This is a genomic window from Pseudomonas sp. UBA5568, from assembly GCF_002425525.1.
In the GTDB taxonomy this organism is placed as follows: Bacteria; Pseudomonadota; Gammaproteobacteria; order Pseudomonadales; family Pseudomonadaceae; genus Aquipseudomonas; species Aquipseudomonas fulva.
This window is the reverse complement of sequence record NZ_DIMK01000012.1, coordinates 1-44,819: the sequence shown is the minus strand read 5'-3', so window position 1 is coordinate 44,819 and position 44,819 is coordinate 1. Positions and strand designations below refer to the sequence as shown.

Below are 44,819 nucleotides of genomic sequence, written 5' to 3'. Positions count from 1 at the left end.
CTGCCACGGGGCAAGGCGCGCCAGCGTCACGTCTGAACAAGGGCTGCTCGCCAGGCGCGACTACAGGGCAAGGCCGCTGCTGCCGGACCACCGCTTCAGGCCTGCGCCGCCGGCGCGGCGCCTCCTATCAAATACTGCGCGTTGGCGTAGAATGGTCCACTTTGTTCAACGACACCCGACCCCTGGCCGACCCGCTGGGGCGATCGTCGATGTCTTTACCTATCTGAATTAGAGGGCTTGGTTTTGGCTCAATACGTCTACACCATGCATCGGCTGAGCAAGGTCGTGCCGCCGAAGCGGGAAATCCTGAAGAACATTTCCCTGTCGTTCTTCCCTGGCGCCAAGATCGGCGTGCTGGGCCTCAACGGCGCAGGTAAATCGACGCTGCTGCGGATCATGGCGGGCGTCGACAAGGAATTCGACGGCGAAGCCCGTCCGATGCCTGACATCAACGTGGGCTACCTGCCCCAGGAGCCTCAGCTGGACCCGAGCAAGTCGGTCCGTGAGGTGGTCGAGGAAGCCGTCAGCGTCATCAAGGACGCCCAGGCGCGTCTTGACGAGGTCTACGCGGCCTACGCCGAGCCGGACGCCGACTTCGACAAGCTGGCTGCCGAGCAGGCCAAGCTCGAATCCATCCTGCAGGCCGCCGACGGGCATAACCTGGAACGCCAGCTGGACGTCGCCGCCGACGCGCTGCGCCTGCCGGCCTGGGATGCACGCATCGAGCACCTCTCCGGTGGCGAGAAGCGCCGTGTCGCCCTGTGCCGCCTGCTGCTGTCGGCCCCCGACATGCTGCTGCTCGACGAACCGACCAACCACCTGGACGCTGACTCGGTCGCCTGGCTCGAGCGTTTCCTGCACGATTTCCCCGGCACCGTGGTGGCCATTACCCACGACCGTTACTTCCTCGACAACGTCGCAGGCTGGATCCTGGAGCTCGACCGCGGCGCCGGTATTCCCTATGAAGGCAACTATTCGGGCTGGCTGGAAGCCAAGTCCGATCGTCTGGCCCAGGAATCCAAACAGCAGAGCGCCCATGAAAAGGCCATGAAGGAAGAACTGGAGTGGGTGCGCAAAGGCGCCAAGGCCCGCCAGTCCAAATCCAAGGCACGTCTGCAGCGTTTCGAGGAACTGCAGTCGCAGGAATTCCAGAAGCGCAGCGAAACCAACGAGATCTACATCCCGGCCGGTCCGCGTCTGGGCGACAAGGTCATCGAATTCAAGAACGTCACCAAGGGTTATGGCGACCGCGTCCTGATCGACAACCTGTCCTTCGCCATGCCCAAGGGTGCGATCGTGGGCGTGATCGGGGGTAACGGCGCCGGTAAATCCACCCTGTTCCGCATGCTCATGGGCAAGGAGCAGCCGGATTCGGGCAGCATCGAGATCGGTGAAACCGTGCAACTGGCGTGTGTCGACCAGAGCCGCGAGGACCTGGACGGCGCCAAGACCGTGTTCCAGCAGATTTCCGACGGCTCGGACATGATCCGTATCGGCAACTACGAAATCCCGTCGCGCACTTACGTGGGCCGCTTCAATTTCAAAGGTGGCGACCAGCAGAAGTTCGTCAAGGACCTCTCGGGCGGTGAACGTGGCCGTCTGCACCTGGCCCTGACCTTGAAAGAGGGCGGCAACGTCCTGCTGCTCGACGAACCGTCCAACGACCTCGACGTCGAGACCTTGCGTTCCCTGGAAGAGGCACTGCTGGACTTCCCCGGCGCCGCCATCGTGATTTCCCACGACCGTTGGTTCCTGGACCGCGTCGCGACTCACATCCTGGCATACGAAGACGACTCGAACGTGGTGTTCTTCGAAGGCAACTACACCGAGTACGAAGCCGATCGCAAGAAGCGCCTGGGCGATGCCGCCGCACAGCCGCACCGTGTGCGTCACAAGAAGCTGGCGCAATAAGCCAGCGTCTGCTGCACAGAAATGGGGCCCTCAGGGGCCCCATTTTCGTGCGTGCTTCACAATTTGTTCGGATTCTGTCCATAGGTCATGAAGGGCTACGGCAGGCCTTCTGGTAGCTGACATCTAGTGGGCCACGCCTGAGTTGCCGTCTTAGCGGTTTGTATACATTTACATAAAACGCACCAAATTATTTCAATAAAACGACATTTCGCCCTGTTACAGGGCAATTGCTTCTTGGTACATTCGGGAAAAACCAATAAGTCCAATCCTCTTGGTGAGATGTCTACCATGATCGAATCCGTCGACAATTTCCTTGCACGCCTGCAACAGCGTGACCCTGGCCAACCCGAGTTTCACCAGGCCGTCGAAGAAGTGCTGCGCACCTTGTGGCCCTTTCTGGAAGCCAACCCTCACTACCTGCAAGCGGGCATTCTCGAGCGCATGGTCGAGCCTGAGCGTGCAGTGTTGTTCCGGGTGTCGTGGGTGGACGATCACGGCAAGGTTCAGGTCAACCGCGGTTACCGTATCCAGATGAACAGCGCCATTGGCCCCTACAAGGGCGGCCTGCGCTTCCACCCTTCGGTGAACCTCAGTGTTCTGAAATTCCTCGCATTCGAGCAAGTCTTCAAGAACTCCCTGACCTCGCTGCCCATGGGCGGTGGCAAGGGTGGGTCTGACTTCGATCCCAAGGGCAAGAGCGACGCCGAAGTGATGCGCTTCTGCCAGGCCTTCATGAGCGAGCTGTACCGTCACATCGGTGCCGACTGCGATGTTCCAGCCGGGGACATCGGGGTAGGGGCGCGCGAGATCGGCTATATGTTCGGGCAATACAAGCGTCTGGCCAACCAGTTTACCTCCGTGCTGACCGGCAAGGGCATGACCTATGGCGGCAGCCTGATTCGTCCGGAAGCCACGGGCTATGGCTGTGTGTATTTTGCCGAGGAGATGCTCAAGCGCCAGGACCAGCGCATCGACGGCCGTCGCGTGGCGATCTCGGGCTCGGGCAACGTCGCGCAATACGCCGCGCGCAAGGTGATGGACCTGGGGGGCAAGGTGATCTCGCTGTCTGATTCCGAAGGTACCTTGTACGCCGAAGCGGGCCTCACCGACGCGCAGTGGGAAGCGGTGATGACCCTCAAGAACGTCAAGCGCGGCCGCATCAGCGAGCTGGCCGGGCAATTCGGCCTGGAGTTCCGCAAGGGCAAGACGCCGTGGAGCCTGGCCTGCGACATCGCGCTGCCATGCGCGACGCAGAACGAACTGGACGTCGAGGATGCCAAGGCACTGTTGGCCAACGGCTGTATCTGCGTCGCAGAAGGCGCCAACATGCCCACGACCCTGGCGGCTGTGGACATCTTCCTTGAAGCTGGCATCCTCTATGCGCCGGGCAAGGCGTCCAACGCGGGTGGCGTTGCGGTGTCGGGCCTGGAAATGTCGCAGAACGCCATGCGCTTGCTGTGGACTGCTGGCGAAGTGGACAGCAAGCTGCATGGCATCATGCAGTCGATTCACCACGCCTGCGTTCACTATGGTGAAGAGGGCGATGGCCGGGTCAACTATGTCAAAGGGGCCAACATTGCGGGCTTCGTGAAGGTGGCCGATGCGATGCTGGCCCAAGGGGTCGTCTGATCGCGTGAGGCTTGGCAGCCCATCGTCGGCACACCAGTTACAGGCATATTGAGAGGTCTCGCCGGGTCGGCTGCGGTGGGCTGTCAGCCCGCCCCTTCGATCTCAATGATCTCGATAGCCTGTTCACCGACGGGGCGGCGCCATGTCACCTCATCTCCCGGGGCTGCGCCCAGCAAGGCCCTGCCCAGGGGTGAGCCCCAGTTGATCAATCCACGCGCCGCGTCAGCCTCATCTTCGCCTACCAGGCACACCAAGTGTTCCTGGTCCTGATCGTCGATGAACCTGACGCGGCTGCCTATCTGCACTTTTTCGGTGGACAGGGCTGTCGGCACCACTTGGGCACTGTGTACCCGCGCGGCGAAATACCGCAGATCACGCTCGATTTCGGCCAATCGCTGTTTGTCGGCACGCTCGCCCTGAGCCTGCAACTCACTGCGCAACGTATTGAGTTCGGTCAGCCGTTGCTGCAGTTGGCGCAGGCCGTTGGCGGTGACGTAATTGGGCTGGTCGCTGACACGCCGCTCGACGGGTTGGTCGGCCTGGGCGGCGGCCTGGTCTTCGTTGACAAATGCTCGGCTCATGAGTGCCTCCTTGTGCAGAAGACCATCATGGCAGGGGCGGGGTTTCAAGCAATGCCCACCTGCGACGTCTTCAACGCCAGGCGCGGGCAGCGCCGCGGTCTTTCTCCTGCTGCCACTCACGGTCCCGTTCGTCCCAGAAACGCTCGTGGTAGCGCTGCTGTTCGGCCCGCTCCTGCATGGCCTGGCATTGGCGAAAGCCATCGTCCCAGCCGGACTCGTACTGCCGTTCTTGAAGGTAGCGCGGCACGTTCTTGCGAAAATCACCTGCCGGCACGCCCGCGGCCTGACGGCCGCTGCTGCACCCGTCCTCGAAGCCATCGGCGTAGGCAGGGGGAAACCCCTGGCCAAGCATCTGCTCGTGAGTCGTTTCGCACCCCGACAGCAGCATCGCCACGCACAGACCCAACCAGAACCGCCACATAGACCTTGCCCTCATGCCGTCCAGGTGAAGTCTAGAGGGCCAGTTGTGGGCGTGCTGTCAAAACCGTGTCAAAGACTGGTTGAGGCGGGCCACAGGCCGGAACATCGCCGTAAACATGAACGCTTTCACACCAGACCAGACCCTCAGTAGTGATACCACTTCACTTCCAGCATCACCTCGTTCTGCGCCGTGGACAGGTGGCTGAACTGGCGCGAGGCACTCAGGCGCAGCCCCAGGTTCTGGCTGATTTCCCACTGCTGGTTCAGGCTGACGCTACGGCGCACTTCGCCATTGGTGAAGTAATCGCCCTTGGCCTCCAGCGTCATGTTGCCAAGCCCATTGCGCCACAGCAGCCCGCCATTGAAACCTGCGGCAGGTGCGATGAACTGCGCGAAGTCGTTGTGGTGTTCTACACGGACTGTACCCAGTGCAAAGCCCAGCAAGTCATCACCCAGCTGCCAGGTGCCACCGGCGCCACCATTGACGTGGCTCACCAGCACCTCGTCATCGTGTTTGCCCGGCACCCGCTCAAGGCCGCCGGCCACTTGCCACGACCAGGGCTTGAGCAGTTCGTTGCGCGGTGTCAGCGAACGAATGGTCGCCAGGTCCAGGCGTTGCACTTGCCAGTCATTGCCTTCGTACTGGCGCACTTTCAGTTGCAAGATCTCGATCTGCGCCCCCAATGGGAAGCCGTAGGCGTTGTCGTTGAGATCATGGTAAGCCATGCGCAGGCCATATTCGGCATAGGCGCGGTCTTCGCGCGTGCCCACGCCCAACTGCCAGGTACGCGAGTCATGGCCGTCCTCGGGCAACCCCGGGCGCTCGATGGCCAACGGCGGCGGCGGGTTGGTGTTGATCGCGCGTAGCAGTTCGAAGCTGCGCTTGGCCTGGCCGGGGTCACGTTCCTGGCCATTGGCGCGGTAACGCTCAAGGCGGTAGGCAGCGTCTTGTATCAAGGCCTGCCGCTCGCGGGGCAGGGCCTTGAACGCGGGGTTTTGCAATTGCGCAGTGTCGGCGCTTACGGCCAGCACCTGGCGTTTCTCGTCATGATCCAGCGGCGCTGCACGCGCCAGCAGTTCGCGCTCGCGCGAGGGACGGTAGAGTTCACTGGCGACCAAGCCCGATTGTTTCACTGCCTTCACGGTGTCGGTCGGTATGGCGGTCAGCGGGAACTGCGAGGTCAGGTCCAGGCCTGGCCGAGCCACCTGCAGCAACTCCAGCAGGCGATAGGAGCAGTTCTCGTCGAAGAAGAAGTAGTCGAACTGAATCTGTTTCAGTTCCCAGACGTGCTCGACCATGCGGCCTGTTTCTTCCGGCGTGAGGTCTAGCTGGTATTCCCACAGGTCGCGGTTTTCCAGGCTGCGGTATTCCGACAGTTTCTCCTGATAGGGCATCAGCGCGAACAGGCCGGGATAACCACCGGCCAACCCTTTCCAGGCATACAGAATGCTGTTGTCGCTGCCTTCGATGTACGCGCCGAAGTTGATCGCGTAGCTGAGCAGCGTGGTGGCGTCACTGCGGGTAGTGGACTGGTCGATGCGCAGCAGCGTGTGCCCGAACATCGACGAGGGGCTGTTCAGGTAGGCAGCCGGGAAGATCAACGCAGCGCTGTGCGGGTCGATCGACTGGTACCAAGTCTTGAATTCCTGGCACTGGGGTTGCGGCAAATCCTGTAGGCCAAGTTGCTCTTTCAGCCAGCGAGTGCGGGCCGGGAATACACACTGAGCGTGCTTGTCGCCCAGGCTTGCCGGGGCATACAGCGCCTGCACCGTCGCTTTCAGCTCACGGTCCGGATGGTGTGCGCCATCGTGGGCAAGGAAGAATGCGTCATCGTCTACGTAGCTGCGCCAGCCACCGAGCTTACCGGTTTCGTAATGGCCCAAAGCAATCCAGTAGGGGGTACTGGCCAGTTGCTGGAGACGGCCTTGATCCAGCATCGGCGCAGCTTGAACAGGGGCGCAGAACAACAGCGCCAGAGAGGCAAGGCGTTTGAGCATATCGGGCAACTACTTCCAGACGATGCCGAAGAAAGAGAGACCCGCCCCGGAGCCGGGGCGGGAAACGCGCGTTTAGGCTTCGGTAGCGTACTTGGCCAGGCGTGGGTCGTTCTTCAGAACGGCCAGGGTGTTGCTGTGCACGGTTTCAGCATTGACATCGGCGCTGCTGAAGATCTGGTTGAAGTGATCGTGGGTGACCGATGCGAAGTGCGCACGGTCTTCCGGCGCCACGCCCAGTACCACGGCGTAGGTGGTCAGTGCTTCACCCTGACCCATGGCCATGTCTTCGGAAAGCTCGTTCATCATGCCGTTCATGGCGAACCACGATTTGCCGCCGTAGGTCAGTGCAGACTTGGTGGAGCAGCCGTTGGTGCCGGAGGTCATGCCGAAGGTGGCGTTACCGGAAGTGCCGTTGGTGGTGGAAGCCAGGAAGTGTGCCGGAGTGCCGCGCTGGCCTTCGAACAGCATGTTGCCCCAGCCGCAATTCGGGCCGCCTGGCGCGTCGGCCATGGCGTTGAGCGAAGCGACGGTGAACAGAGTACCCAGAAGAATCCGTTTCATAGCATTTATTCTCTATTTGACTTAAACCAAGGGTCAGGTTTCTGGCAACTCGGGTGCCAGGTCGGGAAAGCATTTCACCCACCCGCGCAAGTTGGAGTTTAGGCATGTTCCAAAGGTTGCGTTACCGATTGCGAAAAATTTGCTTGTACAAGACACCGTCGCGCCTGCGACATAAATCCCGAGGAGCCTTGCAACCCGCGCGCAGGCAGCGCCAGAATGCTGCGTATCTGCCCCGCCGAAGTAAGGAAACCCAATGCCCGATCCTGTCGCTGCGCGCCTGCGTCTTGCGCCTGAAGCCCTCACCCGGCGTTTCTCTCCCGAGCAGTTTGCTTTCACCAATACGGACGATCTGGAGCCGTTTCGCGGCGTACTGGGCCAGGAGCGTGCTGTCGAGGCCCTGCAATTCGGCGTGGCCATGCCGCGCCCCGGCTACAACGTATACGTGATGGGCGAGCCCGGTACCGGCCGGTTCTCGTTCGTCAAGCGTTACCTCAAGGCGGAGGGCAAGCGTCAGCAGACCCCATCCGACTGGCTTTACGTCAACCATTTTGACGACACCCGCGAGCCGCGAGCCCTGGAATTGCCATCGGGCAGTGCCGGGGACTTCATCGCTGACATGAACGGGTTGATCGACAACTTGCTGGCGACATTCCCGGCCGTGTTCGAACACCCCTCGTACCAGCAGAAAAAAGGCGCCATCGACCGCGCCTTCAACCAGCGCTACGACCGCGCGCTGGATGTGATCGAGCGCGCTTCGCTGGAAAAGGACGTGGCCTTGTACCGCGATGCCAGCAACGTGGCCTTCACGCCGATGGCAGACGGCAAGGCCCTGGATGAGGCCGAGTTCGCCCAGTTGCCTGAGCACGTGCGCGAACAGTTTCACGAAGACATCGCCCTGCTCGAGGAGCGTTTGAACGAAGAGCTGGCCAGCCTTCCGCAATGGAAGCGTGAGTCGAACAACCAGTTGCGCCAGCTCAACGAAGAAACCATTACCTTGGCACTTGAGCCTTTGCTCGCACCGCTGTCGGAAAAGTACGCCGAGAACGCTGCCGTGTGTGCCTACCTGCAATCGGTGCAACTGAACCTGTTGCGCACGGTGGTCGAGCAACTGGTCGAGGACAGCAAGACAGACGCCGTGGCGCGCAAGATGCTCGAGGAGCAGTACGCACCCAGCCTGGTCGTGGGCCATCATCATGACGGCGGGGCGCCGGTGGTGTTCGAGCCGCACCCGACCTACGACAACCTGTTCGGTCGCATCGAGTACAGCACCGACCAGGGCGCGCTCTACACGTCGTACCGGCAGTTGCGTCCGGGAGCCCTGCACCGGGCCAACGGCGGCTTCCTGATCCTGGAAGCCGAGAAAATGCTGGGTGAGCCCTTTGTCTGGGATGCGCTCAAGCGCGCCCTGCAATCGCGCAAGCTCAAGATGGAGTCACCCTTGGGCGAGCTTGGCCGGGTGGCGACCGTCAGCCTTACCCCGCAGGTGATCCCGCTCAACGTCAAGCTGGTGATCATCGGCTCGCGTCAGTTGTATTACGCGCTGCAGGACCACGACCCGGACTTTCAGGAGATGTTCAGGGTGCTGGTGGATTTCGACGAAGACATGCCCATGGTCGACGAGAACCTGGAGCAGTTCGCCCAACTGCTGCGCACCCGTACCAACGAGGAGGGCATGGCGCCCTTGACCAGCGACGCCGTGGCCCGGCTAGCGACCTACAGCGCTCGCCTGGCTGAAAACCAGGCACGGCTCTCGGCCCGGATCGGCGACCTGTTCCAGCTGGTCAGCGAGGCCGACTTCATTCGTCAGCTGGCCAACGACGAAATGACCGATGCTGGCCATATCGAACGTGCACTCAAGGCCAAGGCCACACGCACCGGGCGGGTCTCGCAGCGGGTGCTGGACGACATGCTGGCCGGCATCATCCTCATCGACACCCAGGGCGCGGCCATCGGCAAGTGCAATGGCCTGACCGTGCTGGAGGTGGGCGACTCGGCATTCGGCATGCCCGCGCGTATCTCGGCCACCGTGTACCCGGGCGGTAGCGGTATCGTCGACATCGAGCGCGAGGTAAACCTGGGCCAGCCTATCCACTCCAAGGGGGTAATGATCCTGACCGGCTACCTGGGCAGCCGCTATGCCCAGGAATTCCCGCTGGCGATCTCGGCCAGCATCGCCCTGGAGCAATCCTACGGTTACGTGGACGGCGACAGCGCCTCGCTAGGTGAGGCCTGCACGTTGATCTCGGCCCTTTCGCGCACCCCGCTCAAGCAGTGCTTCGCGATCACCGGTTCCATCAACCAGTTCGGTGAAGTGCAGGCTGTCGGGGGTGTGAACGAGAAGATCGAAGGGTTCTTCAGGCTCTGCGAAGCCCGTGGCCTGACCGGTGAGCAGGGGGTGATCATCCCGCGCGCCAACGTGGCCACGCTCATGCTCGACGAACGTGTGTTGCAGGCGGTCGAGAGTGGCACCTTCCATGTGTATGCGGTCAGCCAGGCAGATGAGGCGTTGAGCCTGCTGGTAGGCGAGGAGGCGGGTGTGCCTGACGAGAAAGGGCAGTTCACCGAGGGTAGCGTGAATGCACGCGTCGTCGAACGGCTGCGCGAGATTGCCGAGATGATCAGTGAGGAAGACATCGAGAAGGCGGAAAAGGAGCGCCTTGAAGAGGTGATCGCGCAAGCCAAGCCTGCTTGAGTCAAGAAACCGGCGCTGGCGGCCAATGGCTACCGTTCGGCGCCGGTTTTCCATCTTGTGCTGACGCTCTTCTATGCTGAACCAAGGACGACATCAGTGTTCAGGATGAAGACAGCCCGTTTGCTGGGCTGAACGGAGCTTTCGGAGGACGCGGCCATGCGCAACCTCAGCCTTACACGTCAGTGCCTGGGCCTTGTGACCCGCATCGAATGCAGTATCCGGCCACTGGCTGGCGATACCGGTATGTGGACACTGCTGTTCGCCGCCGGCATGGCCGGTGAGCAACCCTCGGCAGTAAAGGCCCAAGGGCCGTTTCACGGGCCGCAGGTGGCCGAGTCCGTGCTCAATGCCATCGTCGACAGCCTGACCCTGCACGGGTATCAGCTCAACGAAGACCCGCCCATCTGGTGCCTGCACCTGCAGGCGCAGTTGCGGCGCATGAACGGCGAGCGCACCAAAAACCTGGGCGACTACCAGTTCCATCCTGAGACCTGAACAGGCCGGGACGGTCATCCAGCTTTTGCTGCATGAGGCGGCTGGCTATACTCGCGGTCGTTTTTCCAGCCACCTACGAGTCCCCATCCTCCATGGAACGTATTCTCGAAAATGCGATGTATGCCTCCCGCTGGCTGCTCGCCCCCATCTACTTCGGCCTGTCCCTGGGCCTGCTGGCCCTTGCGCTGAAATTCTTCCAGGAAGTGGTCCATGTCCTGCCCAACGTCTTTGCCTTGAGCGAAGCCGACCTGATCCTGGTGATCCTGTCGCTGATCGATATGTCGCTGGTCGGCGGGCTGTTGGTCATGGTGATGATTTCCGGCTATGAGAACTTCGTTTCGCAGCTGGATATCGACGAGAGCAAGGAAAAGCTCAACTGGCTCGGCAAGATGGACTCCTCCTCGCTGAAGATGAAGGTGGCTGCGTCGATCGTGGCCATCTCGTCCATCCACCTGTTGCGGGTGTTCATGGATGCCCAGAACATCTCCACCGATTACCTGATGTGGTACGTCATCATCCACATGACCTTCGTGGTCTCGGCGTTCTGCATGGGTTACCTGGACAAGCTCACCAAGCACTAGCCTCGACTTCAGCTGCACGCGGGGGTCTGCCGCGTGCAGCTAGGTGCCTCTCGATATGCTAGGCTGCTCGCCCTTTTCATCAAGGGCGTGGCTGCGCTGCGCCCTGCAGTGGAGCATGACAATGTCCGAGATCAACCTGTCTACCGACGAAACCCGCGTCAGCTACGGCATCGGCCGTCAGCTGGGTGGCCAGCTGCGCGACAACCCGCCGCCAGGGGTGAGCCTGGAAGCGATCGTGGCCGGCCTGACCGACGCCTTCAACGGTGCAGACAGCCGCGTCAGCGAGGCCGATCTGTCGGCCAGCTTCCAGGTTATCCGTGAAGTGATGCAAGCCCAGGCAGCCGCCAAGGCCGAGGCTGCAGCGGCAGCCGGCAAGCAGTTCTTGGCCGACAACGCCAAGCGCGACGGCATCGTCACCCTGGATTCGGGCTTGCAGTATGAAGCGCTGAACACCGGTGAAGGCGCCAAGCCATCGCGCGAAGACCAGGTGCGTGTGCACTACCACGGCACCCTGATCGACGGCACCGTGTTCGACAGCTCGTACGATCGTGGTCAGCCGGCCGAATTCCCGGTTGGGGGCGTGATCGCAGGTTGGACCGAAGCCCTGCAATTGATGAGCGCCGGCAGCAAGTGGCGCCTGTATGTGCCAAGCGAATTGGCCTACGGTGCCCAGGGTGTCGGCAGCATCCCGCCGCACAGCGTACTGGTGTTCGACGTCGAATTGCTCGACGTTCTGTAATACCGCTGGGGCCGCATTGCGGCCCTTTCCCAGCTCGCCAGATGTGTCAGTTCCAGTCTGTCCCCATCGGGCGCAACGCCCGTGCGTAGCAGAACAGAAACAGGTTGCGCACCAGCTCCTTCAGTACCCCAGGCTCATTCGAATTCAGCCCGCGCAGGTCCAGGTCGCCCTGGTCGCGCAGTTCATCCAGCGCCTCTGCTTCGAGCACCGCGCACACCTCACCGGTCTCCCGATGAAGAATGCGCAGGTATGGGTGAGGGCGGTCCAGCCAGGCATCGATCAGATAAGTCATGACTATTCTCCTTGGATAACTTTCCAATGAGAATAATTCTTATTATCAAAATAGCAAGAACCAATTGGCGGATCTGGATGAAATCAGACCTTGCGCACGAATTCCGATTTCAGCTTCATCGCGCCAATACCGTCGATCTTGCAGTCGATATCGTGGTCACCGTCGCACAGGCGGATGTTCTTGACCTTGGTGCCGACCTTGACCACCAGGGACGAGCCCTTGACCTTCAAGTCCTTGATCACGGTCACGGTGTCGCCGTCCTGTAGCACATTGCCGACGGAATCTTTTTTCACCACGTCGTCATTGGCAGATTCGGCTTCGCCGCTGGCCGACCACTCGTGGGCACATTCAGGGCAGATCAGCTGCGTGCCATCCTCGTAGGTGTATTCGGAATTGCATTTGGGGCAGGGTGGCAACGTACTCACTTGGGTTCCTCGAACAGACAGGCGGAAAAAGCCGCCATTGTAGAAGGTCTGGTTTCAGAAGTGATTATGTCCGGACAAAAGTCCGCAGCGGTTCGAGGGACGAACCGCGTGTGGGGAAGGGACGTGCCGTTAGTGAGTGCGTGCGACGGCGAACTGGCTGAGTTCGACCAGCGCATCCCGGTATTCGCTGGCAGGGAGCACTTCCAGGCACTCGATGGCGCGCTTGACGTAATCCTGCGCCAGGGCTGCGGTGTACTTGAGCGCACCCGATGCTTCTACCGCAGCGCGGATCTGCTCCAGGTCTTCAAGGCCGCCTTTCTGGATGGCCTGGCGTACCAGCGCTGCTTGCTCGGCAGTGCCCTCGCGCATGGTGTAGATCAAGGGCAGGGTGGGCTTGCCCTCGGCCAGGTCGTCGCCCACGTTCTTGCCCAGTGCCTCGGCGTCACCTTCATAGTCGAGCAGGTCGTCGACCAATTGGAAGGCCACGCCCAGGTGGTCACCGAACATGCGCAAGGCCTCGCGCTGGGCATCGGAAGCCTGGGCCAGGGCCGCAGCACTGTGGGTGGAGGCTTCGAACAGCATGGCGGTCTTGCCGCGGATGACGTCCATGTAGACGTCCTCGGTGGTGCTGGCGTCGCGAACCCGCGACAGCTGCAGCACTTCACCCTCGGCAATGACCCGGGTCGCCCTGGACAGGATCTGCATGACCGGCATCGACCCCAGCTCGACCATCATCTCGAACGAGCGGGAATAGAGGAAATCACCGACCAGCACGCTTGGGGCGTTGCCCCACAGGGCGTTGGCCGTGGAGCGGCCGCGGCGCATGCCCGACATGTCGACCACGTCATCGTGCAGCAGGGTGGCGGTGTGCAGGAATTCGATGGTTGCCGCCAGCAGCCGCAGGTCGTCGCCCCGGTGGCCCAGGGCCTTGCCGCACAGTAACACCAGCAATGGGCGCAGGCGCTTGCCACCGGCCGACGTGATATAGTCGCCGATCTTCGATACCAGCGGCACGCGCGAGGTCAGCTGCTTCTTGATGATCTCGTCGACGGCGCTGAAATCGTCAGCCACCGCACGGTAGAAGGTTTGGGGTTGCATCGGCTGCTCCAGTGAGGTTGCGCGGCATGCTAGGTTGCGGGTCCCGGTGTGTCAAGGCACGGTGCCAGTCGGTCGGGCGCTGCACTTGCAAGCAAAACCTGTGTTGCGTACAATCGCGCACCCTAACTTCCTGGGCAGCACCTGCCTTACGCAATTGCGCCGGGCCGTTCCAGCCCTGTGCAGCCATGCCAGCCAATACTCATCATATAAAGCGCTGGGTGAGCAGGATTATCGGAGAAATACCATGTCTTACGCAGTAATCGTTACCGGCGGCAAGCAGTACAAAGTCGCTGAAGGTGAATTCCTCAAGGTCGAGAAACTGGAAGTCGCCACTGGCGAGTCCGTGACTTTCGATCGCGTTCTGCTGGTCGCCAACGGTGAAGAAGTCACCATCGGTGCTCCAGTTGTTGCTGGCGCTAAAGTAGTGGCCGAAGTCGTTTCGCAAGGCCGCCACGACAAGGTTCGCATCATCAAGTTCCGTCGTCGTAAGCACCACATGAAGCGCATGGGCCACCGCCAGTGGTTCACCGAGATCAAAATCACCGGCATCCAGGCTTAATCCCCTAGATCCCCTGAATTTATTTGGAGAATTGAACCATGGCTCACAAGAAGGCTGGTGGTAGTACTCGTAACGGTCGCGACTCAGAATCGAAACGCCTTGGCGTGAAGATGTATGGCGGCCAGGTTATCAAGCCAGGCAACATCATCGTCCGCCAGCGCGGCACCGAATTCCACCCAGGCTACGGCGTGGGCATCGGTAAAGATCACACCCTGTTCGCCAAGATCGAAGGCGTGATCAAGTTCGAGAAGAAAGGCGAGTTCAACCGCCGTTACGTGAGCATCGTCGCAGCCTAATCGCGACGTCGCTCCAGAAGCCCCGTCATGCGACGGGGCTTTTTCGTTTGTGGTGAGCCTCTTGCAAAGCTGTTTGTATGGGTTGCCGGCGTGGGTTTCTACGGTCGTACGGGGCCGCCGCGCTCATTTTTGCAAGAGCCTCATGTTTATCAGTGTTCAACTCGTCGGAAGGCGAGAGGCGGTTTTTGAATGAAGTTTGTTGACGAAGTATCCATTCGGGTCAAAGCCGGTGACGGCGGTAACGGTTGCATGAGCTTCCGTCGCGAGAAGTTCATCGAGAACGGTGGCCCCAACGGCGGCGATGGCGGTGACGGTGGTTCGGTGTTCATGGTGGCAGACGAGAACCTCAACACCCTGGTCGACTATCGCTACACCCGTCACCACGAAGCTCAGCGCGGCGCCAATGGCGGCAGCACCGACTGCACCGGCAAGAAGGGTGAAGACCTGTTCCTGCGTGTGCCGGTGGGCACCACGGTCATCGATGCCTCCACGCAGGAAGTGATCGGTGACCTGGTCAAGCCGGGGCAGAAGCTGATGGTCGCTCAGGGCGGCTGGCACGGCCTTGGCAACACCCGTTTCAAATCCAGTACCAACCGCGCACCGCGCCAGACCACTCCAGGCAAACCGGGTGATCAGCGCGACCTGAAGATGGAAATGAAAGTGCTGGCCGATGTAGGCCTGCTGGGCCTGCCGAATGCGGGCAAGAGCACCTTCATCCGCTCGGTATCGGCCGCCAAGCCGAAAGTGGCCGATTACCCGTTCACCACCCTGGTGCCAAACCTGGGCGTGGTCAGTGTCGACCGCTGGAAAAGCTTCGTCATCGCCGACATTCCTGGGCTGATCGAAGGTGCCTCCGACGGTGCTGGCCTGGGCATTCGCTTCCTCAAGCACCTGGCGCGTACCCGTGTTCTGCTGCACCTGGTGGACATGGCGCCGCTGGACGAGAGCAGCCCGGCCGATGCCGCCGAAGTCATCGTCAACGAGCTGACCCGCTTCAGCCCGTCGCTGGCTGAGCGTGAGCGCTGGTTGGTGCTGAACAAGGCCGACATGGTCATGGACGACGAGCGCGACGAGCGGGTCAAGGAAGTGGTCGAGCGCCTGCAATGGGAGGGCCCTGTGTATGTGATCTCGGCCATCTCCAAGCAAGGTACCGAAAAGCTCAGCCACGACCTGATGCGCTACCTCGAAGACCGCGCCGACCGCCTGGCCAACGACCCGGCCTATGCCGAGGAGCTGGCTGACCTCGACCAACGCATTGAGGACGAGGCTCGCGCCCAGTTGCAGGCCCTGGACGATGCCCGCACCTTGCGCCGCACCGGTGTCAAGAGCGTGCACGACATCGGCGATGACGATGACTGGGATGATGATTTCGAGGACGACGAAGACGGTCCGGAAATCATTTACGTGCGCGACTGATCGGTTGCAGTACACTAAACGCCGCTCGCTTGAGCGGCGTTTTTGTATCCACGGTATCTACAGATTCGACATAGGTTGGAAGACGATGCGAAGCAAGGTGACGGGCGCCAGGCGCTGGGTCGTGAAGATTGGCAGTGCGCTGCTGACCGCCGATGGCAAAGGCCTCGATCGCGGCGCCATGGCCGTGTGGGTCGAGCAGATGGTCGCGCTGCGTGAGGCGGGCGTGGAGTTGGTGCTGGTCTCCTCGGGCGCCGTGGCTGCCGGCATGAGCCAGCTGGGCTGGACGTCACGCCCCAGTGCGATGAACGAGCTGCAGGCAGCAGCGTCCATCGGCCAGATGCGCCTGGTGCAGGCCTGGGAGTCGAGTTTTGGCGAGCACGGCAAGCATACCGCGCAGATCCTGCTGACCCATGACGACCTGTCCGACCGCAAACGCTACCTCAATGCGCGCAGCACCCTGCGCACCCTCGTCGAGCTGGGCGTGGTGCCGGTGATCAACGAAAACGACACAGTGGTGACCGACGAGATTCGCTTCGGTGACAACGACACTCTGGCGGCGTTGGTGGCTAACCTCGTGGAAGCCGACCTGCTGGTGATCCTGACCGACCGTGACGGCATGTTCGATGCCGACCCGCGCAACAACCCCGATGCGCAACTGATCTTCGAAGCCCGTGCCGATGACCCGGCGCTGGACGCCGTGGCGGGCAGCACCGGTGGTGCACTGGGGCGCGGCGGTATGCAGACCAAGCTGCGCGCTGCACGCCTGGCGGCACGCTCTGGTGCCCATACCATCATCATTGGCGGGCGCATCGAGCGCGTGCTCGATCGTCTCAAGGCCGGTGAGCGGTTGGGCACCTTGCTGTCGCCTGAGCGCGGCATGCTGGCAGCCCGTAAACAGTGGCTGGCGGGTCATCTGCAGACCCGCGGCACGCTGGTGTTGGACGAGGGAGCGGTACAGGCGCTGCGCCAGGCCAACAAGAGTTTGCTACCAGTGGGCGTCAAGGCCATCCAGGGCAGCTTCCGACGTGGCGAGATGGTGGTGTGCGTGGGCCCTGACGGGTTGGAAGTGGCCAGGGGCCTGGCTAACTACAGTGCCCTGGAAGCGCAGAAGATCATTGGGCAATCCTCCGACGCCATCGCGACTATCCTGGGTTATAGCGCCGAGCCTGAGCTGGTGCATCGTGACAATCTGGTGCTGGTATGAACATGCTGAAGAAACTGTTTGTCGTGGCAGCCCTTGGGTTGCCGATGCTTGCTGGCGCCGAGGAAATCGGCCAGGTGTCCACTGTCTTCAAGTTCCTGGGGCCGAACGACCGCATCGTCGTGGAAGCCTTCGACGACCCCAAGGTCGAAGGTGTGACTTGCTACCTGTCGCGGGCCAAGACGGGGGGAGTGAAGGGTGGACTGGGGTTGGCCGAGGATCGCGCCGAGGCCTCGATCGCCTGCCGCCAGGTAGGGCCGATCAGTTTCAAGGGCGAGCTCAAGGATGGCGATGAGGTGTTCAAGGAGCGCACATCGCTGGTGTTCAAGACCATGCAGGTGGTGCGCTTCCTGGACAAGAAGCGCAATACGCTGGTGTATCTGGTGTACAGCGACCGCATCGTCGAAGGCAGCCCGCAGAATGCCGTGACGGCGATTCCGATTCTGCCGTGGGCTCAGTGACGGGTAGGCCTGGTCGATTTCGAGTTGAAAGCGTGCAGGTGTCGAGGCACGTGCAACTGACGTGAACCGCATCTAGAGGCTGTCGTTTGCCACGGTGGCCTCGGCATGACACGGGACGGGCCGCTATGGGAGGCAGAACAGTTCCAGCATCTGGGCTTCGCAACGCCCACTGTCGGGCCGCTCTGCGGCCCCACAATCTCCGTCAGATAACCACTTCACCCTGATCTTCGCGTACCACCACCTTCACCTCCTCCAGCGGGCTGATGAACTTCCAGTCCGATTCGTCGATATAGATGCCGTTGGGGCCGCTGCCGCCTTCCAGGTCGATGGCCACGTGTGCCGAGACCTGCGGCTTGACGCTCGCCAGAATCGGCACGAACCCCAGCTGCAGGCTGGTCTCCAGCAGTGCCGCCTGGTTGCGTTCGTCGATGTCCGCCGCTTCGTCCAGGTAGTACGGCAGGCGCACACGTCCGGCCAAGTCACGGTCCATCAGGTGCAGCAACAAATACATGTTGGTCAGCGCCTTGATGGTCATGGTCGTACCGTTCGAAGCCGCGCCGTCGATGTCGGCGTGGATGATCGGCTGGCCGTTGACCTTGGTGATCTCGAACGCCAGCTCGAACAGGTCCTTCAACCCCAATTGGTTATGGTTCGCGGCGACCAGGCGCGCCAGGTATTCCTTGGCCTGCTCGTTCCGGTTGTCCTGGTCGGCGTTCTGGGTGAGGTCGAACACCGACAGGGTTTCGCCTTCTTCATACTGGCCGGCACTGTGGATGATCTGGTCGATGTGCTTGAGTGCCTCCTTGTTCGGTGCCAGCACCACGCGGAAGCTTTCCAGGTTCGAGACCTGGCGCCGGTTGATCTCGCGGTTGAACAGGGCAAGCTGGTGCTCGAGGCTGTCATAGTCGCTGCGGATGTTGCGCAGGGTACGGGCAATGTCGGTCACGGCAGCGCGACGCGCCTTGGCCAGGGTCAACGCCTCGTCGGTGCGGTGGGCATAGGCGTTGACCAGCAACTGCAGGCGACGCTCCATGTCGTCCTCGCTGTCGAACTTGGCCACGCCTTTGAGGCGTACCTGCGCGTACAACGCTTCGATCTGGTTATCCACCCGCTGCAGGCTCTGCCAGCTGTCCTGGTAGTCGTTGAGCAATGGCAGCAGGTTGTCCATGGAGTCGTCGATGGCTTCCATGAACGGGGTGCCGAGGGGCAGGTCGGCCGGTAGCAGCTGACGGCGGCGCAGTGCGTCGTCCAGGGTACGTTGCTTGGACTCAAGGTCGCCCAACTGGCGCGCCACCAGTTGCAGTTTGGCCGACAGCTGCTGCACGCGCTCGGTGAACGCATCGCTGGAGCGCTTGAGCTCATCCTGGGCGGCCTCCATCTGTGCGAGCTGTTCGAGCTTGGCAGGCTCTTCGGCGGCCAGGGTCTGGCTGCGGCGGTAGTCTTCCAGGGCTTTCTGGGCGTCGAGTACCTGCTGGTACAGCGCTTCGGTCTGCGCCTTGGAAGCCGAGCGGTCGGCGCTTACTGCCTGCTGGGTCTTGAGCTGGCGCAGCTCCTTGTCCAGGCGCTCCTTCTGATCACGCAGCGCGGCGCGGTCAGCCAGCGCCTGCAAAGCCGGTGGGTCGATGTGGGTCAGGTCGATGGACAGACCCGGCGCCTCGAAACGCTCACCTTTGAAGCGGTCGAGCACCGCTTCAAGGGATTTCACCCACAGGTCGCTGTCGTCCAGCTCGATGCCACGCTCACCCAATGGCAGGCTGAACAGGGCGCCGTTGAACAGGCGCATCAGGCGGTCGACATCCTGCTGCGAGAACTCTTCGCGCAAGCGGGCGTAACTGTTGTTGTCGGCGTGGTCGAGCTGCTGCTTGACCTGCCTGAGGCGTTTTTCCAGGTCGCCAACGCGCTGGTCGAGGTCTTCGGCACTGAACTGACGGGACTGGGCCAGGGCGCCTGCGAGTTCGTCATGGGCATCCTTGGCCGCCAGCAACTGCTGTTCCAGCACCTTGACGTCATCGACCAACGCAAAACGATGGCGTAGCACCGACAGCTCGCCCAGCCAGCGCTGGATGCCGGTGATCTCACGCTCAAGGCGCATCAGCTCCTGGGTGCCCCCGCGTTGATCGTTTTGCAAGCGGTCCTGTTCACCCCGGTAATGCTCGGCCTGGATGACCAGTTCTTCCTTGCGCGCCATGGCGTAGTCCTGCCAGGTACCCAGCAGGTTGTCGAGCACCGGCGAAATCCGGTGCAGCTTGCCGCGCAGGATGTCGCGTTGGGCGACGCCGCCGGCCAGCGCCTCGACCAGCGGACCGGCGGCGACCAGGGCGTTGTAGTCCTGTTCCATGCGTCGCACATCGCGGAAGGCTTCTTCGCAGGCGGCAATGTAGTCGACGCTGCCAGAGCGCAGGCTGTGCTCGAAAGCATCGAGGAACAGCTGCTTGAGCTTGGCTGCCGTGATTTCGCGCATGTGCAGCAGGTTGATGAACAGCGCGCGGAAGGTCTTGAGGCTCTGCTCGCTGGTCGAGCGCAGCGGGATCAGGGTCAGGTCCAGGGGCACCGAGGTATGGCCGCCGACCAACAGGCGGCGCAGCTCGTCCGGCTTGAGCTCGTAGGCTTTGATGCCTTTGCTTTCGAGGTTGGTGAACAGCTCTTTCTGGCGCAGACACGTGTCGTTTTTCTGATAGTGCGCCAGGTCCAGCTCGCCCTGGTAGGCGAAGAACTGGTGCCCGAAGCCGCCACCCGGCCCACGGCCGACGACACCGATCACGTGCGGACCATGGGGCAGGCTCAGCTCGCAGAGGATGTACGAGGTATCGCTGGCAAAGTAGAAGCGGCGCGACTGCTCCAGGCTGTACTTGCCGAAGCTCATGTCCGACATGCGGGCCAGGATCGGGAACTGCAGGGCGTTGATCGATGCCGACTTGCCCAGGTTGTTGGCGCCGTACACCGACAGTGGATGCTCCAGTGGGAACAAGCCCAGGCTGTAGCCGGCCGTGTTGAGCAATGCGAAGCGGCGGATGCCATAGCGTTCCTGGCTCATGCGTCGATCTCCTGTTGCTCTTGGCGAATGGCACGAGCCAAGGCCTGCTCTTCGTCTTCCTCAGCCTCGAACGGCGTCAGGTCGAGCGGGTCGTCGGTGTGTTCAGGCATTGGCTCGGCGGGGTCTTCGGCCAGCGCTGGCGTGGGCAAGGGCAGGGCGCTGTGCAGCGTCGCCGCCAGGTCCCGGTCCTGCTGCACGGCCAGGCAAACGTCCAGGAACCGGTGCATCGGCGGCAGGAAACGGTAAATGCCACCTTCTTCATGGGCGAAGCCGAGCTGGGTCATACGGCGCAGGATCTTTTCTTCCAGGTCCTCGACGGTCTGCACCTCGGCCTGCACGAACAGGTCCCGGTACTTGTCGAGCAACGAAGGCAATTCGTCGCGGCCAACGCTGCCGCCGTCGAGCACCGCGATCGGGTCACGGCCTTGATCGGCCAGGTGCTCGACCAGGATGAAGGTGAACAGCGACAGGCGCTGCGCCGTCTTGTTGACCTGGGCCGCCGTCATGTCCGGCACGAAGTAGTAGAAACCGCGGGTGTCGCACACCAGCTCGAAGCCCAGGGCCTTGAACAGGCTGCGGTACTGGTCCTGGAAGTTGGACAACTGCGCGTACAGCTCCGGGTCGCGGCGGCTGATGTGGAAACCTTTGAACAGCTCGCGGAAGATCGGTGCGAGCTGGGACAGTTCGGAAAGATCAAGATGCATGGGCTGGGCTCGCGTGGGGTTCTGGGGACGCACTGGGGGCGTCTTCGCGGCTGGAGGTCAGGGCGTACGAACGCAGGCTGACGCGGTGTTCCTGGGTGTCGTAGTCACGGCGCTCGAGGCGCTCGCGGTTGAAGCGTTTTTCCCGTGACAAGCGCGAGAACCAGTACAGCAGTTCGTCGGTGGCGCCTTCGGGCTCCTGCTCCAGCAGCCACACCATCAGGTCTGGCAGTGGCAGCGCCTGTTCACAGCGTTCGGTCATTTCCTTGACCGTGCGCGGTGCGCGAGGCTTGTCGTCGGACGCGCTCTTGTGCGCCTTGGGGAAGCGCGCCGGCTTGGGCTCGAAGCGCGCCAAGGCATAGACATAGGCTTCGACCTGGCTGGCGCTGCCCAGGAAAGTGCTTTGCGGCCGGGTGAACAACGGCATGGCTGCCTGGGGCAGCGCGTCCAGGCCCTTGCGGCGCACCACCGACAGGGCCAGGGCAGCGCCACGGGTCACCGCGTTGTGACGCCGTGCTTCCTCGCGCAGCGGCAGCAGCAGTTCACGGGCATGACGCAGGGTCAGCTGGGCGCTGGTCTGCATCTCCAGAATACGCGCATGGGTGCGCAGCAGCATGTCGTCGTCGACCAGGTGGCCAAGGCGCGCCTGTTCCCCGAGCAGTTTCAGCAGCACGGTCTCGACCTTGCGCACCCCTTGCTCGAAGGCGCCGTCGGCGTTGACCAGCTGGATCATCGGCTCGACGTATTCATCCCAGGTGGCCAGCACTTCGGCATAGCGCTGGCGCAAGGGTATCTGGCGGCTGCTGGTCTTGGCCCGCTCGGCTACGGCCACCAATGCCTGCTCATCGTTGTCGAGCTTTTTCAGCACGTCCCGCACGCGCATGTCCAGGAGCCGCAGTTGCCGCGCCAGATCGTCACTGTCGCGGTTGTCGAAGGCATCCTGGATGTGCCCGGCCAGGCGCTCCAGGTGACGCAGGTAAGCCTCGATCTCCAGGCACAGGCCAAGGCGATGCTCACGGCGCAGATAGGCGAGGAAGTCGTGGATCTGGGCGTTGAGCTCGAAGCGGTTCGGGCTCTTGGCAACGGGCACCAGGATGTCCAGGCGGATCCACACATCGAGCAGTTGGGTGATGTCCTGCGGGGTGCTCTCGATCTGCTGGCGGGCCACATGCTGGCGCAGCTCCACCAGGCTGAGGGTGCCCTGGTCGAAACGCTCGCACAGCGGCTCGATCAGGGCCCAGTGTTCGGCTAGGGCACGCAGGACGCGCTTGGGTTCGATCATCGGCTTGGACTCGTTGCCAAGAAAAAGGGGGCGATTGTACTGCATCCGACGGGTTGGTTCTTATCCCCTTGGCTTGTCGTGCGACAGGCTGATCGAGCCGCCCGCCTGCTGTGGCTTGCCCAGGCAGGCAGGGCATGCGTAAAAAACCGCCGAGCAGATGCGGCACTGGCAGGTTATCGGCGGTAGAATGCGCACCTGTCCCAACCCCCCTCGGATGACCGCCTTGCTTACCGAACAACGTCGCCGCGCCTACCTGTCCGCCATGCAAGTGGTGCACTGGCTGCCGCGCGCCGAGCTGCCGTTCGCCGCGCCGTCACGGCCTGAACTGCTGCTGCCGCTGGCGCCGCCCGAGGACATCGATTTCGAGCCGCCGCCACGCCAGGTACCCGACCAATCGCCTGTCGCCCCCCAGGCCCGTGTCATCGAGCGGCCGAAGATCGAGGTGCCGCGGCCGGGCGCTTCCGCCAAGGCTGCGGCCAAGCCTGTAGAGGCGCCCGAGCAGGCTGCGACACCTCGCCCAGTGCCGGTGCCGCCTCCGCGTTTTGCCTTGCAATTGCTGCGTGCCGGCGATTGCCTGTTACTGGTCGAGCTGGCCACCGGCCAGCCTTTCCAGAGCCGTGACCCGTCCTACCTGCTGCTCAAGGATATGCTGCGCGCCGCCGGCCTGCCCGACGCCCCGCAAATCGTGGGTGAGCCGGTGCGCTGGCCGCTGCTGATGCGCGGCAACATGGACCAGGGCCCGGACGCGGCCCGCGATTTCGTACAGGGTTTTGTCCAGGCTCGCCTGGAGGAAGCGCCCTGCACCTGCCTGTGGCTGGTGGGCATGCCTGCGCTGCGCTTTGCCGCCGGCGCCGACGACCAGGCCTATTATCAAACCCTCAAGCTCGACGGCCTGGGCGAGGCCTGGGCCTTGCCAGGCCTGGAACTGTTGATGGACGAGCCGCAGCGTAAAGCGGACGTCTGGAAAGCCATGCGCCAGCTGATGGCGCGCTGGAAACGCGTTGAATGAGTGACTCGATCAGTTTTCGCCCCATGACCGAGGCGGATCTGGATGCCGTGCTGAAAATCGAATATGCCGCGTTCAGCCACCCCTGGACCCGCGGCATCTTTCTGGATGCCCTGAAATCCTATGAAGTCTGGCTGATGTTCGATGGGCAGCAACAGGTCGGCCACGGCGTGATCAACGTGATCATCGACGAAGCCCACCTGCTCAACATCACCGTCAAGCCGGAGAACCAAGGGCGCGGCCTGGGCCTGCGGCTGCTCGAACACCTGATGTCGCGCGCCTACCAGCTCAACGGCCGCGAGTGTTTCCTTGAGGTGAGGGCCAGCAATCCGGCGTATCGCCTGTACGAGCGTTTTGGCTTCAATGAAATCGGCCGCCGGCGCGACTATTATCCAGCTGCGGGTGGTCGCGAGGATGCGTTGGTGATGGCCTGCACGTTGTTCCCGGACTGAGCCAGCGGCAGGGTGCCGCTGCCATGACGTGCAGGGGTGGGCCATGTCGAAGAAACGGAGTGTGGTCGCCGCGCTGCTGCTGGCGGTAAATTCAGTGCCCAGCGGGGCCGTGGCCGATGAGCGCGACCTGTGGATGTTCGCCCAGTGGGCAGGTGACCACCCGACGCGGCCTTTTCGCGACATGCTCGTGCAGGCACGTTTGTACGGTGTTGTGCCGATTCATCAGCTCCTGCGCTCGGCCTCGGACTGGAAAGTGTGCCGGGCTTCACCGTTTGCCGTGCCGCCCAAGCAACATTGGCCGGCTGTGCGCGCTACGCTGTCGTTGCTCCGAACACTGGGTGAGCAAGGGGCCTTACCCGATTTCGAAGTGGTCTCCGCCTACCGTGACCCGGGCCTCAACCGCTGTGCCGGCGGGGCGATCGGCAGCGCGCATACACAAGCATTCGCCGTGGATGTCCTGCTGGCGCCTTGGGCCGACCCCAACCCGCTGTGCCGGTTCTGGCAGCAGCACGGCCAGGCATGGGGCATGGGCCTTGGCCGCTACCCGAGCGGTCGCATCCACCTGGACACGGCCGGCTACCGCACCTGGGGCGCCGATGGCAGCGCGGCGTCATCCTTTTGCAGCAAGCCCAGGTGAGTCAGGCAGCCCTGGCATTCCTGTTTCACCCATTCGGCAAACCGCTGGCGCTTGCCTGCATCATTCAGAGGGCAGGGGCTCAACAGGTGGTAGGCCGAGCCATCGCGTACAAAGCCCAGGGGCGCCTGTAACTGCCCTGTATCGAGTTCGTCACGCACCATCAAGGCGGATGCCATCGCGACCCCCAGCCCTGCGCTGGCCGCCTGAATCGACAGGTAAAAGTGCTCGAAGTCGCTGCGCTCGCCAGTGATGGCTATTTCACCTGTAAGGCGCAGCCAGGTGGCCCAGGCGTCGGGGCGGGTCGCACTGTGCAACTGTCGATGGCCTTGCAGCTTCGGCGACAATGGCGGACGCCCCACAGGGCCAATCCACTCGTCACAGATCTTCTGCTGATGCAGCGTCATGCCCCAATGAAAGTCGTCGCGGCGGATAGCGATGTCGACGCCTGTGCGGGCGAAGTCCAGCGGGCCGCCTGCGGCCACCAGCTGCAATTGAAGATCAGGGTGGGCAGCGTTAAGACGCGGCAGGCGCGGGATCAGCCAGCGCATGGCGATGGTGGGCTCGCAGGAGACGACCAACACCGGATTGTCATCGCTGTCCTTGAGCCGCTGCACCGTGCTTTCGAGCTGTTCGAAGATGGCTTGGGTCGTGGCATGCAGTGCTCGCCCCGCCGAAGTCAGGAACACGGCGCGATTGCGTCGTTCGAACAACGCCACCTCCAGGCTTTCCTCGAGCAAGCGCACCTGGCGGCTGACGGCGCCATGGGTGACGTGCAGGCACTCGGCTGCGCGGATGAAGCTTTGGGTGGTGGCTGCGACGTCGAAGTAGCGCAAGGCGGCCAGGGGTGGAAGCTTCATGGCAGGCAAGGATTCCTGATGGGTGCGGTATGCGCGTATGGAAAAACCAGCCGATACGCGTGATGAAGCACGATGAAAACTCACCGATTTCACGCACTTTAAATCGTTTTTAGGCGCCTGATAAGCGTTCGATAATGCCTGACCTGTGCATGTTCATCGCCTATCGAGAGTCCATGAATGACTGAAATCTTCGCTGTCGCCTTGTTTACCCTGCTAGCGGTCATCAGCCCCGGCGCCGACTTTGCAATGGTCACCCGATGCAGTTATGCGCAAGGGCGCATTGCTGGCCTGGCCGCTGCCGTGGGTATTGGCCTTGGGGTTCAGGTGCATGTGCTGTACACCGTGCTCGGGCTATCGATCATCGTGACTCAAAGCCCGACACTGTTCTTGTGCATGAAGGCCATTGGTGCGTGCTACCTGCTGTACCTGGGCTATCGGTCCTTGACCAACACTGTGCGCGTGCGTCTTGACGACAAAGGTGCTGCAGGCGGGGCGCTGCAAGCGCTGCGCACCGGGTTTTTGACCAATTGCCTGAACCCCAAGACCATGCTGTTCGTCATCAGTGCGTTCAGCCAGGTGGTGGAGCAGGGCAGCCCGCTGTGGCTCAACCTGGCTTACGGCGCATTCATGTCGCTTGCGCACTGGGCGTGGTTCAGCTTGGTCGCTGTGTTTTTTTCCAACAGCGTATTGCGCAAGGCAATGATCGAGCGGCAAATCATCGCAGACCGGGTGATCGGGGTGGCACTCATTGCGCTGGGGCTGATGGTGGCGATGAGCAGTGTGGGTTGATTGCACCGGCTGCCGAAAACCGCCTGACTTTCTGGCAGGCAAAGAAAAAGGGCTTACCTTGCGGTAAGCCCTTCGTCTTGTTTGGTGGCTACACAGGGACTTGAACCCCGGACCCCAGCATTATGAATGCTATGCTCTAACCAACTGAGCTATGTAGCCGATGGCGCGCATTATTCTCTTGAACGGCCCCCCTGTCAACACGATTTATAAAAAAAATTTACACGCTTTCAAAAACTTAGCGATCGATCGCGTGATGCGTAGCGTTATCCATCCCCTGAAAAGCCCGAATCGTAGGGGTGATCAGCTCCAGTTAGGGCCTTTACCTCTTTGTACCGCGCATCCGCTCGCTCCTGTCTGACGCCCACCACAGGCCTGGGAAAATGGCTGCCAGACTGGATCTGGAAAAAAAGGTAGCTATGTATCTATTTGTATCCCGATAATCGGAGCCCAGCTTTCCGACGGAGATCCAGGCCATGGCCATCCCCAGCGCCGCCCCGGCGTCCACTCAAGCGCAGGCGAGCACCGCTACACCGCTGGTGATGCGCATCATCGGCTTCTGCGCCTTGGCGCACCTGATCAATGACCTGATCCAGTCGGTGCTGCCGGCCATCTACCCGATGCTCAAGGCCAATTACGACTTGAGCTTCGCCCAGATCGGCATGATCACCCTGACATTCCAGATCACCGCGTCGCTGCTGCAACCCTGGGTAGGCTTTTTCACCGACCGCCGGCCCACGCCCAATCTGCTGCCCATGGGCACGGTGTGCACGCTGATCGGTATCGTGCTGCTGGCATTCGTCGGCAGCTTCCCGATGATTCTGCTCGCCTCGGCCCTGGTGGGCATCGGCTCTTCGACATTCCACCCCGAAACCTCGCGTATTGCGCGATTGGCCTCCGGAGGCCGCTTTGGCCTGGCGCAATCGACTTTCCAGGTAGGCGGCAACACTGGATCTGCCCTGGGTCCGTTGCTCGCAGCGGCCATCGTCATTCCGTTCGGGCAAACCCACGTCGCCTGGTTTGGCGTGGCTGCACTGTTCTTTCTCGCCGTGACCCTGATGCTGCGCCGCTGGTACATCGAGCACCTGAGCCAGGCCAAGGCGCGCAAGACGGTACAGGCTACCCATGGCATCTCCCGCGCACGCGTGGTTGCCGCGCTGGTGGTGCTGGGGCTGCTGGTGTTTTCCAAGTACTTCTACATGGCGAGCTTCACCAGCTACTTCACCTTCTACCTGATCGAGAAGTTCGGCGTTTCGGTCGCCAGTTCCCAGTTGCACCTGTTCCTGTTCCTGGGCGCGGTAGCGGCGGGCACCTTCTTTGGCGGGCCCATCGGCGATCGCATCGGGCGCAAGGCGGTGATCTGGTTCTCGATTCTGGGTGTGGCACCGTTCACCCTGGCACTGCCTTACGCGGACCTGTTCTGGACGACGGTACTGAGCGTGGTGATCGGCTTTATCCTGGCCTCGGCATTCTCGGCCATCGTGGTGTATGCCCAGGAACTGGTGCCCGGTAGCGTAGGCATGATCGCGGGCATCTTCTTTGGCCTGATGTTCGGCTTTGGCGGCATCGGCGCGGCATTGCTGGGCTATGTGGCTGACTTGCGCGGTATCGAATACGTATACGGGCTTTGCTCGTTCCTGCCCCTGTTCGGGGTGCTGGCGGTATTGCTGCCGAGCACTGGCAAGCGCTGATGATCAACGGGGCAGGGATGCCCCTTGACGCCACAGGCACTGGGGCGATTGACGGTATCGCCTGCTCTGGCCTAGAGTGCCGCCTCTTGCTCACTTTCTGCGTAGTAGCCAAAGCAATGCGCCGTTTCCAGTCCTTGCCCTGTTGCCGTCAGCCTGCCCTGGATGGGCTGCGCCGTGCCTGGCCGAGTGACACCGTGCTCAAGCGCCGCCGCAGCGTCCTGTTTGCCTTCACCTTCTCGCCACACCTGAACTGATCAGCATTTGAACAGCGTCCGCCGTGCTGGTGGGTGCGTTTTTGTCTGCACGTCTTATCGGTTTGCTGGGAGTGGTTCATGAACATGCGTTTGCTGGCGGGCTTGCTGTTCGCCGTTTCGGTCGTGGGATTCAGCCTGGGCGCGACCCTGCCGCTGGTGTCGTTGCGTCTGCACGAGGCTGGCGCAGGCACCCTCGAAATCGGGATGATTTCCGCCATCCCCGCGGCCGGCATGATGCTGTCGGCATTCCTGGTGGATGCCTGTTGCCGGTATTTCAAGCGACGCACGCTCTATTTGCTGTGTTTCAGCCTGTGCACGCTCAGCATCGGCCTGCTGGAGCCTGCATTCGCCTCGTTGTGGGGGCTGGCGGTCTTGCGCCTGGCGTTGGGCCTTGGCATGGGTATCGCGATCATTCTCGGGGAATCGTGGGTCAACGAACTGTGCCAGGAACATAACCGCGGCAAGATCATGGCCCTCTACGCCACCAGCTTTACCGGTTTCCAGGTGCTTGGACCGGCGATGCTGGCGGTGCTCGGTGCCCACAGCCCATGGATCACTGGCGTGGTCACGGCCTGCTATGGCCTGGCGTTGGCGTGCATTGTGGTAACGGTTCCCAATGACCGGGTGCTGCACGCTGAAGACGACAAGAGCTTCGGACTGGCCGGCTTCTTCCGCGTGGCCCCGGCCCTGTGCGTGGCCGTGCTGTTCTTCTCGTTTTTCGATGCGGTGGTGCTCTCGCTCTTGCCGGTGTATGCCAGCAGCCACGGATTTGCTGTGGGCGTGGCGGCACTGATGGTGACCGTGGTGTTCGCAGGGGACATGCTGTTCCAACTGCCGCTGGGCTGGCTTGCCGATCGCGTCGAGCGCACTGGCCTGCACCTGGCGTGCGGGGTAGTAGCCATGGCCATTGGCATAGGGTTGCCCTGGTTGCTGAACATGACGTGGCTGTTGTGGCCGTTGCTGGTGGTGTTGGGCGCGGTCGCGGGCGGTATCTATACCCTGGCGCTGGTGCTGATAGGCCAGCGTTTCAAAGGGCAGGACCTGGTCACCGCCAATGCCAGCGTCGGGCTGTTGTGGGGCGTCGGCAGCCTGGTAGGGCCGCTGATCAGCGGTGCCGCCATGGACGTCGCGCCCCACGGGCTGCCCATGGCGCTGGCATTGATGGCCGGTCTGTTCGTGTGCTTTGCACGGCAGTCTCATCGGCGTGAGCAGCCGTCGTGCACACCCTCTGAAAACTAGCAGACTTCCGTGCAGGAACGGCCTTGCAGGTTACCCAAGTGGTTGCCAACTGGCGCCCCGGACGGCCATGCCGAGACCTAAGCGGCATCGATGTTGACCCAATACCGGGTGTGGTAATCGATACGCACCGGCAGGCTGCGGGCCAGTAGCTGCAGGATCTGATTGGTGTCGGCCAGCTGGTAGGTCCCGGAAACCTTGAGGTTCGCCACCGCTGGCGCGCAGCGCAGCAGGCCGGGGCGGTATCGGTTTAGCTCGGCGACGAAATCCGCCAGCGGCATTTGCCGAACGCTGAGTACACCTTCCGTCCAGCCCCAAGGGTCACTGGGCGGCGTGATGGCCTGATGGCCTCCATTGGCCTGCACGCGCAAGGTCTCGCCGGAATGTACCCGCACTGGCGTGGCACCGGTCATCACCGTGGCTTCGCCCCGGCGCACCGCCACCAGTAAGTCATGATCGCTCTGGCGCACCAGCAGTTGCCCGTCGAGGGTGCGCAGGGTGGCCACTCGGGTATTGATGAAGAACGGGCGCTTGTCGGCAGGGTTGCTGTCCAGGCTGACTTCACCGCGCAGAAGCGCCAGGCGGCGTTGGCCCGCCGTGAAACGCAGGTCGATGGCACTGGCGGTGTTCAGTTGGATGCGGCTGCCATCGCTGCCTTGCAGTTGTCGGCGCTCGCCGGTGGCCGTGGCACTGTCGGCCAGCAGCTCTGGCAGGCCCAGCGGCTCACGCGCCATCCACCCAAGGCCGCTGCCGACCACCAGCAAGGCCCCCAGCTTGAGCTGGTCGCGCCGGGTGATGCCTTGGCGTTCGCTGCCTTGGAGGGTACGACGGCTGAGGTCCTTGGGCAGCCCGGCGAGCTCATCGCCCAGGTTGCTGACGCGCTGCCAGGCCAACCCATTGTGAGGGTGCAAGGACAACCACCGTTGGAACTGCGCCTGGGCATCCGGGCCGGGGCTGCCGAAGCGTAGCCTGACCAACCAGTCGATGGCCTGGTCGACACGGGCCTGGGCCGGTGCTTCGTCAGGCGTCGGCATAACGCAACCGGTAGCAAGTCTTGAGCGCCTTGGCCAGGTCGCGCTCCACGGTCGCTTTCGAAACGCCTAGCAGCAAGCTGATCTGGATGATGCTCAGCCCGTCCAGTTGCGCATGCAGAAAGGCCTGGCGAGCACGCGGCTTGAGCTGGTGCAGGGCACGGTCGAGCCGCTCCAGGCTATCGAGGATGACCAGCCTGTGTTCTTCGCTCGGGATGTCGGTTTCGGGTAGATGTGCCAGGCTGTCCTGGTAGGCCCGCTCCAGCGCCCGGCGACGAAACTGGTCGATCATCAGGCCACGGGCGATGCTGCTGAGGTAGGCGCGAGGCTCTTTCAAAGGCGAGGTCTGCCGGGCGCGCAACAGCCGCACGAAGGTGTCCTGGGCCAGGTCGGCTGCATGTTCGCTGCAACCGACGCGACTGCGCAGCCAGCCGCGCAACCACGCATGGTGGGATTGGTAGAGCAGGGCGACCTCGGTCGGTTTGAGCGTGTCGGGAAGCTGCATCGTCGCCACGGTCGGTTCCTGTCAGGTGTGATTGTGAATGGTTCTCAATTCTATGCGGGTAGGGCTGTGGCGAGCAATGCTCCCTCAGGAATTACTTGCGCAAGATCTGGCAGTCGGCCGATGAGTGGCTGGGTTAAGCTGGCATCTCCTCTGGTCGATGGAGCCGCTTCAATGTTGATCGACGCCGAACCTGTCGCCTACCGGCAAGCGGCCGAGTACCTGAGTGGGCTGGATGCGGACTGGGCACGGCACATCGCCGCCGTCGGCCCCTGCCGCCACCGTACTACTCCGGGGCGCGAACCCTTCGAGGCACTGGTGAGGTCGGTCGCTTACCAGCAACTGCACGCCCGTGCAGGCGACGCCATCCTTGGACGACTGCTGGCGCTGTTTGGGCAAGAGGTTTTCCCCACGCCCACCCAACTGCTGGCAGCGGACCCCGCCGCCTTGCGCAGCTGCGGCTTTTCGGCCAGCAAGCTGGGCACGGTGCTGGGCATTGCCCAAGGTCGCCTTGACGGTGTCGTGCCAACCCGCGAGCAGGCCCTGGGCATGACCGACGACGAATTGATCGAGCGCCTGGTGACCCTGCGTGGGGTCGGGCGATGGACGGTTGAGATGCTGCTGATCTACAGCCTGGAGCGTCTGGATGTGCTGCCGGTCGACGACTTTGGCGTACGCGAGGGCTATCGGCGGCTCAAGGCTATGGAAAAAGCGCCGACGCCTGCACAGATGCGCGCGTTGGGCGCCGCCTGGCGACCCTATCGCACCATCGCTGCCTGGTACTTGTGGCGGACCTGAGCGCCTGCCGAACTGCACTTAGCCCGGAAGATGAACATGACAACCTATACCACTCCCGAGCAGCGCTGGCAGGCCGTCGCGGCGCGTGTTGCCGAGGCGGCGGACCATTTCGTCTATGCCGTGCGCACCACCGGTATCTACTGTTATCCAGGCTGCAAGGCCAGGCTGCCCCTGCGTAACAATCTGGAGTTCTTCGAGTCCCCGGCATTGGCCGAGGCAGCAGGCTACCGCGCCTGCAAGCGCTGCGCGGGCCCGCCTGCCATGTCGGCGCGTACGCGGCGCCTGGTCAGCAGTGCCTGTCGCCTGATCGAGGCGTGCGATCTACCGCCCAGCCTGGCGCAGTTGGGCGAGCGCCTGGCCGTCAGCCCGTTCCATTTACATAGGCTGTTCAAGGCGCAAACCGGCCTTACCCCCAAGGCCTATGCCGAGGCCTTCCGCGCCCAACGCCTCAGGACCAGCCTGGGGCAGGGGCAGGGCTCGGTCACCGATGCCATTTTCGAGGCGGGCTACAACTCCAGCAGCCGCTTCTATGCCGGCGCCGAGCAGCGCCTGGGCATGCCACCACGGCAGTTTCGCGCAGGTGGCGCCGGGGTGACCATCCGCTTCGCCGTGGGCCAGTGCTCGCTAGGTGCCATCCTGGTCGCCCAGAGCGAAAAGGGCATCTGCGCGATCTTGCTTGGCGATGAGCCCGAGGCGCTGGTGCATGCCCTGGAAGACCAGTTCTGCAACGCCGAGCTGGTGGGTGCCGATGCCGAGTACGAACGGGTCGTGGCGCAGGTCATCGGGTTCGTCGAGGCGCCGGCGCTCGGTCTGGACCTGCCGCTGGATGTGCAGGGCACCGTCTTTCAGGAGCGCGTGTGGCAGGCGCTGCGTGAAGTACCTGCCGGCTGCCGGGTCAGCTACAGTGACATCGCCCAGCGCATAGGCGCCCCCACGGCGGTGCGGGCAGTGGCCAAGGCCTGCGCGGCCAACCGTATTGCCGTGGCCATTCCGTGCCACCGGGTGGTGCGCCGGGACGGCGACATCAGTGGCTACCGCTGGGGGATCGAGCGCAAACGGCAATTGTTGGCACGCGAAACAGCCCTCTCCTGATGGCCCGAAGCGGCGTAGAATCGCTTGCCAGATCGAATTGCAAAGAGGAATGTTCGATGAGGCGTGTCAGCCTTGCCCGCTTTAGTCACAGCCTGATGCTGTTGCTGGCGCTGATCGTGGCAGCGTCCAACCCAGCCTGGTCGGCGCCGGCCCCTGCGGCGACGGCGCAGGCTGCCGCCGACGCACCGGCACTGGACGAAACCGCGACCGTTGACCAGCTCAGCGACCGGCTGGACCAGATTCGCCAGGGCGTCACCAGTGACGCCAACGATGACCTGCTGGCGCAATTGCGCATGGCGGCCGTGCAGGTCCAGCGCCAGGCCGATGCCTTGAGCACCCAGCGTGCAGCCGATGCGCAGAAGGTGGATGACCAGTTGAAAGTCATCGGCCCGGCGCAGCCGGACGAGCCTGCGCCCTTGACCCAGCAGCGCAAGGCGCTGGAGGCCGAGAAGAAAACCCTGATGGCCCAGCAGGACCAGGCCACTAAGCTAACCCAGTCGGCGCGGGACCTGTCCACGCAGATCGTCAACCTGCGCCGCAGCCTGTTCAACTCGCAGATATCCAGCCGGGCAGCGTCGCCGTTGAGCCCTGCGTTCTGGCAGAGCATGATTCGCCCGACCCAGGACGACGTGGCACGGCTGCATGACCTGCGTGGCGAGATCACGGATGCGCTCGACAGTGCCCTGAGCGCCGAACACCGCTGGCTCTTCTTCGCCAGCCTGATCGCCTCGATCCTGGTATGGACCCTGGTGCGAGGGTTGCTGGAGCGGCTGTTGGCCAGGTCCATGGTGCGCTGGTTGCCAGAGGGGCGCTTGCGTCGCAGTGCCTTGGCCGTGGGCGTAAGCCTGGCGACCCTGGGCACCATTGCCGGCTCGGTATCGTTGCTGCGCTGGGGCGTTGAAAGCAGTGCGCAACTGGGTTCGGACCTGGCCAGCCTGACCGACCACATCCTTGCCCTGGTGGTGTTCAGCGCCTTCATTACCGGCCTTGGCCGGGCATTGTTGATGTTGCAGCGCCCCTCCTGGCGTTTGCCGGCGATTGCGGATGAAGTGGCCGAGGCCCTGGGCTGGTTCCCCAAGGTGCTGGCACTGGCCTTGATGGTGATGATGACCCTGGAGCGGGTCAACAGTGTGATCGGCGTCAGCCTGGCCCTGACCGTAGCGGTCAATGGCCTTACCGCTCTGGTGGTGGCGTTGATTTTCGCCGGCGCCCTGATGGCCTACCGCCGTGCTCGGCGTCGGCATGGTATTGACCGGGCAACGGGCCTGGCCGGTTTGATCCCGTTCGTGATGGTGGTGTGGCTGGCTGCGATCCTGCTATCACTGATCACCGGCTACCTGACCCTGGCCTATTACCTGACCGCCAAGCTGCTGTGGGTCAGCCTGGTCGTCACGTGCGCCTACTTGCTCACGACGTTCCTGAGTGATCTGTGCGAAATGCTGCTCTCGCCTCGCCAACCGGGTGGCCTGGCGCTGGCGTCCACGCTGGGCCTGGCACCACGGCACCAGGCGCAGGCGAGCACGGTGCTGGCCGGCATTGGCCGCACCGTCGTGGTGATCCTGGCCCTGCTGCTGACTTTGATGCCGTCGGGCACCAGCCCCAGTGAACTGTTGCTGAGCTTGGGGGACTGGGACGGCACGGGCGGCAAGCTGCTCGGCAACCTGAACATCGTGCCCCAGGACATCGTGCTGGCCCTCGGCATCCTGGCTGGCGGGATGCTGGCCATTCGTGTGGTCAAGCGCTGGTTGAGTGAACGCCTGCTGCCGGAAACCGACATGGACGCCGGCATGCGCGCCTCGCTGGTCACCCTGGTGGGTTACCTGGGCTTCCTCTTCCTGGCCATGCTGGTGATGTCGACCCTGCACATCAACCTCACCAGCCTGACCTGGGTGGTGAGTGCCTTGTCGGTCGGTATTGGTTTCGGTCTGCAGCAGATCGTGCAGAACTTCATCTCCGGCCTGATCCTGCTCACCGAACGCCCGGTCAAGGTGGGCGACTGGGTGAGCTTGGCGGGTGTCGAGGGAGATATCCGTCGTATCAATGTGCGCGCCACCGAGATCCAGATGTCGGACCGCTCCACTGTGATCGTGCCCAACTCGCAGTTCATCTCCCAGAACGTGCGCAACGTGACCATGGGTAATGCCCTGGGTGTGGTCGGTATTACCCTGACCTTGCCCCTGGACACTGACGCCAACCGGGTCCGTGAGCTGCTGCTGACCGCCTTCCAGGAGCACGAGGCCATCCTCGAAGCACCGGCGCCATCGGTGTCGTTCAAGGACCTGACCAATGCGGGCATGGTAATTGGCGTCAGCGGTTATGTGGCAGGACCGCGGTTGGTGGGCGGGGCCCGCAGTGACCTGCTGTTCACCATACTGGGGCGCCTGCGCGATGAAGGTATCGCCCTGTCGGCGCCGCAGAGCATGGTGCTGCTGCAGGACGGGCAACGCCTGGACGACGCTGAAAAAGACGCGTGACCTATGGGCTGCCTGGCAGCCCATCTTGACGTGCGTACACCACCAGCCGAAGGTGCCGGTCTTCATCGACGGTCAGCGAGGTATGCTCGAACGGCTGGGCCTGTCCATCAATGACCAGTTGGCGCACACCGCTGAAGGGCGCGTGCACGTCGTGGGTGCGCCAGCCGGCCTTGAAGGCTGGCGAGACGTGCTCCAGTTCGTCCACCAACGCGTGGATATCGGCCTCTCGCGTGGCCCGGGCAAAGTCGCGGCGAAAGCTTGCCAGCATCAGCGGGGCCTGGCTGTCCCAGTCGTGCAAGCGCCCATGCACTGTTGGGTCGGTGAACAGCAGCCAGAGCAGATTGCGCCGCTCAGGCGGGTGCGCGGCGAACCCGAACAGTGCGTCGGCCGGCCCATTGAACCCCAGCACATCCCAGCGCAGGTTGAGGACGAAGGCCGCGTGCGGCAGGTCGTGCATCAAACGCCGTACCAGCGACGGCAAGACACACCAGGTCTTGCCTGGTTCAGCGGGTGGACGGGCGTGTGCCAACAGGAACAGATGGCGACGCTCAGCGGCATCGAGTTTCAATACCCGCGCCAGGTTGTCCAGAAAACTGGCCGACACGCCGATGTCGCGGCCCTGCTCCAGCCAGGTGTACCAGGTCAGTCCGACACCCGCGAGCGCGGCAACCTCTTCGCGTCGAAGCCCAGGTGTGCGCCGGCGGCCGCCGCTTGGCAAACCGACGTCCTCGGGCGACAGGCGCTCGCGCCGCGAGCGCAGGAAGTCGGCCAGATCGGATCGTGTACGTTGCAGCGTTCGCATGGCGTGTCTCGTTGCTTTGAGTAATAGCATAAACGGTTAAATTGTAATGGGTTACGGGCCATCCCAGAATGCCTGTGTCTAAATTCTGGAAAGGCACGATGAACGCCAATACTCCTCTCCCGTTAACGCCTACACATCGCCTTGGAAGCCCGCCGTGGGTAGGTCTGTCGGTACTTTTGCTGGCAGGCTTCGTGACGATCTTCGACCTGTTCGTGGTCAACGTCGCCATCCCGAGTCTGCAGACCGGGTTGAACGCAAGCTTCGCGCAAATCGGTTTCATCGTGGCCGGCTATGAGCTGGCGTTCGGCGTGTTGCTCATTACCGGGGGGCGCTTGGGGGACGTATTTGGCCGTCGCCGGTTGTTCATCGTCGGTATGGCAGGGTTTACCGTGGCATCGGCGTTATGCGGCCTGGCGCCCAGTGCTGCTTTTCTGATCAGTGCGCGGGTTGTACAGGGGCTGGCCGCCGCGCTGTTGTTCCCTCAGGTCTATGCTTCGATCCGGGTCAACTTCGATGCCCAGGACAGCCGCCGCGCGTTCGGCTTGCTGGGAATGACGCTGGGGCTGGCTGCCATAGCGGGGCAGGTGCTGGGCGGCTGGATGGTGCATGCTGACCTGTTCGGATCAGGCTGGCGCAGCATCTTTCTGATCAATGTGCCTATTGGGTTGCTGGCCATCGTGGCGGCGCGCTACATCCCCGAGAGCCGCGCCCCCCAGCGGCCGGACCTGGACTGGGCAGGCGTGGCGCTGGTCAGCCTGGGCCTGGCATTGCTGCTTGTGCCGCTGATCGAAGGACCGGGGCAGGGGTGGCCTGCCTGGAGTTTCTGCGCGCTCGGCCTGGCACTGGCCTTGCTCGCGCTGTTCAAGCGACAGCAGGAACGGCGACGAGCGACCGGCAACTTGCCATTGGTGGATATGCAACTGCTGGCGCAGCGTCGCTTTGCACTGGGTGCGCTACTGGTGCTGGTGGTCTATTCCACATCCAGTTCCTTCTTTCTGTGCTTCGCCTTGTTGATGCAAAGCGGGCTGGGTCTGGATCCCTTCAGGGCCGGCAGCATCTTCGCACCCTGCAGTGTTGGTTTCGTGCTGGCATCGCTCGCTGCCCCGCGGCTGGTTGCGCGCTGGGGAATACGTGCCATCGTGGCAGGGGCATTGCTGTATGCCCTATCGATCGGGTTGCTCATTGCCCAGGTGCAGACGGCAGGCGCGCAGTTGGTAGCCGTTCGGCTGATCCCGGTACTGATCGTGGTGGGGGCGGGCCAGGGGTTGGTGATGACCCCTTTGCTCAACCTGGTGCTGGCCTTGGTTGACGAAGCGAAAGCGGGCATGGCCTCGGGCGTGATCTCAACCGTGCAGCAGGTCGGTGCGGCGCTGGGGGTGGCCGTAGTTGGGATTTTCTTCGCGGCGGCCCTGCCAGGGGCGGAGGGCTCATTCGTTCAGGCCGGTCAGTATGTGCATGGGTTTGTGGCTGGCATGCTCTACAACCTGGGTGCCGCAGTGACGGTGATCGCCTTGCTGGTGATGCTGGCAGGCGAGCAGCGGTCTGGGGGAGGTGAGTAGGCACAATGCACCGGTGCAATGCTCTTGCTTTTTCCGGGCTTGAATAAAAACAGGAGCGTTCGGCAGGCCCTCGATTGGGCTACTGAACGCTCCTGCTTGTTTACGCCGTGGTTGTCAGCGGATCAGACGTTGAAGCGGAAGTGCATCACGTCGCCATCTTTGACGATGTAATCCTTGCCTTCCAGACGCCACTTGCCGGCTTCCTTGGCGCCGCTCTCACCCTTGTACTGGATGAAATCGTCATAGGCCACGACTTCGGCACGGATGAAGCCTTTCTCGAAGTCGGTGTGGATCACCCCGGCCGCTTGTGGGGCGGTGGCGCCTACGCGCACGGTCCAGGCACGTACTTCCTGCACGCCGGCCGTGAAGTAGGTCTGCAGGTTCAACAGCTCGTAACCGGCACGGATTACACGGTTCAGGCCAGGTTCTTCCAGGCCCAAGGCCTCGAGGAACATGTCCTTTTCCTCACCGTCGTCCAGCTCGGCGATTTCCGCTTCGATCTTGTTGCACACCGGTACGACCACAGCGCCTTCTTCTTCGGCGATGGCCTTCACTACGTCCAGGTGCGGGTTGCTCTCGAAACCGTCCTCGGCGACGTTGGCGATGTACATCACCGGCTTGCTGGTCAGCAGGTGGAAGCTGCGGATCAGGGCCTTATCGTCGGCGCTCATGTTCTTCATCAGGCTGCGCGCTGGCTTGCCTTCGGTGAAGTGCGGGATCAGCTGTTCCAGAATGGCCTTCTGCGCCAGGGCTTCCTTGTCGCCACCCTTGGCGTTGCGGGCCACTTTCTGCAACTGCTTTTCGCAGCTGTCGAGGTCGGCAAAGATCAGTTCGAGGTCGATGATCTCGATGTCGCGCTTGGGATCGACACTGTTGGAAACGTGAATCACGTTCTCGTCTTCGAAGCAGCGCACCACGTGGGCGATGGCGTCGGTTTCGCGGATGTTGGCGAGGAACTTGTTGCCCAGGCCTTCGCCTTTCGAAGCACCGGCCACCAGGCCTGCAATGTCGACGAATTCCATGGTGGTGGGCAGAATGCGGTTGGGCTTGACGATTTCAGCCAGCGCATTGAGGCGCGCATCGGGCATGGGCACGATACCGCTGTTCGGCTCGATGGTGCAGAAAGGGAAGTTCTCTGCCGCGATGCCAGACTTGGTCAGGGCGTTGAACAGGGTGGACTTGCCGACGTTGGGCAGGCCGACGATGCCGCAATTGAAACCCATGGGTATTCCCCTCTCTAAAGGAAATCAGGCCTTCTGGCTGTGCAGCTCGCGCATCGCCTTGGCGAAGTCGCCAGCGAGCACGTCCGGCAGCACACCGAGGGCAAAGTCGATGCTGGCGTCGAGCTTCTCCTGCTCGGCACGCGGTGCGCGGCCCAGGACGAAGTTGGAGACCAGCTTGGCATCGCCTGGATGGCCAATACCGAGCCGCAGGCGATGGAAGTCGTTCTGGTTGCCGAGCTGCGCGATGATGTCGCGCAGGCCGTTGTGCCCACCATGGCCGCCGCCGCGCTTGAGCTTGGCAACGCCGGGAGGCAGGTCGAGTTCGTCATGCGCCACCAGTATGGCCTCCGGCTTGATCCGGAAGAAATTGGCCAACGCCGCCACGGACTGGCCGCTACGGTTCATGTAGGTGGTGGGGATCAGCAGGCGAACATCGTTGCCCTGATGGCTGAACTTAGCCGTCAGGCCGAAATATTTCTTGTCAACGGTCAGCGAGATGCGCTGGGCGCTGGCAATGCGTTCAACGAAAAGAGCCCCTGCGTTATGCCGGGTCTGTTCGTATTCGGGGCCGGGGTTACCCAGGCCGACGATCAACTGGATGGCGGTCACGTCAGGGGCTCTTCCTTGGAGTTGGTGGGTTACAGGGCGCGCGGCACTGTAACCCGATCAACGCCGGCGTGCGAGTGGATTACTCGGCAGCGCCTTCTTCCTCAGCTTCAGCGGACACGCGTGGGGCGTGAACGTTGGCAACTGCTTTGTCATCACCGTGGGCCAGAGCGACGAACTCTACGCCTTTCGGCGCTTTCAGGTCCGACAGGTGGATGATGGTGCCGATTTCAGCATTGGCCAGGTCGACCTCGATGAACTCAGGCAGGTCTTTGGCTTCGCAGGAAACTTCCAGCTCCGACTCAACGTGCGAAATTTCGCCGCCTTTCTTGACCGGGCCTTCTTCGTTGATGAAGTGAACCGGTACCTTGGCGGTCAGTTTCTGGCCAGCAACGACGCGGATGAAGTCGGCGTGCATGATGAACTGCTTGGCCGGGTGGCGCTGCATGGCCTTGATGATGACGTTCTGCTTGACGCCGTCAACGTTCAGTTCGATGACGTGGCTGAAGGCAGCTTCGTTTTCGAACAGCTTGGTGATTTCCTTGGCCACGATGGTCAGGGATTGAGCTTCTTTATCACCACCGTAGACTACGGCTGGGATGCTGGCGGAGTGACGCAGGCGGCGGCTCGCACCTTTCCCCAGGTCAGTACGCACTTGGGCGTTCAGATTGAAATCAGTCATTTTGTTTCTCCAAAATAGCCCCCCGAGGGCGTTTGCGACCAGCGCCAACGGGGATGGCAAAAAAGCCCCGCCCCAGCGGATGTGCTGGGGCGGGGCGCTTTTCGTCAGCGTGCGTTCCGCTTAGCGGAACATCGCGCTGATCGATTCTTCGTTGCTGATGCGGCGAACCGCTTCGGCGACAACCGGTGCGATATCCAACTGGCGGATACGGTCACAGGCTTGAGCAGCGGCGGACAGTGGAACGGTGTTGGTCACCACCAGCTCGTCCAATACCGACTTCTCGATGTTCTCGATCGCGCGGCCCGACAGGACAGGGTGCGTGCAATAGGCGTAAACCTTGGCAGCGCCGTGCTCTTTCAGGGCTTTGGCCGCATGGCACAGGGTGCCGGCGGTGTCGACCATGTCGTCTACCAGGATGCAGGTGCGCCCTTCGACGTCGCCGATGATGTGCATCACTTCGGAGTGATTGGCCTTTTCACGGCGTTTGTCGATGATACCCAGGTCGACACCCAGGGACTTGGCGACAGCGCGTGCGCGCACGACACCACCGATGTCCGGGGAGACGATCATCAGGTTCTCGAAGCGCTGGTCTTCGATATCGTCGACCAGTACGGGCGAGCCGTAGATGTTGTCGACCGGGATATCGAAGAAACCCTGGATCTGGTCAGCGTGCAGGTCGACGGTGAGTACACGGTCGATACCCACGACAGTGAGCATGTCAGCGACGACTTTGGCGCTGATGGCTACACGTGCCGAACGCGGACGGCGGTCCTGGCGGGCGTATCCGAAGTAAGGAATCACGGCGGTGATTCGGGAAGCTGAGGAGCGGCGGAAGGCGTCGGCCATCACTACCAGTTCCATCAGGTTATCGTTGGTCGGTGCACAGGTCGGCTGAATAATGAAGACGTCTTTACCGCGGACATTTTCATTGATCTCAGTGCTGATTTCGCCGTCGGAGAATTTACCGACAGAGACGTCACCGAGAGGGATATGCAGCTGACGTACGACACGCCGAGCCAGATCGGGGTTAGCGTTCCCCGTAAAGACCATCATCTTGGACACGCGCAGTACCTGAAGGCTGAGGGTATACCTGGATGAGTATAAGGAAAATGGCAGGGGCGGCTGGATTCGAACCAACGCATGGCAGGATCAAAACCTGCTGCCTTACCGCTTGGCGACGCCCCTGTATCTGTTGCTGCGAGCGCTAGGCACTCGACTTCTTGACCAGACTTTGCAGCTTGCGATGCAACATCGAAATATTGCTTCCTTTCGCCACAAACCCTGTTTGGGTCGCTGAAAGAAGGGCCAGAACTTTATCAGCTTCGGCTTTGCTTGGGAAGGCCCCAAACACACAACTTCCAGTTCCGGTTAGTCGAGCCTCTGTGAACTTCCCCAGCGAATTCAGCGCGTTGCGAACTTCCGGGTAATTCTGCTCTACCACCGGTTGGCAGTCATTTCGACTGTTTCCCTTGGGAACGGGGCGCATCTTAAGGGGGAGAGAATCACGTGTCAACTGCGGATGTGAAAAAATTTCTGCTGTGCTTACAGACACTTGCGGAACCAGCACCACATACCACGGCTGTTCCGGATCGACCGGCGTGAGCTGTTCGCCCACCCCCTGGGCAAAGGCGGCATGCCCGCGCACGAATACCGGGACATCGGCACCCAGGCCGAGGCCCAGGGCAGCCAGGCGATCTTCATCCCACTCCAGCTGCCACAAGTGAGCAAGGCCAAGCAGGGTGGTGGCGGCATCCGAGCTGCCGCCGCCGATGCCGCCGCCCATCGGCAGCACCTTGTTCAGCCAGATGTCCGCGCCCAGGGGCGTGCCCGATTGCGCCTGCAGCTGGCGAGCGGCACGCACGATCAGGTTGCTGTCATGGGGCACGGTATCGAGGTCGCTGTGCAGGCGGATGACACCGTCTTCCCGCACGGCGAAGCTCAGCTCGTCACCGTGGTCGAGAAACTGGAAGACCGTTTCGAGTTCGTGGTAGCCATCGGCACGGCGGCCAATGATGTGCAGCCACAGGTTCAGCTTGGCCGGCGCGGGCAGGGTGAGCGCTTGCATCGACTCAGTGTCCTAGCTGGCGGGGCTGCCAGTCCTTGACCACCAGGGTCACGTCCAGGTCCTTGCCGTGTAGCTTGAGGCGTTCGGGCAGCCAGTAACCGTTGTGCTCGGCATAGCTCAGGTACTCGACCTGCCAGCCGTCCTGTTCGAGGCTGGCCAGGCGGCTGTCGCCGTCGAGGGTCAGCTTGCTCTTGGTATCCGGTGCTGGCAGGCCGCGCACCCACCAGACCAGGTGGGAAACGGGCAGCTTCCAACCCAGTTGTTCTTCCAGCAGCGCTTCGGGGCTGGTGGCTTCGTAGCGGCCCTGGTTAGCCACTTCCAGCACCACGGCGTCAGGCCGGCCGGTCAGGCGTGCGGCCCCACGGCCCAGTGGCCCGGCCAGGCGAATGTCGAAATAGTCCTGGCGCTGCAGCCAGAACAGGGTGCCACTGCCTGAGTCGCGTGGGGCACGGATGCCCACCTTGCCGTTGATCTGCCAGCCGTCGAGGCTGCTCAACTGCTGTTTGTGGGCACGCCACTGCTGCGGGTCGCCGTGGCCCTGCAGGGCCTCGCGGCTGCCGATGCCGGCGCAGCCGGCCAGGAGGGCGATGAGGGTGAAGGTAACGAAGTGGCGCAATAGCATGGTCTTAAAGGGTCTCGGATCCGGTCAGGCGTAGGAGGGTCTTGCGCAGCACAGGGCTGTCGGCCTGGGCTTCGAAGCCCTTGGCCCACACTTGGCGGGCTTCGCGCCGCTTGCCGTTGGCCCAGAGCACCTCGCCCAGGTGGGCGGCGACTTCATGGTCGGGGAAGCTGGCGAAGGCCTGGCGCAGGTAATCCTCTGCTTTGTCGAGGTTGCCCAGGCGATAGTTCACCCAGCCCAGGCTATCGAGCACCGCCGGATCGTCCGGGGTCAGCTGATGAGCCTTGTCGATCAGGGCCTGGGCTTCGGCGTAGCGGGTGGTGCGGTCGGCCAGGGTATAACCAAGGGCATTCAGGGCCATGGCGTTTTCCGGCTCGCGGGCAATGATGGCGCGCAGGTCCTTTTCCATCTGAGCAAGGTCATCGCGCTTTTCGGCGAGCATGGCACGGGTGTAGAGCAGGTTGAGGTCGTCCGGGTAGCGCTGGATGGCTTGTTGCAGCACCTGGCTGGCCTGGGCGTCCTTGTTGTTGTTGCTATAGCTTTCCGATTCGATCAGGAAAAGCTGAATCGCGTAGTCGGGCTGGGCCTCGCGGGCTTCGGCCAACAGGCGAGAGGCTTCGGTGCCGCGGCCGTTGGCGATCAGGATGTCGGCCTGGCGCAGTTGCGCGGCCAGGTAATCGGGCCCTGGCCCTACCAGGGCGTATTGGCGCAGGGCACCTGCCGGGTCGTGGCGCTCTTCGCGGATACGGCCAAGGTTCAAGTGCGCGGCATCGGTGTTGCTGTCGCGTTCGACCAACTCCTGCAGGTAGCCTTCGGCTTCGTCCCACTCCTTGTTCTCAAGGCACACCAGCGCCAGGGAATAGCGCAGCTCATCGTCCTCGGGATACTGCTGGACCAGGCTGACGAATTCACCCTTGGCGTCGGCAATGCGGTCCTGTTCGACCAAGGTCCGGGCATAGGTGAGCCGCAGGCGCTTGTCGTCGGGGTTGTCGCGAATCGCCTTGCGCAGCAGGGGGAGGGCTTCAGGGCCACGGTCCAGGGCTTGCAGCAAGCGAGCGCGCAGCAGGATGGGTGCGATTTCGCCGTTTTGTGGCGCGTGCGATTCGAGCAGCTCAAGCGCCTCTTCGGCTTTGCCGTCCTGGTTCAGCAGCAAGGCCTTGCCGAAGATCAACTGACCGTTGTCGGGGTACTTGGCCAACAGGCGTTCGAAGCTTTGTAGCAGACCGTCGCGTGTGCTCTGGTCGGTTTCGGCAGCCGACAGGGCCAGAAAATCGAAATGGGTATCGCCCTGGCCTTGCAGGACTTTTTCCATATAGGCCATGGCATCGTCATAGCGGCCTGCGCGGGCCAGCTGGATGGCGGCGGCGCGTTGCGCATCGAGGTTCTGCGGGTCGTTGCGCGCCCAGATGAGGGCGTTGTCCAGCGCCGGTTCATCGGCGCCCAGGTATTCGGCAATGCGGTAGGCGCGCTCGGAGACGCCTGGGTCCTGGGTTCGCGCGGCCTCGTCGGTGTAGTTGGCCAGGGCGATGTCGAAGCGATTGCGTTGCCCGGCGAGCTCGGCTACCAACAGGTTATAGAGCGTATCCTGCTTGAACGAGCCGTACACCATGGGCTTCTCGGCTTCGGGTTTGCCGACGTCGGCGGCAGCCGGCTCGGCCTTGTGCGCGGGCAGGCTCTGGCAACCCTGGAGCAGGGCGAAGGCAAGCAGCAATGCGTAGGGTCTGTTCATAGAGGGCTTATAAGGAGACTCACCGGCGGTTGGGGCATGATGACACAAGCGCGGTGGCAAACCCACCGGGCCAAGGTATGAAGCGGATCCTTCGCTTATGAAGACCGCGACATTAGGATGTGGTTCGGCTTGCAGCGCGGGAGGTGGCCTGGTCGGCGGACTACGGACCTGTGCGTGGCCATCGCGCAAGGGCTTGCTGCTGGCAAGCCCGCAGTATACCCGCCTCCATCCTAGTGCCCATGCCATGCCCATGCTTTTGCATCTGCTTTTGCTTCTAAGTGCGCGGTAGCTCAGGCGCCGCAGATCGCGACTTCAGGAGGCCGAGCGCAGGGCTTGCGGAGGGAGG

At 62.5% G+C, this 44,819-nt stretch carries 43 protein-coding genes and 2 tRNA genes; 22 read left to right on the top strand and 23 right to left on the bottom strand.

What is annotated here, in order from left to right; all coding sequences use genetic code 11:
- The first annotated feature begins 243 nt into the window (after positions 1 to 243).
- Together ettA and gdhA are read left to right on the top strand one after the other, a co-directional pair.
- On the top strand, positions 244 to 1,911 hold the full coding sequence (ettA, locus tag B2S33_RS03760) for an energy-dependent translational throttle protein EttA (RefSeq protein WP_023533201.1): 1,668 nt from the start codon (positions 244 to 246) through the stop codon (positions 1,909 to 1,911).
- A gap of 288 nt (positions 1,912 to 2,199) precedes the next feature.
- Positions 2,200 to 3,540: an NADP-specific glutamate dehydrogenase gene (gene gdhA / locus B2S33_RS03755; protein ID WP_286751333.1), complete on the top strand. Its 1,341-nt coding sequence runs from the start codon at positions 2,200 to 2,202 to the stop codon at positions 3,538 to 3,540.
- Positions 3,541 to 3,623: 83 nt separating this feature from the next.
- Here the strand turns inward: gdhA and B2S33_RS03750 are convergent, their stop codons facing one another.
- The 4 genes from B2S33_RS03750 to B2S33_RS03735 all read right to left on the bottom strand — a co-directional run bounded on the left by B2S33_RS03750 (position 3,624) and on the right by B2S33_RS03735 (position 7,100).
- Complete coding sequence (locus B2S33_RS03750) at positions 3,624 to 4,121, bottom strand: GreA/GreB family elongation factor (RefSeq protein WP_027915479.1); 498 nt, start codon at positions 4,119 to 4,121, stop codon at positions 3,624 to 3,626.
- Positions 4,122 to 4,191: 70 nt separating this feature from the next.
- The gene (locus tag B2S33_RS03745; protein WP_027915478.1) at positions 4,192 to 4,542 is read right to left on the bottom strand and encodes a hypothetical protein; all 351 of its coding nucleotides are present in this window, start codon (positions 4,540 to 4,542) and stop codon (positions 4,192 to 4,194) included.
- Positions 4,543 to 4,685: 143 nt separating this feature from the next.
- Complete coding sequence (locus B2S33_RS03740) at positions 4,686 to 6,539, bottom strand: DUF4105 domain-containing protein (RefSeq protein ID WP_110606913.1); 1,854 nt, start codon at positions 6,537 to 6,539, stop codon at positions 4,686 to 4,688.
- 72 nt (positions 6,540 to 6,611) lie between these two features.
- The gene (locus tag B2S33_RS03735; protein WP_023533283.1) at positions 6,612 to 7,100 is read right to left on the bottom strand and encodes a DUF3015 domain-containing protein; all 489 of its coding nucleotides are present in this window, start codon (positions 7,098 to 7,100) and stop codon (positions 6,612 to 6,614) included.
- Between the two features lie 253 nt (positions 7,101 to 7,353).
- Between B2S33_RS03735 and B2S33_RS03730 the strand changes: the two genes are divergently transcribed.
- The 4 genes from B2S33_RS03730 (at position 7,354) to B2S33_RS03715 (ending at position 11,607) form a co-directional block, all read left to right on the top strand.
- Positions 7,354 to 9,792 (top strand): Lon protease family protein, encoded by a 2,439-nt coding sequence (locus B2S33_RS03730; RefSeq protein WP_027915476.1) that lies wholly within the window; start codon positions 7,354 to 7,356, stop codon positions 9,790 to 9,792.
- Between the two features lie 156 nt (positions 9,793 to 9,948).
- Entirely contained in the window at positions 9,949 to 10,287 is a 339-nt protein-coding gene (locus B2S33_RS03725; protein ID WP_027915475.1) for a hypothetical protein, read from the top strand.
- Between the two features lie 92 nt (positions 10,288 to 10,379).
- A complete protein-coding gene (locus B2S33_RS03720; protein ID WP_003247486.1) occupies positions 10,380 to 10,868 on the top strand; it encodes a TIGR00645 family protein in 489 nt (162 codons plus the stop codon).
- A gap of 121 nt (positions 10,869 to 10,989) precedes the next feature.
- Positions 10,990 to 11,607 carry an FKBP-type peptidyl-prolyl cis-trans isomerase gene (locus tag B2S33_RS03715; RefSeq protein WP_027915474.1) on the top strand — a complete coding sequence of 206 codons (618 nt, stop codon included), beginning with the start codon at positions 10,990 to 10,992 and terminating at the stop codon, positions 11,605 to 11,607.
- A gap of 46 nt (positions 11,608 to 11,653) precedes the next feature.
- Here the strand turns inward: B2S33_RS03715 and B2S33_RS03710 are convergent, their stop codons facing one another.
- The 3 genes from B2S33_RS03710 to B2S33_RS03700 all read right to left on the bottom strand — a co-directional run bounded on the left by B2S33_RS03710 (position 11,654) and on the right by B2S33_RS03700 (position 13,422).
- Positions 11,654 to 11,899: a hypothetical protein gene (locus tag B2S33_RS03710; protein WP_027915473.1), complete on the bottom strand. Its 246-nt coding sequence runs from the start codon at positions 11,897 to 11,899 to the stop codon at positions 11,654 to 11,656.
- Between the two features lie 83 nt (positions 11,900 to 11,982).
- On the bottom strand, positions 11,983 to 12,324 hold the full coding sequence (locus B2S33_RS03705) for a zinc ribbon domain-containing protein YjdM (protein ID WP_027915472.1): 342 nt from the start codon (positions 12,322 to 12,324) through the stop codon (positions 11,983 to 11,985).
- Positions 12,325 to 12,453: 129 nt separating this feature from the next.
- On the bottom strand, positions 12,454 to 13,422 hold the full coding sequence (locus B2S33_RS03700; RefSeq protein WP_027915471.1) for a polyprenyl synthetase family protein: 969 nt from the start codon (positions 13,420 to 13,422) through the stop codon (positions 12,454 to 12,456).
- Positions 13,423 to 13,666: 244 nt separating this feature from the next.
- Here B2S33_RS03700 and rplU point away from each other — a divergent pair, with 244 nt between their 5' ends.
- From rplU to B2S33_RS03675, 5 genes are all read left to right on the top strand, one after another.
- Positions 13,667 to 13,981 carry a 50S ribosomal protein L21 gene (rplU, locus tag B2S33_RS03695; RefSeq protein ID WP_023533254.1) on the top strand — a complete coding sequence of 105 codons (315 nt, stop codon included), beginning with the start codon at positions 13,667 to 13,669 and terminating at the stop codon, positions 13,979 to 13,981.
- A gap of 38 nt (positions 13,982 to 14,019) precedes the next feature.
- Entirely contained in the window at positions 14,020 to 14,277 is a 258-nt protein-coding gene (gene rpmA / locus B2S33_RS03690; RefSeq protein WP_023533198.1) for a 50S ribosomal protein L27, read from the top strand.
- A gap of 189 nt (positions 14,278 to 14,466) precedes the next feature.
- Positions 14,467 to 15,693 (top strand): Obg family GTPase CgtA, encoded by a 1,227-nt coding sequence (cgtA, locus tag B2S33_RS03685; RefSeq protein WP_028688089.1) that lies wholly within the window; start codon positions 14,467 to 14,469, stop codon positions 15,691 to 15,693.
- A gap of 85 nt (positions 15,694 to 15,778) precedes the next feature.
- Complete coding sequence (gene proB, locus B2S33_RS03680) at positions 15,779 to 16,897, top strand: glutamate 5-kinase (RefSeq protein ID WP_028688090.1); 1,119 nt, start codon at positions 15,779 to 15,781, stop codon at positions 16,895 to 16,897.
- A gap of 2 nt (positions 16,898 to 16,899) precedes the next feature.
- Positions 16,900 to 17,355: a CreA family protein gene (locus tag B2S33_RS03675; RefSeq protein WP_371259680.1), complete on the top strand. Its 456-nt coding sequence runs from the start codon at positions 16,900 to 16,902 to the stop codon at positions 17,353 to 17,355.
- Positions 17,356 to 17,557: 202 nt separating this feature from the next.
- Here the strand turns inward: B2S33_RS03675 and mksF are convergent, their stop codons facing one another.
- Genes mksF through mksB form a run of 3 tightly spaced genes read right to left on the bottom strand, consistent with a single transcriptional unit; the run spans position 17,558 to position 22,372 of the window.
- Positions 17,558 to 20,389 carry an Mks condensin complex protein MksF gene (mksF, locus tag B2S33_RS03670; RefSeq protein WP_027915468.1) on the bottom strand — a complete coding sequence of 944 codons (2,832 nt, stop codon included), beginning with the start codon at positions 20,387 to 20,389 and terminating at the stop codon, positions 17,558 to 17,560.
- A complete protein-coding gene (gene mksE / locus B2S33_RS03665; RefSeq protein WP_088523230.1) occupies positions 20,386 to 21,093 on the bottom strand; it encodes an Mks condensin complex protein MksE in 708 nt (235 codons plus the stop codon). Before mksE ends, mksF begins: the two co-directional genes overlap by 4 nt.
- Entirely contained in the window at positions 21,083 to 22,372 is a 1,290-nt protein-coding gene (gene mksB, locus B2S33_RS03660) for an Mks condensin complex protein MksB (RefSeq protein WP_023533191.1), read from the bottom strand. The genes mksE and mksB overlap by 11 nt, the downstream gene beginning before the upstream one ends.
- A gap of 223 nt (positions 22,373 to 22,595) precedes the next feature.
- On the opposite strand from mksB, the gene B2S33_RS03655 reads away from it, so the two are divergent.
- The 3 genes from B2S33_RS03655 to B2S33_RS03645 are packed head-to-tail and all read left to right on the top strand — an operon-like array spanning position 22,596 to position 24,467.
- Positions 22,596 to 23,381 (top strand): hypothetical protein, encoded by a 786-nt coding sequence (locus tag B2S33_RS03655; protein WP_027915466.1) that lies wholly within the window; start codon positions 22,596 to 22,598, stop codon positions 23,379 to 23,381.
- The gene (gene rimI, locus B2S33_RS03650; RefSeq protein ID WP_023533216.1) at positions 23,378 to 23,830 is read left to right on the top strand and encodes a ribosomal protein S18-alanine N-acetyltransferase; all 453 of its coding nucleotides are present in this window, start codon (positions 23,378 to 23,380) and stop codon (positions 23,828 to 23,830) included. Before B2S33_RS03655 ends, rimI begins: the two co-directional genes overlap by 4 nt.
- Before the next feature lie 43 nt (positions 23,831 to 23,873).
- Positions 23,874 to 24,467: a D-Ala-D-Ala carboxypeptidase family metallohydrolase gene (locus B2S33_RS03645; protein ID WP_414707692.1), complete on the top strand. Its 594-nt coding sequence runs from the start codon at positions 23,874 to 23,876 to the stop codon at positions 24,465 to 24,467.
- On the opposite strand, the gene B2S33_RS03640 is transcribed toward B2S33_RS03645, so the two are convergent.
- Positions 24,407 to 25,324, bottom strand: coding sequence for a LysR substrate-binding domain-containing protein (locus tag B2S33_RS03640; protein WP_288649864.1), 918 nt, complete (start codon positions 25,322 to 25,324; stop codon positions 24,407 to 24,409). The two genes, B2S33_RS03645 and B2S33_RS03640, sit on opposite strands and share 61 nt — an antisense overlap.
- 177 nt (positions 25,325 to 25,501) lie before the next feature.
- Here B2S33_RS03640 and B2S33_RS03635 point away from each other — a divergent pair, with 177 nt between their 5' ends.
- Entirely contained in the window at positions 25,502 to 26,113 is a 612-nt protein-coding gene (locus B2S33_RS03635) for a LysE family translocator (RefSeq protein ID WP_288649862.1), read from the top strand.
- An 82-nt stretch (positions 26,114 to 26,195) separates the two neighbouring features.
- On the opposite strand, the gene B2S33_RS03630 is transcribed toward B2S33_RS03635, so the two are convergent.
- Positions 26,196 to 26,272 (bottom strand) — tRNA-Met (locus B2S33_RS03630).
- Between the two features lie 314 nt (positions 26,273 to 26,586).
- On the opposite strand from B2S33_RS03630, the gene B2S33_RS03625 reads away from it, so the two are divergent.
- From B2S33_RS03625 to B2S33_RS03615, 3 genes are all read left to right on the top strand, one after another.
- Positions 26,587 to 27,801: an MFS transporter gene (locus tag B2S33_RS03625; protein WP_059183632.1), complete on the top strand. Its 1,215-nt coding sequence runs from the start codon at positions 26,587 to 26,589 to the stop codon at positions 27,799 to 27,801.
- Positions 27,802 to 27,917: 116 nt separating this feature from the next.
- Entirely contained in the window at positions 27,918 to 28,055 is a 138-nt protein-coding gene (locus B2S33_RS03620; protein WP_165919232.1) for a hypothetical protein, read from the top strand.
- A gap of 78 nt (positions 28,056 to 28,133) precedes the next feature.
- Positions 28,134 to 29,294 (top strand): MFS transporter, encoded by a 1,161-nt coding sequence (locus tag B2S33_RS03615; protein ID WP_088523234.1) that lies wholly within the window; start codon positions 28,134 to 28,136, stop codon positions 29,292 to 29,294.
- A gap of 77 nt (positions 29,295 to 29,371) precedes the next feature.
- Here the strand turns inward: B2S33_RS03615 and B2S33_RS03610 are convergent, their stop codons facing one another.
- On the bottom strand, positions 29,372 to 30,325 hold the full coding sequence (locus tag B2S33_RS03610) for a FecR domain-containing protein (protein WP_288649860.1): 954 nt from the start codon (positions 30,323 to 30,325) through the stop codon (positions 29,372 to 29,374).
- Positions 30,312 to 30,827 (bottom strand): sigma-70 family RNA polymerase sigma factor, encoded by a 516-nt coding sequence (locus B2S33_RS03605; RefSeq protein ID WP_027915459.1) that lies wholly within the window; start codon positions 30,825 to 30,827, stop codon positions 30,312 to 30,314. Before B2S33_RS03605 ends, B2S33_RS03610 begins: the two co-directional genes overlap by 14 nt.
- Before the next feature lie 171 nt (positions 30,828 to 30,998).
- On the opposite strand from B2S33_RS03605, the gene B2S33_RS03600 reads away from it, so the two are divergent.
- From B2S33_RS03600 to B2S33_RS03590, 3 genes are read left to right on the top strand one after another with little or no spacing between them, the layout of a single operon-like run.
- Positions 30,999 to 31,622: a DNA-3-methyladenine glycosylase family protein gene (locus B2S33_RS03600; protein WP_145280970.1), complete on the top strand. Its 624-nt coding sequence runs from the start codon at positions 30,999 to 31,001 to the stop codon at positions 31,620 to 31,622.
- A 36-nt stretch (positions 31,623 to 31,658) separates the two neighbouring features.
- Positions 31,659 to 32,714 carry a bifunctional DNA-binding transcriptional regulator/O6-methylguanine-DNA methyltransferase Ada gene (gene ada / locus B2S33_RS03595; protein ID WP_028688098.1) on the top strand — a complete coding sequence of 352 codons (1,056 nt, stop codon included), beginning with the start codon at positions 31,659 to 31,661 and terminating at the stop codon, positions 32,712 to 32,714.
- A 56-nt stretch (positions 32,715 to 32,770) separates the two neighbouring features.
- Positions 32,771 to 35,188: a DUF3772 domain-containing protein gene (locus tag B2S33_RS03590; RefSeq protein WP_049695424.1), complete on the top strand. Its 2,418-nt coding sequence runs from the start codon at positions 32,771 to 32,773 to the stop codon at positions 35,186 to 35,188.
- 1 nt (position 35,189) lies between these two features.
- Here B2S33_RS03590 and B2S33_RS03585 read toward each other — a convergent pair whose 3' ends face one another.
- Positions 35,190 to 35,990, bottom strand: coding sequence for a helix-turn-helix transcriptional regulator (locus B2S33_RS03585; protein ID WP_280076979.1), 801 nt, complete (start codon positions 35,988 to 35,990; stop codon positions 35,190 to 35,192).
- 98 nt (positions 35,991 to 36,088) lie between these two features.
- On the opposite strand from B2S33_RS03585, the gene B2S33_RS03580 reads away from it, so the two are divergent.
- Positions 36,089 to 37,549 carry an MFS transporter gene (locus tag B2S33_RS03580; protein WP_280076978.1) on the top strand — a complete coding sequence of 487 codons (1,461 nt, stop codon included), beginning with the start codon at positions 36,089 to 36,091 and terminating at the stop codon, positions 37,547 to 37,549.
- Between the two features lie 122 nt (positions 37,550 to 37,671).
- Here B2S33_RS03580 and ychF read toward each other — a convergent pair whose 3' ends face one another.
- From ychF to B2S33_RS03540, 8 genes are all read right to left on the bottom strand, one after another.
- Positions 37,672 to 38,772: a redox-regulated ATPase YchF gene (ychF, locus tag B2S33_RS03575; protein WP_280076977.1), complete on the bottom strand. Its 1,101-nt coding sequence runs from the start codon at positions 38,770 to 38,772 to the stop codon at positions 37,672 to 37,674.
- A gap of 24 nt (positions 38,773 to 38,796) precedes the next feature.
- On the bottom strand, positions 38,797 to 39,381 hold the full coding sequence (gene pth / locus B2S33_RS03570; RefSeq protein ID WP_027915452.1) for an aminoacyl-tRNA hydrolase: 585 nt from the start codon (positions 39,379 to 39,381) through the stop codon (positions 38,797 to 38,799).
- Positions 39,382 to 39,460: 79 nt separating this feature from the next.
- Positions 39,461 to 40,060, bottom strand: a complete 600-nt coding sequence (locus B2S33_RS03565; RefSeq protein ID WP_027915451.1) for a 50S ribosomal protein L25/general stress protein Ctc — start codon at positions 40,058 to 40,060, stop codon at positions 39,461 to 39,463.
- A 120-nt stretch (positions 40,061 to 40,180) separates the two neighbouring features.
- Complete coding sequence (locus B2S33_RS03560) at positions 40,181 to 41,122, bottom strand: ribose-phosphate pyrophosphokinase (RefSeq protein WP_003247410.1); 942 nt, start codon at positions 41,120 to 41,122, stop codon at positions 40,181 to 40,183.
- Between the two features lie 48 nt (positions 41,123 to 41,170).
- Positions 41,171 to 41,245, bottom strand: a tRNA-Gln gene (locus tag B2S33_RS03555).
- Positions 41,246 to 41,264: 19 nt separating this feature from the next.
- Entirely contained in the window at positions 41,265 to 42,125 is an 861-nt protein-coding gene (gene ispE, locus B2S33_RS03550; protein ID WP_049695427.1) for a 4-(cytidine 5'-diphospho)-2-C-methyl-D-erythritol kinase, read from the bottom strand.
- 4 nt (positions 42,126 to 42,129) lie between these two features.
- Positions 42,130 to 42,747, bottom strand: a complete 618-nt coding sequence (gene lolB, locus B2S33_RS03545) for a lipoprotein insertase outer membrane protein LolB (RefSeq protein WP_023533208.1) — start codon at positions 42,745 to 42,747, stop codon at positions 42,130 to 42,132.
- Between the two features lie 4 nt (positions 42,748 to 42,751).
- Complete coding sequence (locus B2S33_RS03540) at positions 42,752 to 44,473, bottom strand: tetratricopeptide repeat protein (RefSeq protein ID WP_027915449.1); 1,722 nt, start codon at positions 44,471 to 44,473, stop codon at positions 42,752 to 42,754.
- Positions 44,474 to 44,819 lie beyond the last annotated feature (346 nt).

What these genes read in the sequence shown, in the direction of transcription:
- gdhA (WP_286751333.1), top strand. Translation starts at nt 2,200, where the DNA reads ATGATCGAATCCGTCGACAATTTCCTTGCACGCCTGCAACAGCGTGAC.
- B2S33_RS03750 (WP_027915479.1), bottom strand. Translation starts at nt 4,121, where the DNA reads ATGAGCCGAGCATTTGTCAACGAAGACCAGGCCGCCGCCCAGGCCGAC.
- B2S33_RS03745 (WP_027915478.1), bottom strand. Translation starts at nt 4,542, where the DNA reads ATGTGGCGGTTCTGGTTGGGTCTGTGCGTGGCGATGCTGCTGTCGGGG.
- B2S33_RS03740 (WP_110606913.1), bottom strand. Translation starts at nt 6,539, where the DNA reads ATGCTCAAACGCCTTGCCTCTCTGGCGCTGTTGTTCTGCGCCCCTGTT.
- B2S33_RS03735 (WP_023533283.1), bottom strand. Translation starts at nt 7,100, where the DNA reads ATGAAACGGATTCTTCTGGGTACTCTGTTCACCGTCGCTTCGCTCAAC.
- B2S33_RS03730 (WP_027915476.1), top strand. Translation starts at nt 7,354, where the DNA reads ATGCCCGATCCTGTCGCTGCGCGCCTGCGTCTTGCGCCTGAAGCCCTC.
- B2S33_RS03725 (WP_027915475.1), top strand. Translation starts at nt 9,949, where the DNA reads ATGCGCAACCTCAGCCTTACACGTCAGTGCCTGGGCCTTGTGACCCGC.
- B2S33_RS03720 (WP_003247486.1), top strand. Translation starts at nt 10,380, where the DNA reads ATGGAACGTATTCTCGAAAATGCGATGTATGCCTCCCGCTGGCTGCTC.
- B2S33_RS03715 (WP_027915474.1), top strand. Translation starts at nt 10,990, where the DNA reads ATGTCCGAGATCAACCTGTCTACCGACGAAACCCGCGTCAGCTACGGC.
- B2S33_RS03710 (WP_027915473.1), bottom strand. Translation starts at nt 11,899, where the DNA reads ATGACTTATCTGATCGATGCCTGGCTGGACCGCCCTCACCCATACCTG.
- B2S33_RS03700 (WP_027915471.1), bottom strand. Translation starts at nt 13,422, where the DNA reads ATGCAACCCCAAACCTTCTACCGTGCGGTGGCTGACGATTTCAGCGCC.
- rplU (WP_023533254.1), top strand. Translation starts at nt 13,667, where the DNA reads ATGTCTTACGCAGTAATCGTTACCGGCGGCAAGCAGTACAAAGTCGCT.
- rpmA (WP_023533198.1), top strand. Translation starts at nt 14,020, where the DNA reads ATGGCTCACAAGAAGGCTGGTGGTAGTACTCGTAACGGTCGCGACTCA.
- cgtA (WP_028688089.1), top strand. Translation starts at nt 14,467, where the DNA reads ATGAAGTTTGTTGACGAAGTATCCATTCGGGTCAAAGCCGGTGACGGC.
- proB (WP_028688090.1), top strand. Translation starts at nt 15,779, where the DNA reads ATGCGAAGCAAGGTGACGGGCGCCAGGCGCTGGGTCGTGAAGATTGGC.
- B2S33_RS03675 (WP_371259680.1), top strand. Translation starts at nt 16,900, where the DNA reads ATGCTGAAGAAACTGTTTGTCGTGGCAGCCCTTGGGTTGCCGATGCTT.
- mksF (WP_027915468.1), bottom strand. Translation starts at nt 20,389, where the DNA reads ATGAGCCAGGAACGCTATGGCATCCGCCGCTTCGCATTGCTCAACACG.
- mksE (WP_088523230.1), bottom strand. Translation starts at nt 21,093, where the DNA reads ATGCATCTTGATCTTTCCGAACTGTCCCAGCTCGCACCGATCTTCCGC.
- mksB (WP_023533191.1), bottom strand. Translation starts at nt 22,372, where the DNA reads ATGATCGAACCCAAGCGCGTCCTGCGTGCCCTAGCCGAACACTGGGCC.
- rimI (WP_023533216.1), top strand. Translation starts at nt 23,378, where the DNA reads ATGAGTGACTCGATCAGTTTTCGCCCCATGACCGAGGCGGATCTGGAT.
- B2S33_RS03645 (WP_414707692.1), top strand. Translation starts at nt 23,874, where the DNA reads ATGTCGAAGAAACGGAGTGTGGTCGCCGCGCTGCTGCTGGCGGTAAAT.
- B2S33_RS03640 (WP_288649864.1), bottom strand. Translation starts at nt 25,324, where the DNA reads ATGAAGCTTCCACCCCTGGCCGCCTTGCGCTACTTCGACGTCGCAGCC.
- B2S33_RS03635 (WP_288649862.1), top strand. Translation starts at nt 25,502, where the DNA reads ATGACTGAAATCTTCGCTGTCGCCTTGTTTACCCTGCTAGCGGTCATC.
- B2S33_RS03625 (WP_059183632.1), top strand. Translation starts at nt 26,587, where the DNA reads ATGGCCATCCCCAGCGCCGCCCCGGCGTCCACTCAAGCGCAGGCGAGC.
- B2S33_RS03620 (WP_165919232.1), top strand. Translation starts at nt 27,918, where the DNA reads ATGCGCCGTTTCCAGTCCTTGCCCTGTTGCCGTCAGCCTGCCCTGGAT.
- B2S33_RS03615 (WP_088523234.1), top strand. Translation starts at nt 28,134, where the DNA reads ATGAACATGCGTTTGCTGGCGGGCTTGCTGTTCGCCGTTTCGGTCGTG.
- B2S33_RS03610 (WP_288649860.1), bottom strand. Translation starts at nt 30,325, where the DNA reads ATGCCGACGCCTGACGAAGCACCGGCCCAGGCCCGTGTCGACCAGGCC.
- B2S33_RS03605 (WP_027915459.1), bottom strand. Translation starts at nt 30,827, where the DNA reads ATGCAGCTTCCCGACACGCTCAAACCGACCGAGGTCGCCCTGCTCTAC.
- B2S33_RS03600 (WP_145280970.1), top strand. Translation starts at nt 30,999, where the DNA reads ATGTTGATCGACGCCGAACCTGTCGCCTACCGGCAAGCGGCCGAGTAC.
- ada (WP_028688098.1), top strand. Translation starts at nt 31,659, where the DNA reads ATGACAACCTATACCACTCCCGAGCAGCGCTGGCAGGCCGTCGCGGCG.
- B2S33_RS03590 (WP_049695424.1), top strand. Translation starts at nt 32,771, where the DNA reads ATGAGGCGTGTCAGCCTTGCCCGCTTTAGTCACAGCCTGATGCTGTTG.
- B2S33_RS03585 (WP_280076979.1), bottom strand. Translation starts at nt 35,990, where the DNA reads ATGCGAACGCTGCAACGTACACGATCCGATCTGGCCGACTTCCTGCGC.
- B2S33_RS03580 (WP_280076978.1), top strand. Translation starts at nt 36,089, where the DNA reads ATGAACGCCAATACTCCTCTCCCGTTAACGCCTACACATCGCCTTGGA.
- ychF (WP_280076977.1), bottom strand. Translation starts at nt 38,772, where the DNA reads ATGGGTTTCAATTGCGGCATCGTCGGCCTGCCCAACGTCGGCAAGTCC.
- B2S33_RS03565 (WP_027915451.1), bottom strand. Translation starts at nt 40,060, where the DNA reads ATGACTGATTTCAATCTGAACGCCCAAGTGCGTACTGACCTGGGGAAA.
- ispE (WP_049695427.1), bottom strand. Translation starts at nt 42,125, where the DNA reads ATGCAAGCGCTCACCCTGCCCGCGCCGGCCAAGCTGAACCTGTGGCTG.
- lolB (WP_023533208.1), bottom strand. Translation starts at nt 42,747, where the DNA reads ATGCTATTGCGCCACTTCGTTACCTTCACCCTCATCGCCCTCCTGGCC.
- B2S33_RS03540 (WP_027915449.1), bottom strand. Translation starts at nt 44,473, where the DNA reads ATGAACAGACCCTACGCATTGCTGCTTGCCTTCGCCCTGCTCCAGGGT.